Origin of the sequence: Sphingopyxis sp., from assembly GCF_965279725.1 — a bacterium.
GTDB lineage: Bacteria > Pseudomonadota > Alphaproteobacteria > Sphingomonadales > Sphingomonadaceae > Sphingopyxis.
In genome coordinates, this window is record NZ_CBDIIL010000003.1 from 1,363,048 (window position 1) to 1,420,718 (window position 57,671).

Annotated in this window: 49 protein-coding genes and 5 pseudogenes (2 of these 54 only partly in view); 31 read left to right on the forward strand and 23 right to left on the reverse strand. The window is 62.6% G+C overall.

The window, feature by feature from the left end; translation table 11 throughout:
* The 5 genes from ACQY6T_RS15545 to ACQY6T_RS15565 form a co-directional block, all read right to left on the reverse strand.
* Window positions 1–203, reverse strand: partial view of an enoyl-CoA hydratase/isomerase family protein gene (locus tag ACQY6T_RS15545; protein ID WP_428632219.1) — the 5' portion only. It extends 637 nt beyond the left edge of the window; only the first 203 of its 840 coding nucleotides appear in the window; it begins with the start codon at window positions 201–203; its stop codon lies off the left edge, out of view.
* Between the two features lies 1 nt (window position 204).
* Entirely contained in the window at window positions 205–666 is a 462-nt protein-coding gene (locus tag ACQY6T_RS15550; protein WP_428632221.1) for a nuclear transport factor 2 family protein, read from the reverse strand.
* Between the two features lie 110 nt (window positions 667–776).
* Window positions 777–1,691, reverse strand: coding sequence for a TonB-dependent receptor domain-containing protein (locus tag ACQY6T_RS15555; protein WP_428632224.1), 915 nt, complete (start codon window positions 1,689–1,691; stop codon window positions 777–779).
* Entirely contained in the window at window positions 1,645–3,198 is a 1,554-nt protein-coding gene (locus ACQY6T_RS15560; protein WP_428632227.1) for a TonB-dependent receptor, read from the reverse strand. The genes ACQY6T_RS15555 and ACQY6T_RS15560 overlap by 47 nt, the downstream gene beginning before the upstream one ends.
* 23 nt (window positions 3,199–3,221) lie before the next feature.
* On the reverse strand, window positions 3,222–3,782 hold the full coding sequence (locus ACQY6T_RS15565) for a nuclear transport factor 2 family protein (RefSeq protein ID WP_428632229.1): 561 nt from the start codon (window positions 3,780–3,782) through the stop codon (window positions 3,222–3,224).
* Between the two features lie 95 nt (window positions 3,783–3,877).
* Here ACQY6T_RS15565 and ACQY6T_RS15570 point away from each other — a divergent pair, with 95 nt between their 5' ends.
* The gene (locus ACQY6T_RS15570; RefSeq protein ID WP_428632232.1) at window positions 3,878–4,537 is read left to right on the forward strand and encodes a carboxymuconolactone decarboxylase family protein; all 660 of its coding nucleotides are present in this window, start codon (window positions 3,878–3,880) and stop codon (window positions 4,535–4,537) included.
* Window positions 4,538–4,540: 3 nt separating this feature from the next.
* Here the strand turns inward: ACQY6T_RS15570 and ACQY6T_RS15575 are convergent, their stop codons facing one another.
* The 4 genes from ACQY6T_RS15575 to ACQY6T_RS15590 all read right to left on the reverse strand — a co-directional run bounded on the left by ACQY6T_RS15575 (window position 4,541) and on the right by ACQY6T_RS15590 (window position 9,278).
* Window positions 4,541–5,818 carry a cytochrome P450 gene (locus ACQY6T_RS15575; protein ID WP_428632235.1) on the reverse strand — a complete coding sequence of 426 codons (1,278 nt, stop codon included), beginning with the start codon at window positions 5,816–5,818 and terminating at the stop codon, window positions 4,541–4,543.
* A gap of 21 nt (window positions 5,819–5,839) precedes the next feature.
* The gene (locus ACQY6T_RS15580; protein ID WP_428632237.1) at window positions 5,840–6,925 is read right to left on the reverse strand and encodes a zinc-binding dehydrogenase; all 1,086 of its coding nucleotides are present in this window, start codon (window positions 6,923–6,925) and stop codon (window positions 5,840–5,842) included.
* Between the two features lie 61 nt (window positions 6,926–6,986).
* Window positions 6,987–8,102, reverse strand: a complete 1,116-nt coding sequence (locus ACQY6T_RS15585) for an LLM class flavin-dependent oxidoreductase (protein ID WP_428632240.1) — start codon at window positions 8,100–8,102, stop codon at window positions 6,987–6,989.
* A 21-nt stretch (window positions 8,103–8,123) separates the two neighbouring features.
* Window positions 8,124–9,278 (reverse strand): LLM class flavin-dependent oxidoreductase, encoded by a 1,155-nt coding sequence (locus ACQY6T_RS15590; RefSeq protein WP_428632243.1) that lies wholly within the window; start codon window positions 9,276–9,278, stop codon window positions 8,124–8,126.
* A 159-nt stretch (window positions 9,279–9,437) separates the two neighbouring features.
* Between ACQY6T_RS15590 and ACQY6T_RS15595 the strand changes: the two genes are divergently transcribed.
* Complete coding sequence (locus ACQY6T_RS15595; protein ID WP_428632245.1) at window positions 9,438–11,069, forward strand: class I adenylate-forming enzyme family protein; 1,632 nt, start codon at window positions 9,438–9,440, stop codon at window positions 11,067–11,069.
* Between the two features lie 2 nt (window positions 11,070–11,071).
* On the opposite strand, the gene ACQY6T_RS15600 is transcribed toward ACQY6T_RS15595, so the two are convergent.
* On the reverse strand, window positions 11,072–11,728 hold the full coding sequence (locus ACQY6T_RS15600; protein ID WP_428632247.1) for a TetR/AcrR family transcriptional regulator: 657 nt from the start codon (window positions 11,726–11,728) through the stop codon (window positions 11,072–11,074).
* 70 nt (window positions 11,729–11,798) lie between these two features.
* Between ACQY6T_RS15600 and ACQY6T_RS15605 the strand changes: the two genes are divergently transcribed.
* From ACQY6T_RS15605 to ACQY6T_RS15620, 4 genes and pseudogenes are all read left to right on the forward strand, one after another.
* Window positions 11,799–12,545 (forward strand): glucose 1-dehydrogenase, encoded by a 747-nt coding sequence (locus ACQY6T_RS15605; protein ID WP_428632249.1) that lies wholly within the window; start codon window positions 11,799–11,801, stop codon window positions 12,543–12,545.
* A gap of 60 nt (window positions 12,546–12,605) precedes the next feature.
* Window positions 12,606–13,028, forward strand: a complete 423-nt coding sequence (locus tag ACQY6T_RS15610; RefSeq protein WP_428632251.1) for a VOC family protein — start codon at window positions 12,606–12,608, stop codon at window positions 13,026–13,028.
* An 80-nt stretch (window positions 13,029–13,108) separates the two neighbouring features.
* Window positions 13,109–14,348 (forward strand): annotated as a pseudogene (locus ACQY6T_RS15615) (NAD(P)/FAD-dependent oxidoreductase).
* 13 nt (window positions 14,349–14,361) lie between these two features.
* Window positions 14,362–14,680, forward strand: a pseudogene (locus ACQY6T_RS15620) (2Fe-2S iron-sulfur cluster-binding protein).
* A 1,144-nt stretch (window positions 14,681–15,824) separates the two neighbouring features.
* Here the strand turns inward: ACQY6T_RS15620 and ACQY6T_RS15625 are convergent.
* From ACQY6T_RS15625 to ACQY6T_RS15650, 6 genes are read right to left on the reverse strand one after another with little or no spacing between them, the layout of a single operon-like run.
* Window positions 15,825–16,511, reverse strand: coding sequence for a hypothetical protein (locus ACQY6T_RS15625; protein ID WP_428632681.1), 687 nt, complete (start codon window positions 16,509–16,511; stop codon window positions 15,825–15,827).
* Window positions 16,411–16,971 (reverse strand): hypothetical protein, encoded by a 561-nt coding sequence (locus tag ACQY6T_RS15630; RefSeq protein ID WP_428632253.1) that lies wholly within the window; start codon window positions 16,969–16,971, stop codon window positions 16,411–16,413. The genes ACQY6T_RS15625 and ACQY6T_RS15630 overlap by 101 nt, the downstream gene beginning before the upstream one ends.
* A complete protein-coding gene (locus ACQY6T_RS15635; protein ID WP_428632256.1) occupies window positions 16,971–17,774 on the reverse strand; it encodes an alpha/beta fold hydrolase in 804 nt (267 codons plus the stop codon). The genes ACQY6T_RS15630 and ACQY6T_RS15635 overlap by 1 nt, the downstream gene beginning before the upstream one ends.
* An 8-nt stretch (window positions 17,775–17,782) precedes the next feature.
* Complete coding sequence (locus tag ACQY6T_RS15640; protein ID WP_428632257.1) at window positions 17,783–18,250, reverse strand: nuclear transport factor 2 family protein; 468 nt, start codon at window positions 18,248–18,250, stop codon at window positions 17,783–17,785.
* Window positions 18,251–18,275: 25 nt separating this feature from the next.
* Window positions 18,276–19,568, reverse strand: a complete 1,293-nt coding sequence (locus ACQY6T_RS15645) for an acyl-CoA dehydrogenase family protein (RefSeq protein WP_428632259.1) — start codon at window positions 19,566–19,568, stop codon at window positions 18,276–18,278.
* Between the two features lie 40 nt (window positions 19,569–19,608).
* Window positions 19,609–20,361 carry a glucose 1-dehydrogenase gene (locus ACQY6T_RS15650; protein ID WP_428632262.1) on the reverse strand — a complete coding sequence of 251 codons (753 nt, stop codon included), beginning with the start codon at window positions 20,359–20,361 and terminating at the stop codon, window positions 19,609–19,611.
* A 270-nt stretch (window positions 20,362–20,631) separates the two neighbouring features.
* Here ACQY6T_RS15650 and ACQY6T_RS15655 point away from each other — a divergent pair, with 270 nt between their 5' ends.
* The 14 genes and pseudogenes from ACQY6T_RS15655 (at window position 20,632) to ACQY6T_RS15720 (ending at window position 35,956) form a co-directional block, all read left to right on the forward strand.
* Window positions 20,632–22,899, forward strand: coding sequence for a TonB-dependent receptor (locus ACQY6T_RS15655; RefSeq protein ID WP_428632264.1), 2,268 nt, complete (start codon window positions 20,632–20,634; stop codon window positions 22,897–22,899).
* A gap of 11 nt (window positions 22,900–22,910) precedes the next feature.
* A complete protein-coding gene (locus ACQY6T_RS15660; protein ID WP_428632267.1) occupies window positions 22,911–23,645 on the forward strand; it encodes an SDR family NAD(P)-dependent oxidoreductase in 735 nt (244 codons plus the stop codon).
* Entirely contained in the window at window positions 23,633–24,664 is a 1,032-nt protein-coding gene (locus ACQY6T_RS15665) for a phosphotransferase family protein (RefSeq protein ID WP_428632269.1), read from the forward strand. The genes ACQY6T_RS15660 and ACQY6T_RS15665 overlap by 13 nt, the downstream gene beginning before the upstream one ends.
* On the forward strand, window positions 24,664–26,295 hold the full coding sequence (locus ACQY6T_RS15670) for a long-chain-fatty-acid--CoA ligase (protein WP_428632271.1): 1,632 nt from the start codon (window positions 24,664–24,666) through the stop codon (window positions 26,293–26,295). Before ACQY6T_RS15665 ends, ACQY6T_RS15670 begins: the two co-directional genes overlap by 1 nt.
* Complete coding sequence (locus ACQY6T_RS15675) at window positions 26,292–26,999, forward strand: TetR/AcrR family transcriptional regulator (protein WP_428632274.1); 708 nt, start codon at window positions 26,292–26,294, stop codon at window positions 26,997–26,999. Before ACQY6T_RS15670 ends, ACQY6T_RS15675 begins: the two co-directional genes overlap by 4 nt.
* 262 nt (window positions 27,000–27,261) lie before the next feature.
* Complete coding sequence (locus tag ACQY6T_RS15680) at window positions 27,262–28,419, forward strand: CaiB/BaiF CoA transferase family protein (protein ID WP_428632275.1); 1,158 nt, start codon at window positions 27,262–27,264, stop codon at window positions 28,417–28,419.
* Between the two features lie 60 nt (window positions 28,420–28,479).
* The gene (locus tag ACQY6T_RS15685; protein ID WP_428632277.1) at window positions 28,480–30,150 is read left to right on the forward strand and encodes a flavin-containing monooxygenase; all 1,671 of its coding nucleotides are present in this window, start codon (window positions 28,480–28,482) and stop codon (window positions 30,148–30,150) included.
* 494 nt (window positions 30,151–30,644) lie between these two features.
* Window positions 30,645–31,238, forward strand: coding sequence for an efflux RND transporter periplasmic adaptor subunit (locus ACQY6T_RS15690; RefSeq protein ID WP_428632279.1), 594 nt, complete (start codon window positions 30,645–30,647; stop codon window positions 31,236–31,238).
* A pseudogene (locus tag ACQY6T_RS15695) lies at window positions 31,192–31,341 on the forward strand (efflux RND transporter periplasmic adaptor subunit); the annotation flags it as partial. The gene ACQY6T_RS15690 and the pseudogene ACQY6T_RS15695, both read left to right, overlap by 47 nt.
* Before the next feature lie 79 nt (window positions 31,342–31,420).
* Window positions 31,421–31,867, forward strand: a complete 447-nt coding sequence (locus ACQY6T_RS15700; protein ID WP_428632704.1) for a hypothetical protein — start codon at window positions 31,421–31,423, stop codon at window positions 31,865–31,867.
* Window positions 31,851–32,558, forward strand: coding sequence for an ABC transporter ATP-binding protein (locus ACQY6T_RS15705; RefSeq protein WP_428632280.1), 708 nt, complete (start codon window positions 31,851–31,853; stop codon window positions 32,556–32,558). The genes ACQY6T_RS15700 and ACQY6T_RS15705 overlap by 17 nt, the downstream gene beginning before the upstream one ends.
* A complete protein-coding gene (locus ACQY6T_RS15710; protein ID WP_428632283.1) occupies window positions 32,555–33,805 on the forward strand; it encodes an ABC transporter permease in 1,251 nt (416 codons plus the stop codon). Before ACQY6T_RS15705 ends, ACQY6T_RS15710 begins: the two co-directional genes overlap by 4 nt.
* A gap of 83 nt (window positions 33,806–33,888) precedes the next feature.
* Window positions 33,889–34,403 (forward strand): annotated as a pseudogene (locus ACQY6T_RS15715) (IS5 family transposase); the annotation flags it as partial.
* A gap of 350 nt (window positions 34,404–34,753) precedes the next feature.
* Entirely contained in the window at window positions 34,754–35,956 is a 1,203-nt protein-coding gene (locus tag ACQY6T_RS15720) for a glycoside hydrolase family 6 protein (RefSeq protein WP_428632285.1), read from the forward strand.
* A 26-nt stretch (window positions 35,957–35,982) separates the two neighbouring features.
* On the opposite strand, the gene ACQY6T_RS15725 is transcribed toward ACQY6T_RS15720, so the two are convergent.
* On the reverse strand, window positions 35,983–37,008 hold the full coding sequence (locus ACQY6T_RS15725; protein WP_428632683.1) for a LacI family DNA-binding transcriptional regulator: 1,026 nt from the start codon (window positions 37,006–37,008) through the stop codon (window positions 35,983–35,985).
* Between the two features lie 152 nt (window positions 37,009–37,160).
* On the opposite strand from ACQY6T_RS15725, the gene ACQY6T_RS15730 reads away from it, so the two are divergent.
* The 8 genes from ACQY6T_RS15730 to ACQY6T_RS15765 all read left to right on the forward strand — a co-directional run bounded on the left by ACQY6T_RS15730 (window position 37,161) and on the right by ACQY6T_RS15765 (window position 47,946).
* A complete protein-coding gene (locus tag ACQY6T_RS15730; RefSeq protein ID WP_428632286.1) occupies window positions 37,161–39,671 on the forward strand; it encodes a glycoside hydrolase family 3 N-terminal domain-containing protein in 2,511 nt (836 codons plus the stop codon).
* 23 nt (window positions 39,672–39,694) lie between these two features.
* Window positions 39,695–42,325, forward strand: a complete 2,631-nt coding sequence (locus tag ACQY6T_RS15735; protein ID WP_428632288.1) for a TonB-dependent receptor — start codon at window positions 39,695–39,697, stop codon at window positions 42,323–42,325.
* 110 nt (window positions 42,326–42,435) lie between these two features.
* Entirely contained in the window at window positions 42,436–43,647 is a 1,212-nt protein-coding gene (locus ACQY6T_RS15740) for an MFS transporter (protein WP_428632289.1), read from the forward strand.
* 117 nt (window positions 43,648–43,764) lie between these two features.
* Complete coding sequence (locus ACQY6T_RS15745) at window positions 43,765–45,060, forward strand: sugar MFS transporter (protein ID WP_428632292.1); 1,296 nt, start codon at window positions 43,765–43,767, stop codon at window positions 45,058–45,060.
* A 63-nt stretch (window positions 45,061–45,123) separates the two neighbouring features.
* Window positions 45,124–46,092 (forward strand): glucokinase, encoded by a 969-nt coding sequence (locus ACQY6T_RS15750; RefSeq protein WP_428632293.1) that lies wholly within the window; start codon window positions 45,124–45,126, stop codon window positions 46,090–46,092.
* Between the two features lie 396 nt (window positions 46,093–46,488).
* Window positions 46,489–47,091: a hypothetical protein gene (locus tag ACQY6T_RS15755; RefSeq protein WP_428632294.1), complete on the forward strand. Its 603-nt coding sequence runs from the start codon at window positions 46,489–46,491 to the stop codon at window positions 47,089–47,091.
* Window positions 47,078–47,626 (forward strand): RNA polymerase sigma factor, encoded by a 549-nt coding sequence (locus ACQY6T_RS15760; RefSeq protein ID WP_428632296.1) that lies wholly within the window; start codon window positions 47,078–47,080, stop codon window positions 47,624–47,626. Before ACQY6T_RS15755 ends, ACQY6T_RS15760 begins: the two co-directional genes overlap by 14 nt.
* Window positions 47,623–47,946 (forward strand): hypothetical protein, encoded by a 324-nt coding sequence (locus ACQY6T_RS15765; protein WP_428632298.1) that lies wholly within the window; start codon window positions 47,623–47,625, stop codon window positions 47,944–47,946. Before ACQY6T_RS15760 ends, ACQY6T_RS15765 begins: the two co-directional genes overlap by 4 nt.
* Here ACQY6T_RS15765 and ACQY6T_RS15770 read toward each other — a convergent pair.
* The 3 genes from ACQY6T_RS15770 to ACQY6T_RS15780 form a co-directional block, all read right to left on the reverse strand.
* A complete protein-coding gene (locus ACQY6T_RS15770; protein WP_428632300.1) occupies window positions 47,943–48,662 on the reverse strand; it encodes a hypothetical protein in 720 nt (239 codons plus the stop codon). The genes ACQY6T_RS15765 and ACQY6T_RS15770 overlap by 4 nt on opposite strands.
* A 2-nt stretch (window positions 48,663–48,664) precedes the next feature.
* Entirely contained in the window at window positions 48,665–49,876 is a 1,212-nt protein-coding gene (locus ACQY6T_RS15775; RefSeq protein ID WP_428632302.1) for a toxic anion resistance protein, read from the reverse strand.
* A gap of 65 nt (window positions 49,877–49,941) precedes the next feature.
* Window positions 49,942–50,913: a bile acid:sodium symporter family protein gene (locus ACQY6T_RS15780; protein WP_428632303.1), complete on the reverse strand. Its 972-nt coding sequence runs from the start codon at window positions 50,911–50,913 to the stop codon at window positions 49,942–49,944.
* A gap of 214 nt (window positions 50,914–51,127) precedes the next feature.
* On the opposite strand from ACQY6T_RS15780, the gene ACQY6T_RS15785 reads away from it, so the two are divergent.
* Entirely contained in the window at window positions 51,128–51,778 is a 651-nt protein-coding gene (locus ACQY6T_RS15785; protein WP_428632305.1) for a purine phosphorylase, read from the forward strand.
* A 286-nt stretch (window positions 51,779–52,064) separates the two neighbouring features.
* On the opposite strand, the gene ACQY6T_RS15790 is transcribed toward ACQY6T_RS15785, so the two are convergent.
* The 3 genes from ACQY6T_RS15790 to ACQY6T_RS15800 are packed head-to-tail and all read right to left on the reverse strand — an operon-like array spanning window position 52,065 to window position 55,094.
* Window positions 52,065–53,072 (reverse strand): cytochrome d ubiquinol oxidase subunit II, encoded by a 1,008-nt coding sequence (locus tag ACQY6T_RS15790; protein WP_428632307.1) that lies wholly within the window; start codon window positions 53,070–53,072, stop codon window positions 52,065–52,067.
* Entirely contained in the window at window positions 53,069–54,460 is a 1,392-nt protein-coding gene (locus ACQY6T_RS15795; RefSeq protein ID WP_428632309.1) for a cytochrome ubiquinol oxidase subunit I, read from the reverse strand. The genes ACQY6T_RS15790 and ACQY6T_RS15795 overlap by 4 nt, the downstream gene beginning before the upstream one ends.
* Window positions 54,447–55,094, reverse strand: a complete 648-nt coding sequence (locus ACQY6T_RS15800; protein ID WP_428632311.1) for a GbsR/MarR family transcriptional regulator — start codon at window positions 55,092–55,094, stop codon at window positions 54,447–54,449. The genes ACQY6T_RS15795 and ACQY6T_RS15800 overlap by 14 nt, the downstream gene beginning before the upstream one ends.
* A 186-nt stretch (window positions 55,095–55,280) precedes the next feature.
* On the opposite strand from ACQY6T_RS15800, the pseudogene typA reads away from it, so the two are divergent.
* Both typA and ACQY6T_RS15810 read left to right on the forward strand, forming a co-directional pair.
* A pseudogene (gene typA / locus ACQY6T_RS15805) lies at window positions 55,281–57,112 on the forward strand (translational GTPase TypA).
* A gap of 222 nt (window positions 57,113–57,334) precedes the next feature.
* Window positions 57,335–57,671 carry the 5' end (the start) of an NAD(P)/FAD-dependent oxidoreductase gene (locus ACQY6T_RS15810; RefSeq protein WP_428632313.1) on the forward strand. 1,277 nt of this gene lie beyond the right edge of the window, so only the first 337 of its 1,614 coding nucleotides appear in the window; its start codon is at window positions 57,335–57,337; its stop codon lies beyond the right edge, outside the window.

Genomic DNA, 57,671 nt, shown 5'->3' on the forward strand with positions numbered 1-57,671 from the left:
CTGAGGTCTACCCCCGCGCTGAAACCTTTGCCTTCGCCCCGGATGCCGATGACAGGCGCGCCTTCTCCGGCCAGCCGGTCGAGCGCGACCGAAAAGGCGTCGAGCAGCGCTGCGGAAAAGGCGTTCGACGCATCGGGTCGATCAAGGACGATCCAGTCGATGTCCGGTCCGGACTCGATGCGTAGCGGCGGCCGGTCGATCATCTCAATCGCCGCGTCCCACGGGGTTGAAAGCTCGGACGTGATAGTCGGTCGTCATCGTCGTTTTCAAGATGCGGGTCTTGAATTTCCACGCGCCGTCCTGTTTGACGACGACATCATGATACTGGCCGTAGAGGATGCCGTCGGGGCGCTCCTTGGTATAGCGGTGAATGGCCAGCACGATCGCCCGTACTTGGACCTCGGTGTCGCTCACCCAGTCGAAGATGACGCCAGACACATGGTGCGATGTCGCCGTGAAGAATGTTCCGATACCGTCGAGCGTCTGCTTATAGGCATCGATCCCCGTCGCGCCGAAATTGGGAGCATAGCTGACCTCGCAATCATCGACGAACAGCTCGGCCATTCTCTCGGGCTGGTTCATGTCGAGAAAATAGGCATAATCATGAATGATCCGCTCGATTGCGCGTTCATCCAGCAATCGGGCCAGCGCCTGATCTTGGGTCACTCTTCATATCCTTTTCACTTGTGAGCCGCGGGCGAGCCACGCGGCGCAGGCTTTTGGCCCGGCGAGAGCACCCAGCCAATGGCTTGGCCGGGTGCCCGCGGGGGTTTTCACTAGAATTTGACCGAAAGCTCCGCGCCAATGGTGCGGGGTTCACCGGGGTACCAGGTGTTCACGCCGTTCGAGGCACCGAGCGCATATCCGGAAATATGATAGACTTTGTCGGTCAGGTTACGGACAAAGAGCGCGGCGGATACGTTGCTCTCCATGATGTCTTTCCAGCTGTAGCGCAGGGCAATGGTCGAATATCCGTCAAGCCTTGTACCCGGCGTGGACGTGCCGTTGGTGCTGGAAAAGAAGGTGTGCGTCTGGCCATAAAAATCGGCGCGCAGATCCATCGCGCCCAAATTGGAGGGTACCGGGAACTTCACCACGACATTGGCCGAACCCGACCACTTCGGGCTGTCAGGATAGGAATCGACCGAAAGATTACCTACGAACGGGATCGGGACGAGCGTCTTGGTATATTTGGCATCGGTGAAGGCCATGTTGAAACCGACATCCAACCAGTCGGTCAGGCCGATGTTCGCATCGACTTCGATGCCTTTGGTGACGGCCTCCGGCACGTTGACCGTGAACCCGGCGGGCGCACCGCCGACCACCGCATAAAGCGCGCGCTGGGCGTCTTTCACGATGATCTTATAGGCGGCGATGTTGAATTGCGCCGGCGCGCTGCCGATCTCGCCGTTGAACTTATAACCCACTTCGAAATCATGGACCTTTTCGTTCTTGAACAAATTGGCAGGTCCGCCGCGCACGGGATCGTCAAAAGGAGCGACCGTCCCGTTGAGGTTCCCGGATCGGAAGCTGCCACGCTGATTGAAATAGACCATGTTGCTGGGATCGATCTGATATTGCAGACTGGCGGTCCAGGCTGGTGCCGAAAGCTTCTTGCTCTGCGTGGCACCGGGCGAATCTGGATCAACGCCAAAGACATTCCCGGCCGCTTGGGTAATCCCGACATTCACCCAGGTATATCGGCCGCCCAAAGTCGCCGTCAGCTGATCGGTAACTTTTATAGCTGACCTGCGCGAATACCGCCTTGGAAGACTCCCTGTTGCGATAGGCATAGGAAATATCGGCTATCGGGGCTGGAAGGCCGAGATCGGCGCCGATGTTGATCGGGATGATCTCATAGCGACGTTGGCGCGAGTAGAATACGCCCGCGGTATATTCCAGCCGGTCATCGAGCGCCGAACCCTGCACCTGCAATTCGTTGGTGAAGATGTTCGACCGGAAGGTTTGGCCGCCGGGGACGCCGGTCGCATTGATCCCGCTTAGCTTGAAAAGCCACAGACTGCCGAACGGGCCGCCGCCAAGGTTGCCCGACGTGAAGGAATTGCCCTTCATATAGGAAAAGATGTTCTTGACCGTCATCGTGTCGGAGACCTCAAGTTCGGTCGTATTCGACACGAAGAAATTCTCCGCGCTGTGTGGCAAGTCGTACTGGAGGAAAGTCTTGTACGGATTGTCGTGCGAGAATTTCGTGAAGCCCTCGACTGCGCCCGGGAAAAAGCCCGGTCCCGCGGGGCCGTCGTTGGCGCCATAAAGCGCCGCGAGCGTTGCGTCCCACATCACCCCGGTGGTATTGTAGAACTTGTTCGTGCCGTCGCTATTGAACTGCGTCGACGGATCGCCGGGCGTGGTCGGCAAGCTGTTATAGTTGATGATATTCCCGGCGCCCTCGGTCCCCTTCACACGGTCATATTGGACGACCGTGACGTTTTTGAACCTGTCGCTGGGGGTGAACAATATGGTCGCGCGTCCCGACCGGCTATTCTTGTCGCCCAGCGTATTGCCGGTATTCACATTGGTAACATAGCCGTCGCCGCGGGTGATATCGCCGGCGAGGCGAATGCCCAATTTGCCCGGAATCAGCGGCAGGTCGATCGCGGCCTGCATCTGGCCATAGTCACGCGATGCGCCGCGCAAGATGACAAATCCGGAAAATTCGTCGCCAGGCATCGGCGTCGAGTAGAGCACGGCGCCGCCCGTCGCATTGCGCCCGAACAGCGTACCTTGCGGGCCTTTCAGAACCTGGATCGAACCCAGGTCGAAAAATGCGGTCGCGGTATTGCCCGGATTATATGGCGCTTCGTTGAGATAGGTCAGGACCGCGGGGCTGGTACCCGAAAACGGATCGAGCGATTGTCCGCGCAAGCTGAAGCTCAACTGGTTTGAATTCTGGCCATTCTTCACCTGCAGGCCAGGGACGAGCGAGCCGATGTCCTGTTCGCTGGTAATCGCACGGTCCTGAATCGCTTCGGCACCGAACGCCACGACGGAAACGGGCACTTTGGCGAGGCTTTCCTCCCTGCGTTGCGCGGTGACGATGATTTCGTTGTTGGCAGGCGCTTGGGCCTCAGCTTCGGCCGACGCTTCCTGTGCAAACGCCGCTGCGGGGATCGCCCAAGCGGCCGCCAGGATGGTGCTGCCGAGCAGAATGTGACCCGATCTATATTTTGCTTTCGACATGTCTCTCTCCCTCATGATTATCATTATTTGGCGGAAGTCGCTCCCGCCGTTGCCGTATTCAAAGTCTCTTGCTTTGTGTCTTGCCGCGGGAAATCGCTCGCCTGCGGTGCGGCGCCCGGCCAACGGATATTGAGCGGGCTAGAGAGCGACGTGCCGACGTCGGACCAGGGGCCAACGTGGATTGCGCGCATTTCGCGTCGCGCAATCCGCCATTGTCCGTCTTCGCGCCGATAGCGGTCGAGATAGCGGACGGCTGCGAAATAGGTCGCGTCGCCGATCCCCAGTTCGAGATGCGCGGCGACCGTCCCGGTGGCCGTATCGGCGCCGTCGAAGCTGAGGCGGACGTAATTGGGGGTATGGACGGTCTGGCCCATCCCGGAGCGCGCCATTTTCAGGAATTCGGTGATCGCTTTGCGCCCCGCGCTATCGGGAAAGCCCGATGCCGCAAAGGTCGCGTCGCTGGTGAAGCAAAGGCCCAGCCGCGCATAATCATCGTCGTCGGTGGCGTGAAAATAGGTCGCGACGAGATCCTGCAATTCCGCACGATCCTCCAGCTTGCGCACCCGGTCTTCCAAAGTTGCCACTGTTTTTTTCCTATCCCAGACCGCCCGTGTAAACACATGTGTTGACTAGTCAACGCCAAAGTTGACTGGGAGCAAAAATTGGCTAAGTCAGGTCCATGGAAATGCTGTTTCTGCCCCACCTGCGCGAAACGACGCTGAAGGCGCTCGACGGCGTTGCAGAGGGAAGTCCGCTGGCGCCCCTTCCGCGCGCGCTGATCCAGTTGGGCCTCGCGGCCTCGGTCACATCACTTGAGCGCGGCGCATTGTCGGTCGCCGTCGCTGCCGCCTATGATCGCGGCGCGACGCCGGCGCAGGTGCAGGAAGTGATCGCCCTCGTCTCGGGACTCGGGGTGCATTCGCTGATGATCAGCGCGGTCGTTGTGCTGGAAGGTGCGCAGCAGCGCGGGCTGATCCCCGCCTGCGAGGACCTTGATGCCGAGCGTCAGGCTTTATGGGACGCCCGGGTCGGGGATGACCCGTTCTGGAACGATTTCGAGCGAGAGATGCCGGGCTTTCTGAAAACGATGCTGATCCTGTCGCCTGACATCTTCACGGGCTTCTTCGATTATTGCGCGATCCCGTGGAAATCCGGCACGGTACCAGCGCGCGTGAAGGAGTTGATCGCGATGGCGAGCGACGCGACACCCGCGCACCGCTTCGGCCCCGGGTTCCGCGTCCATATGGGCAACGCAATCAAATTGGGATGCGGTCGTGCGGAAATTCTTGATGCACTCGACCTCGCGGCTGCTGCACCGCCGCATCGTGGGACGCCGTAAGCCTCAGGCAACGCTCCAGACAAAGGGAACATCCTCAACCGCTGCGATAATGCCCGACCGATAAATCGGGTTCGCGCCATCGGCCAAGCGGAAGGTCGGGATGCGCTTCAGCCATTCCTGCAACGTTACCGTTGCCTCCATGCGTGCCAAGTGCATGCCGACGCAGCGATGCGGGCCGCCGCCAAAGGTGGTGTGCTTGGGTCCCTTACGGTCCCATTGGATATCCATCGGACAGGCATTTTCATTGGCATCAAGGCCGTGCAGCACGGTCGGCAGCAGGATCATGTCGCCATGTTTGAGTTCGACGCCGTGGAAGACCTGATCCTTGGCGACCATGCGCGCCTCGGAAACGACGGCGAAGCGCCGGAACAATTCTTCGACGCCGCGTAGCAGTTTCAGGTCGTTGCCCTGCAATTCGGCGACCTTGTCGGGATTGCGCGCCAGATAGATCATCATGAAGCTGAGGAAATTGACCACCGTATCGAGCCCGCCGAGCAGCAGCAGTGAGATCATCCCGATCGCCTTGTCATGGGGGAGTGGCTCGCCGTCGATCGTGCCGTTGACCACAATCGTTATGAGGTCAGTGCCGGTGCCGCCGCGCCGCGCATTGATAATCGGTTCGACATATTCGAAGAAGCCAGTGTTGGCAGCGTCGAGGCAAGCCGCCATCTCCTCTGGCGTGTCGCCGGTCGGGCGGGTCATGCCGACCGCGAAATGCTCGAGCTTGGGCGCATCTTCCATCGGCAACCCTGCCATCGCCATGAACACTTTGACCGGAAAAATCTTGGCGTAGTCGGTCGAAAAATCGCAATGGCCGCGCGGCGCAATCTCTTCGATCAGGTCGATCGCGGTCTGGCGTACCTGATCTTCGACCTCGCGAATGCGCGCGAGGTTGAGCCCGGTATCGAGCAATTTGCGATAGGGCGTATGTTCGGGCGGATCCATCCGCGTGGGCACCATCAGATATTTCTCGCCTGCTTCCTTGGGCAGGAAGATGACTTCGCTCGAGAAGCGCGAGGGATCCTCATAGATTTCGCGGACCATCGGCCCGTCCATCGCGATCCAGTGGCCACCGGTCAGTGGCGTCCAGACGAGCTTGGGCATGTTCTGTGCGTGCAGCCCGACCCAGGCCTCGTGATAACCCGCCTCAATGCCGTCAAGCGCGTACATATCGATGTCGCGGACAAGGTCGTCCGGTACATGGTCAGGCTTGGCGACGCGCGAACGGTTGTCGACGATCGGTGCGGCCGATTGAGTGTCGAAGGATGTTGCCTGGTTCATGGAAAGCCTCTCGGTTCAATGTCAGCTATATTCGGGATCGATAACGGCCTTGATGACCGTGCCGGCGGCGGTTGCCTCGAGCGCAGCGCTCGCGCCTGCCACGCCAAAGCGATGCGTGACGAGGGCCGCCAATGGCACGCGGTCTTGGCATCGCACCGCCAGTTGTAGCGCTTCATGATAGTTTTTGGGTTTGGGAAAGCTTGCTCCACCGACGCTCAGATTCTTGATCGTCAAGTCGCGTGGACTGATCGGCTGGGTGCCAAGCGCGCCCCACAGCCCCAGGATGATGTAACGACCATGATTACCGGTGAGGTCGACACCTTCGGGGAAGGCGGGCAGCACCCCGGCGGCCTCGACCACGACATCGGGACCGTTGGCACCACACAAGTCGTAAATCTGTCGCCGTCGTTCCTCAGCTGAATCTTTCAGCGACACCGTCGCCGTCGCGCCGAGCGATTTCGCGACTTCCAGCCGGTTGGCGTGGACATCGACCGCGATCACTTCGCGCGCCCCCATCAGCGATGCGACCAGCACCGCCGCGAGGCCAACCGGGCCGGCGCCCTGCACCACGACACTCTGCCCGATCCCGACCGGACCGCAACGATCGAACCCGCGCAGGACAGTCGGTAGCGCGCAGCCCAGCGCGATGACCGCATTGACATCGGCATGGTCGGGGACGCGAAAGAAGGCGAGCCCGTTGGGCAGCCATGCAAAATCGGCATAGCTGCCCCAGTTGGGCTTTTCCGCATGTTCGAAAAACTGCGAATTTTCGCACGGCGTTTGTTCGAGTACGGTGCAGCTGTGGCAGCGATGGCAAAGCGCGATCGGCGCCCAGTAAACCAGATCGCCGGGCTTGACCGATACGCCAGCATAGTCGGTCGTCACCCCGGCGCCGAGTTTTTCGACCCGGCCGACGCCTTCATGACCAAGAATGATAGGGAAGGGCATGATCCCGGCGCCGCCATCGGCGATATGGACATCGCTGCCGCACACCCCACCAACGACGATCCGCACCAGCGCGCCGCCGGGCTCGGGATCGACGATCGGCACGTCCCACGTCTCGATGCGATTGGGTTCGACGAGTACGCATGCTTTGCCAGTGGCCATATGCCGTTTCCTTCCCGCGGCCCCGTTCTTGCGTCGGATCCCGCTGATATTGATGATCGCCCTAATTGGGCATTTTGACTTTCGGACACACCTCGGTCGCCAGTCGGCGGAGCGATTCTTCCCACGGTTTCGGGTCGTCGAGGCTGTCGTGCTGGTTGGCGACGATCTGGCCCCAGCCGCCGCACGCGTCGGCCAGCTTTTCCAGTTTCTCGATCACGGTTTCCGGCGATCCGCACAGGATCACATGATTGATCAGGAAATCATCGTCGATGTCGTCGGGCGAGATGTTGATCCCGCTGTCGGCGATAATGCCGTCGAACAGGCCAAACTTGACGTAAATTTCCTTCAGATATTCATGCCAGGTGCGCATCATGCCGGTCTTGAGCACCATCCGTTTCGCCTCGGCATCGGTGTCGGCAATGAACACGTCGCGGCAGACGCGGTAGCGGCTGCGGTCGGCGGTGCGGCCCTTCGACGCCATCGCGGTTTCCCACGTGTCCCAATGCGCCTTCATCTGCGGGGTGCCGCCGAAGAAAGAGATCGGGCTGTAATCGCGCTCGCCGGCAAATTTCATCGACGAGCTGTTCATCGACAGTCCGGTTACCGCAATTTCCAGCTTGTCGCGCCCGCCATAGGGGCTGTTGTCCGCGATCAGCACATTATATTCGGGCATCGTTTCCGATCCCGGGAAACCCGCCTGGAAATATTCGCCCTTCTCGACAAAGGGTTTGCGCTCCCACACCCGCTCCATCAGGTGCAACGCCTCAAGCTGGCGCGGCGGCAGGCTAGAGATATTCTCATAGCCGTGGAGGATCGCATCGGTGTGGTGGCCACCGGGCGCGACCCCTAGGAAATAGCGCCCCTCCATCACCTGGCTCAGCCAGCCGATGCGGATCGCGAGCGTCGCGGGGTCGTGATAGGGCAGCAAATGCGCCATCGGGGCAAAGCGGATATTTTTCGTCGTCTGCGCGCAGGCAGCTATCACGGCCTCGGGCATCGGGATATTTTCCCAGCCCAGTGTATAATGTTCGCCGATCATATAATCGGTGTAGCCCGCCTCGTCGGCGATCCGCGCGATATCGAGCGCCCAGTCGAAAACCTGCCGCGGGGTACGGTTCGGCGGATTATAAGGGGTCATAAAGATCCCGCACTGCATCGGCATTGTCGGCTCTCCCATATTTATCGTTATCGCCGCGTTCTAGACATAGGTCCCGTCGGCGGCCTTGGTCGAAAAGCGCGGCGCGACCTTGGCGATGAACTCTTCAAGCTCGGCGTGATTTTCGTCGGGTTCGAGATGGCCTTGCCCGAACATCAGGAACAGTTCGTCGAAGCCGAGCTTGTCGTGCGCCTTGCCGATCTGGTCGGCGATCTCGTCGGCCGAACCGATCAGCACATTCGGCGGGCGCTGGCCGAGCGGGATGAACCATTCGTCCCAGAACCACATATGCTCTTCCATGAGCTTTTTGGCGCGTTCCTTGTCGCTGGTCAGCATCAGGAAGCCGCCCCAAGCGGACGCGTCGGTGCTGGTGACCTCGCGGCCGTGCTTGGCGGCATGGCCGATGTAGCGCTGGTTGAGCGAGTCGCAAAAATCGAGATTATCCGAGAGGACGATCAGCTTGCCGCCTTCCTCTGCCCAGAAATCGATCGTCCGTCCCGATGCGGCAAAGCCGCCATAAATGGGCGGATGCGGGTCCTGGTAACAGCGCGGTGCGATGCCAATCTGGCGGACGATGCCGTCGGCATCCTGGCCCTTGCCATATTTCGCATAGGCGGGGTGGCCGCCCGATCCGCCTTCGGGCGGGAACTGCCAATTGTCGCCCTTGTGGTCGAAGACATCGTTGGTCCAGGCCTTCTTGATGACGCGCACGCCCTCTTCGAACAAGGAGCGGTTGCGGGCGTCCTGCTGGTCGCGCGCTTTCACATTGTCCGGCGTCGTCGCGCCCACACCTTCCTTGATGCCATAGGCATCGACCCAGCGCGCGTGATAGCCGCGCGTGAAGCCACAATAGAGGCGGCCCTGCAGCATATGATCGAGCGTCGCGATTTCCTCGGCAACGCGCACCGGATTGTGAGTGGTCATGGTGTAGCCCATGATTCCCGCCTTCATCCGCTTGCTGTGCTGGCCGACGAACAGGCTGAACATGCCAGGATGGTTGTTCGCCTCGAAGCCCTCGATCTGGAGATGATGTTCGGGCTGGCAATAGCCGTAGAAGCCGAGGTCATCGGCATGCTTCACATAGCCGCGCACCTCTTCGAGGAAGCGCTGGTAAAGTTCGGGGCGCTGGCCGGCCATTCCCTGTTCGATCTCGTGGCGCCGTCCGACGACGCCGGTCTGCATCAAATGGAATTTCATAGCCCGCTCCTCACCCGATTGTTATTATCAACACTCGCGTTGATAGAAAGGATGAGCCCACCCTGTCAATGGTCAATTGGGCAGTCAACAATAGCGTTGACAGATTGCTTGCGACTACGCATGGATGGCGAGGCGCACAAATAAGATGCGGGAGAGGATATGAGTTTCGATAGCTGGTCTGCGACCGCGACGCTCGGCGACCTGCTGGTGCAAAGCGCCAGTCGGTTCCCCGAGCGCAACGCTATCGTCTTTCCCGAAAGCGCGCTGACCTATGCCGAACTGCTGGAAGGTTCGGTCAAGGTCGCGCGCGGCATTATCGGCCTGGGCGTCGCGCCCCGATCGAATATCGGCTTGCTCGCCAACAATGGTCATGAACTCGTCACCGGGCTGTTCGGCGCGTGGCTCGCCAATTGTGTCGCAGTCCCGCTCAACGCGCGGCACAAAGAGCATGAGCTCGGCTACATCATCGACAACGCGCAGATCGCTTTGTTGCTGACCGCGGCCGGCGATACCAGCCATGTCGATTTTCGCGAGAGCATCGCCAGCGCATTGCCCTCGCTGGCGAGCGCCGCTGCCGGCGATCTCGCGCTATCCGAAGCGCCGATGCTTCGGCATATCGTTCTGCTCAGCGGCGACGCGCCGCGGGCCTTTACCGCCGCTGAAACCTTTACTGCGGCTGCGAACGAAGTCGGAGAAGCGGAAGTCGATCATCGCCGCCGCTGCACGCGCCTGCGCGATATCGCGACGATCATTTACACGTCGGGGACCACCGCCAACCCCAAGGGGTGCATGCTGACGCACGAAGCGATGTCGCACGGTCCGGTCGAGCGCGCCGACAAGCGATTCCGCTCGGGCGAATGCGACATAACTTGGGGCGGCGGACCGCTGTTCCATATCGGCTCGCTCGCGCCCTTCATCGGCTCGATCGGCGCGTCGGGCACCTATTTGACCGACACCTTCTTCAATCCGGCCCGCGCCGTCGCATTGATGAAACGCGAAGGCGTCACGGCGATGTGGCCTTGGTTTCCTGCAATCCTCCAGCCGTTGCTTGACCAGCCCGACTTTGTCGCCGCGACCGAAAAGGTCCGGTCGATGCTGTTGATCGGGCCCGCAGCGCTGGTTTATCGGGTCCAGAAATTGCTTCCCAAGGCCGAGATCATGCAGGCCTGCGGGATGACCGAAACCTCGGGCATCTTCGCGCTCAGCGACCCCGACGAAACGCCGGAACAACGCGCAACGAGCAATGGCAAGGCGGTTCCCGGCATCGAACTGCGCATCGTAGATGACGACGGCGCGGACGTTCCGTCCGGCATTGCCGGCGAAATCTGGGTCCGTGGTTATTGCGTGATGGAGGGCTATTACCGCGATCCGGTCAAAAGTGCCGAGGCGCTCGATGCTGAGGGCTGGCTGCACACCGGCGACCTCTACACCCGCAGCGCCGATGGTCGCCTGATCTTCAATGGCCGCGCAAAGGACATGCTCAAGGTCGGGGGCGAGAATGTCGCCGCGATCGAGGTGGAGGCATATCTTTGCAGCCATCCTGCGGTGCGTTTTGCCGAGGTGGTCGGCCGCCCAGATCCCCGCCTCGACGAAGTGCCCGTCGCTTTCGTCGAGTTGATGCCCGGAACCGAGGCGAGCGCCGACGATCTGATAGCGCACTGCAAGGGACGGATTGCGGGTTATAAAGTGCCGCGTGCGGTGCATTTCGTGAAGGCCGAAGCCTGGCCGATGTCAGCGACCAAGGTCAACAAGCGGGAATTGCGCGCCTGGCTCGCCAAGCTTGAGCCATGAGCTCAGTCCTTGCGGCGGGCCATCCCGTCGAAGAAGATATCGTTGAACCCTTCGGACACTTCACGCGCAGGATGCGCGCCGCCCGGCTGGTACCAGCGGTGCGTCCAGTTGAGCATGCCGAACACCGCATTGGCGGCGACCGATACCGGAATGTCGGAGCGCATTTCGCCGCGCTCGATCAGTTCGGAAATCAGGCTCATCACAATGCGTTCGAACTTGCGCGTCTGGCTGATGATCTGCTGCGCCCAAGTGCTTTTTTCGCCCGCGATCCGGTTCATCTCTTCTTGGATATAGACGTACATGTGCGGATAATGCTGGTCGTAGGCGCTCATCAGCTGATTGATGACGCCGCGCAGCCTCTCGGCCGGTGTCAGCTCCTGATCGCTCGCAATGCGCTCGCATTCGTTGATGTTGTCGTCGACCCCGACGCGCAGGCACTCGCGGAACAATTCTTCCTTGCTGCCGAAGTAATAATAGACCGTCGCGCGATCGAGCCCGGATTTATGGCCGATCTCCGCCAGCGTCGTCGCGCGGAAGCCATTGTTTTTGAACTGGCGTCCGGCGATCTCGACCAGCTCGGCACGCTTGGCCAGATAGTCGATGCTGCCATCTTCGAGGGCCGATTTGCGGCGGCGGGAAATGTTGCTCGATTGCGCCATGGCCGTCTGCCTACCGCCCAACAGGCCGCAATTCCACACTTATTCATATCGAATTATCAGGAGAGAGAAGATGGGTCAGCTCGACGGAAAAATCGCCATAGTCACCGGGGCGTCGCGTGGCATGGGAGCTTCGCATGCTCGCCGCTTTGTGGCCGAAGGCGCGCAAGTGCTGCTGACCGACATGCGCGCCGATGTTGGCGACGCTCTAGCGGCGGAGCTGGGCAGCCGGGCCGCCTTCGCTGAACATGATGTAACCAATGCCGCTGACTGGCAGCGGGTCGTTGCGATCGCCGAGGACAAATTCGGCCCCGTGACGGTGCTGGTCAACAACGCCGGCATCCTTGGGCCGATGGCCAAGACTGCCAATGTGGCAGAGGCTGACTATATGCATGTCTGCGCCGTTAACCAGCACAGCATCTATCTCGGCATGCATGCGGTGATCCCGTCGATGCTGAAGGCCGGGAAGGGCTCAATCGTCAACATCTCCTCAATCGCCGGTCTGGTCGCCAACTATGGCTTCCCGAGCCTTGCCTATGTCGCCAGCAAATTTGCGGTGCGCGGGATGACCAAGGCGGCAGCGGTTGAATATGGTCCCGACAATATCCGCGCCAATTCGGTCCACCCCGGCTTTATCATGACCCCGATGATGATCGAGGCCACCAACGAAGAAGGCGGCGATGCGCTGGCGCAGATCCCGCTACGCCGCATCGCCGAGCCCGAGGAGGTGTCAAACCTCGTTCTTTTTCTAGCCTCCGACCAGTCGTCCTACATCACGGGAGCCGAGCATGTGATCGATGCCGGGATGACAGCGCAGTAACCTTGCGGGATCAAGGCCGAAAAGCACACGTCGCAGGAAGTTTGGCATGTTTGAGAGAGAATGACAGTGGCGGTACCGTTTGCATTGATCGGATTGGACCATGTCGTTCTGCGTGTGTTCGATCTGGTTGTGGTCAGGACCTTTTATCAGAATGTCCTGGGATGCACCTTGGAGCGCCAACAGGATGACATCGGTTTATGTCAACTGCGCGCAGGCCGCTCGTTGATTGATCTTGTCGCAGTTGCCGGAAAGTTGGGAACAACAGGTGGCAGGGGTCCCGCAGCCGATGGCCACAATATGGATCACATCGCCATCGCTATCGACCCATTCGAGGAAGACGCAATCCGTTCGCATCTAGCAACATTTGCCGTTGCACCTGACGAGAGCGGCATACGCTACGGCGCGGACGGAGATGGGCCTTCGATTTACATTCGTGATCCAGAGGGAAACCGCGTTGAGCTAAAAGGGCCACCGGCACGGTAGTTCAAACGTCATCCGCGTCGGACCTGCAACTGCACGGCGAAATGCCGCGTGAGATTGGTACGCCAGCAGGAAACAAAATAATGCATTTCGATGTGGTGATTGTGGGCGCTGGCCATGGCGGGGCGCAGGTTGCGATCATGCTGCGCACACAAAAGTTTGCGGGCAGCATCGCGATCATCGGCGACGAACCCGAGCTACCTTATGAGCGCCCGCCGCTGTCGAAGGAATATTTCGCCGGCGAGAAGGAATTTGAGCGCATTCAGCTGCGTCCCGCCAGATATTGGGACGAGCGCGAGGTGACGATGTTGCTCGGCACGCGGGTCATGTCGGTGGATCCGGCCGCGCATAGCGTGACCACCGAAAGCGGTGAGACGATCACTTATGGCAAGCTCGTCTGGGCAACCGGCGGCTCGCCCCGGATGCTACCGATCCCCGGCGGCGATCTGCCCGGCGTGCAGGGCGTGCGGACCCGCGCCGATGCCGACGCGATGAAGGCGGCGTCCGAAACCGCAGGCCAGATCGTCGTCATCGGCGGCGGCTATATCGGGCTCGAGGCCGCAGCGGTACTGCGCAAAGCGGACAAGAAGGTCGTGCTGCTCGAGGCGCTCGACCGGGTGCTGGCGCGCGTCGCCGGAACCGAGCTGTCGCGCTTTTACGAACGCGAGCATCGCGAGCATGGCGTCGATCTGCGGCTCGGCGTCGCGGTCGAGGCGATCGAGGGCGATAGCCACGTCACCGGCGTGCGGCTGGCCGACGGTGAGGTCATCGCGGCCGATCTCGTTATTGTCGGCATTGGCATTGTTCCGGCGGTCGAGCCGCTGATCGCGGCGGGGGCCGAGGGCGGCAACGGCGTCCTCGTCGACCGCCTGTGCAGGACGAGTCTGCCCGACATCTATGCGATCGGCGACTGCGCGGCGCACGAGAATGACTTTGCGGAAGGCGTGGTGATCCGGCTGGAATCGGTGCAGAACGCCAACGACCAGGCGAATGTCGTCGCCAAGGGCATCGTCGGCGATGAAGCTCCTTACCATGCGATTCCGTGGTTCTGGTCGAACCAATATGATCTGAAGCTTCAAACCGCAGGCCTGTCGACCGGCCACGACCGCGCGGTGATGCGCGGCGATCCCGCGAACCGCAGCTTCTCGGTCGTCTATCTCAAAGCGGGCAAGGTCATCGCGATCGACTGCGTCAATGCGACCAAGGATTATGTTCCAAGGCCGACTGATCGTCACCGCAGGCCTGCTGGCGACAGCCGAGCAGCTCGCCGACACAGAAACGCCGCTAAAGGCGCTGCTTTCCCTGGGAGGCAATCTTACATGATGGAGCTATCAATATGCCAAGCGTGACAATAGTCGATCGGGAAGGGAGCGCGCATGAGCTGGAAGCCGACGCGGGCTTAAATCTGATGGAGATAAATCCGGGAGCACGGCTTCGACGAACTGCTCGCGCTTTGTGGCGGCTGCTGTTCGTGCGCGACCTGCCACGTCCATGTCGCTCCCGAATTCCTCGGGAGGATGGCTTCTATGTGCGAAGATGAAAACGATCTCCTGGACAGTTCGTCCGACCGCAATGAAACGTCGCGATTATCTTGTCGGATCCCCGTTTGTGACGCCCTCGACGGCATTAGGGTGACCATCGCGCGCGATGATTAGGGTCGGCAGATCGTGACAGAGTATTCGAAGGCTTGAAATAGTACGTCCGTTTCTCTTTTTGCGTCACGCAAGCTGTCTTGGCGACGACGTCTGCTTCTCGCGTCATTCGTCTGAAAGCAGAATGGAGGCTATCGGTCAGTTGCAGCGCTCGGATTGAGGCTGATATTATCTAAATTGGACGGAATCGCCCGCGTCAGACGCGAAATTGATACAATCATGATCGCGCGCGGTAACATGGTGGACGTGCGACACCGGGGTCAAGCCTGAGGTGTTGCCAATCTTCGCCTGCGCGGCGTCGATGGCGGTGCTGACACGCTGCCATTCTCAGCTGCGACCCCGGGCAATTTTTCGACCGGAGCGTGTCGCGCCATAGCCCCAAGGTATCAATCCGGCCCGCCGCCTTGATAAGATGGACGTGATTTTTTGGCGTGCTCCATCAGACGGCAGAATTAGAACCCGTTGAAATCTGAGATTTCCTCAACTGACCTGCGGATGAAAGGGGGGCAGGCTATGACTTGCTGTCTATACTGGCATACATTCTCTACCAATGAGATCGAAACTCCTCCCTCATTTCCTCCCTCATTTTGGGTCGGATTAGACGGGTTTTGATGGGATTGCATGGGACCAGGAAGCTCATAAAATTCCAGGGTTTTTCAGTCTATTTGGCACCAGTTTGGATGAGTTGGGACGGAAAGTTATACCCCTCGCGGGGCATCCAGAGTTTTCATAACCCATTGAAATGCTGGGAGAATCCACCTTCTCTGCGCGTGTCCTCCCTCATTTCCTCCCTCATCTGCGATACCCGCGTCAAAAAATTTGATCGCAAAACCGACTTGGACCGCCGCGTCGGCTGCAAAATGATTCGTGCGCCCTTCTGTGAACTGGAGGATCTGCTTTGCGCCTGATCTAAGCCGTAGGTGCCCTTAAGTCGGTTGCCCGAAACCTGCCGTTCGCCGAGGGCGGAAAAAGACGTTTATAACGCGGCTGAGCTAAAGCGGCTCAGGATGTGGTGCTCGCACCTAAAGGGATCGTTTGAAATTTTGGGCGCAGCCTTGAGCTGGCTGCCTGCGCTATTAGGCCAGTGATCGCGTTGGCGTTATTCGATGTTGAGTTACGTTAGGCTGGGCCTTGCCCAACATCGATATCAATCATGCTCATATTGTTTGAGCGCGGTCGCGCGGTCATAGGGAGTGAGTTCTTCGAAGCGGCGCTGCTCGACCTTTTCCAGCCAGTTGGGATCGGCAAGCAAGACCCGACCTAGCGCGACAAGGTCAAATTCGCCGCGATCGAACATCGCCGCCAGATCCTCCAAACGGCCGAGCATCGGCGAGGAAATGCCCTCGACGAAATCCTGCATAAGGTCGCGGTCCATGCCGATCGAACCGACGGTGATTACCGGCTTGCCGGTGACTTCCTTGATCCAGCCGCCGAGATTTTTGGGATCGCCCGCATATTCGGGTTCCCAGAAACGGCGCTGCGAGGCGTGGAAGATATCGACCCCCGCGCGGACCAGCGGATCGAGCCAGCGGTGCATTTCGTCGGGATCGCGCGCTAACTTGACATCATAGTCGTAGGTCTTCCACTGCGACACGCGGAAGATGATGGCGAAATCCTCCCCGACCGCGGCGCGGCAGGCAGCGATCACCTCGGCGGCAAAGGTCGCGCGGTCGGCGATATCGGGGCCGCCGTGACGATCGCTGCGCAGATTGGTCTTGTCCCAGAAGAACTGGTCAAAGATATAGCCATGGGCGCCGTGGAGCTCGATTGCGTCGCATCCGATCGCCTTCGCGGCGCGCGCCGATTCGGCGAAGGCGGCGATCGTATCGGCGATGTCGCGATCCGGTCATCGCGCGGCCGCCGGGCACATCGGGGCCGGCAAAACCCGATGGGCTGACCAGCGGCGCGTGCGGCGAATCGGGATAGTTGAAGTCCGCGCAGCCACCGACGTGCCACAATTGCGGGACGAACATGCCGCCTTCGGCGTGGACGGCATCGACCGCGCTTTTCCAGGCGGCGAGGGGTTCGTTACCGGCGAAGATCGGTACAGTGTCGGCGGACACGGTGTGATCGATGGCGACCCCGGTGCCCTCGGTGATGATCGTGCCGATCCCCGCGGCCGCGCGGCGGCGGTAATATTCGGCGCCGGCGTCGCTCAGGACGCCGCCAGGGGCGAAATAGCGCGACATCGGCGCCATGCAGAACCGGTTCGGCGCTTTGAGCGACTTGCACGTGAAGGGCGCGTGCAGCGGCGCGAGCAGGGCGGCGAGATCATCGAGCGGCGCGGTGGTCATCAGGCAAGCTTCCTCACGAATGCGAGCAACGCCTCATTATAGGCCGAGGGGTTTTCCAGTTGGGGCGAATGGCCGGTATCCATGGTCAGCAGCGTGCCGTTGCTCGCGCAGTTCGCCGCAAATCCGGCGATCGCAGGGTCAGCGATGGTATCTTTCGCACCGCCGATCGACAGCATCGGAAAGGGGAAAGATGCCAGCAGGTCGCGCTGGTCGAGCGTGGCAAGTCCGGCGAGGGTGTCGCTGGCGCGCGGGCCTGTGGCGAGGAAACCGCGCTCGACCCAGCCGATCATCGCCTCGCTCGCGCCTTCGCCCGATGCGCCTTCGGCGAGGGCGCGGAAAAAGCCGGGGCGGTCGGCAGTGATCGCGGCGCCGATGCCGAGCACGTCATCGGGCATTCCGCCGTGCGGAAAGCCGTCGCCTTGCACATAGCGAGGCGATGCGCCGCAGGTCAGGACAAGGCCAGCGACGCGCTCACCCAGCAGTTCAGCCGCCGCGACAGCGACGGCGCCGCCGAGCGACCAGCCGTTGAGCGCGACGCGCGAGGCGGCGCAGCGCTCCACGATCGCCGCGACGTCGCGGGCGATCGCATTGATCGACATATCGGTAAAATCGCGGTCGGAGCGGCCGCAGCCGCGGTGATCGACGACGATCGCGCCATGGCCGTCGGCCAGCAGGGCTTCGACCGCCGACGCCCAATAATCGCCCGACATGCCCCAACCGTGGATCAGCACGACCGGCAATTTGGCCGCGCGGTGATGCTCATAATAGACGCGCCCGCCGTCGTCGGTGTCGAGATAGGCCATAAAAGCTCCTATGCGGGTGGGGACAGCGTGACGCCGGGCAGCGGGTTGAAGTGATACATCTTCACCTTGCGGTGCGCGATCTTCCACACCCCGTCGCGCCGCTCGAAGGTGTCGAAATAGCTCGCGCCGACGGTCTGCGCCTGACCGTCTGAGGTGGTGCCGATACAGTCGACGTCGCACACCCCGGTCGCGCGGTCCTTGCCTTCAAAGCTGATGACGAGGTTGGTGGTGAAGTGGATCGAGCTGAGCCATGCGGGCCACAATATGTCCTTGGTGACATGCGCAATGCCCTCGCTGGCTTCGAATTTGCCAAACGGCGGGCCGATGTCCCACACCGCATCGGGCCACCAGATCGCGCTGAAGCGATCCCAGTCGTGCTTGTCAAAGCCATGGCAATAATCGCTGACCAGATCGTGCATCGCGAAACGGCTTTCGACGCGGTCGAGACGCTGAGCGAGATCGGTGGAATCGGTCATATCAGGCTCCTTGCGCCGCGGCGCATCAGTCGAGGTAGGCGGCAAATTTCTGGCGCGCAGCGGCCAGCCGCGTCGGCACATGATAGCTGGGGAAGGGGCCCTCGACCGGGATGACGTCGCGCAAAATGTCCTTGGCGACACCGATCTTGTGAACCTCGGTCGGACCGTCGACGATCCCCATTTCCGGGACATATTGCCACATGTCCATCAGCGGGGTTTCGTTCGACATGCCGAGCGAGCCGTGGAGATGGAGCGCGCGATAGATGACGTCTTTCAGTACGCCGGGCATCGCCGCCTTGATCGCGCTGATCTCGCGGCGCACCGGGCGCGTATAGCTTTTGTCGCGGTCGAGCAGCCAGGCGGCGTAGAGCACGTGCAGCCGGAACTGAAGAATCTGCGTGTAGCTGTCGGCGATCTTTTCCTGCACCATCTGCTTGTCGGCCAGCCGTTCGCCCTTGGTGGTGCGGCTGACGACGCGCTCCTTCATATAGTCCATCGCCTTGTTCAGCATGCCGACCGTGCGCATCGCATGATGGATGCGGCCGCCGCCTAGCCGCGATTGCGCGACCTTGAAGCCTTCGCCGACCGGGCCAAGTCGGCTCGCCTCGGGCACGCGGCAATTGGTGAACCTCAGATAGCCGTGCACGCCGCTGCCGATCTCGTCTTTCGGACCTACCGCAGTGTTGCGGACGATCTCCAGCCCAGGCGTGCCTTGCGGTACGATCAGCATGGTCGAGCCCTGATGCACCGGAACTTCGGGATCGGTGATGACCATGACGATCAGGAATTCGGCGATGCAGGCATGGCTGGCGAACCATTTTTCGCCGTTGATTACCCATTCGTCGCCGTCGAGCCGGGCCTGACAGGTGAATTCACCGGGATCGGCCCCCGCCTGCGGTTCGGTCATCGAATAGCAGGAGACGATTTCGCCATCGAGCAGCGGTTGGAGATATTTTGCCTTTTGTTCGGCAGTCCCGAAGCGCGCGAGGATTTCGGCATTGCCGGTGTCCGGCGCCTGCGTTCCGAACACGACCGAGGCAAATCTGCTTCGTCCGAGGATTTCGTTCATGAGGCCAAGCTTTACCTGGCCAAATCCCGCGCCGCCGAGTTCCGGGCCGAGGTGACAGGCCCACAGGCCTCGCTCTTTGACGATTTGCTGGAGCGGTCGCATGATCTTGCGCGCCTTGCCAGCCGGATCGAATGGGTCTGCCGGCCCGCGAAATACGAGGTCTAGCGGTTCCACCTCCTCGCGCACGAACGCGGTCATCCAGTCGAGTTGGACCTGAAATTCGGGGTCGGTGGAAAAATCCCAAGCCATCAGCGGTTCGTCCCTTTGTCGTGCGCGCTCGCCATCACAATCATTGCCCCGCGTACCAGGCGCCATCGACCCACAGTTCGGCACCCGACACATATTTGGCTTCGTCCGAGGCAAGGTAGAGGCTGGCGTAGGCGATATCCATCGGATCGCCGACGATACCCATCGGGATCGATGCCTTGATCGCGGCATCCTGTTCGGGGGTGATGTCGCCCAGGATCGGGGTCTTGATCTGGCCGGGGAAGATGGTGTTGACGCGAATACCCTGCTTGGCAAATTCGAGCGCTCCCGCCTTGCCCATCACGCGTACCGCCGCCTTTGAGGCGTGGTAGGAAATGGCGTTCGCGCTACCGATGAGGCCATAGAGCGAGCTGATATTAACAATGGCCGCATTGCCTGCAGCAAGCAGGGCAGGGGCCGCAGCCTTCATCCCCAGAAACACCGCGGTCTGGTTGATCGCGATCATGCGGTCCCAACCCTGCTGCGTTTCATCGACAATCCCGCCGGGGTGGAAGATGCCGGCATTGTTGACCAGTGTTGTCAGCTGGCCGAACCGTGCGACGGCGTCGGCAACGGCTTTGTTCCAATTGTCGGCATCGGTGACGTCGAGATGAATGAAGGCCGCTTTGCCGCCTTCGCTGGCAATCGCAGAAACAACCGCGTTGCCTTTTTCGGCCTGCACATCGCCGATCAGCACCGACGCGCCTTCGCGGGCGTAAAGGATCGCTTGCGCTTCGCCCAGGCCGCTCGCGCCGCCCGAGATCAACGCCGACTTACCGTCCAGCCGGCCTGCCATTTTGCACTCTCCCAATCCGTCATTATCGTTGCGAATCTTGTTACACACTTACTAGATGAGAACAAGCAAGAATATTTTCTATGGCATCTTTGTCAAAATATATTGTTATATTTCATATATATAAACTGAAACTGATCAACATGTAATTGGCTTCAAATAAAATTTGCTTGTCGAAAGCAAGCAAGTGCGTCACTCTGCCCTTGGAGCGTGACTCGCGAGACCCGCACACTGCATTCGCGAGAAAATCATACGCCCGTCGATGGGAGAGAAATGATCATGATCGATCGCGTCAAAACCGCGAGCCTGCTCGCTACCGCTGCAATGATAATCTGTCCGGCATCGGCCGCGAGCGCGCAGGACGCGAGCGACGAAACGTCGGCGGCATCGTCGGGCGGACTCGAAGAAATCGTCGTCACTGCGCGCAAGCGCGAAGAAAGCATGCAGGACGTGCCTGCGTCGATCAGCGCACTGTCGGCAGGCGAGCTGGACAGACGGTTCGATTCCGACGTTCGCGACTTCGCCGATTCCTCGCCCAACATTGTCATCGATGATACCCAGCAGGGACCGGGCGGCGTTGCCGCCGTCTATATTCGCGGTATCGGTGTCGCCGATGTCGAAAAATCGGTCGACCCGGCGGTCGGCGTGGTGTTCGACGATGTGTATATCGGCCAAAGCTCGGGCAGCTTGCTGAAAGCGATCGACATAGATCGCGTCGAAGTGTTGCGCGGCCCGCAGGGGACGCTGTTCGGACGCAATGCCACCGGCGGCGTCATCAACCTCGCCCGCTCGCGCCCGACCTATGATTTGACCGGCAAGGCGCGGCTCACTTATGGCCGGTTCGATACCTGGAAGATCGAAGGCGTCGCCAGCACCGGATTGTCCGAGAATGTCGCGGTGAAGGTCAGCGGCGCTTATGAAAAGTCTGACGGCTATATCTTTAACCGCGTCCAGGACCAGCCCGGCCAACGGTCGAAATTCTACGCGCTGTCTGCCGCGCTGCTGTTCGAGCCGACCGACAATCTCGACATCCAGCTGAGCTATGATCATCAGAAGACGAAGCAGGATCCGCCGCAGCTGCTCGCGGTCAATCGGCCGACCGATCTGTTCTGCGTCGCTTACGCCCAATGCTCCCCTTCGCCGGGCGTGCCGACGTCGGGTGATCGCTATGTCAGCGTATCCGACGGCAGGCTGGAGCGGAATGCGACGTTCAAGCTCGACATGGCGATCGCCAAGGCGACCTATGACCTTGGGTCCGACATGCAGGTCGATTATATCCTCGGCTGGCTGAAAACCGACGAAGAAATCAATCAGGATTTCGATGCCGGACCGCAGACGCTGTATCATACGGACCGGCCGGCGCGCTGGCGGCAGACGACCAACGAACTGCGCCTGACCAAAGGCGGCAACGGTCCGCTGACCTTTGTCCTGGGCGCTTATCTGTGGGATTCGCGCTACACGATCAATCTCAAGAACTACATCGGCTTTGCTGGCCCGCCCCTGCTCACCAGCGCGCAGGACGTGACGCAGACCAACAAGTCCTGGGCGATCTATGGCGAGGGTGATTACGAGATTTTCGACAAGCTGACGCTGACCGTCGGCGCGCGTTATACGAAGGACAGGAAGTCCAGCATCGTCAACGACCTGCCGGTCTTTATCTATGGCACCACGGTCGAGGCGAATCCGATCGCGACCGTTCCGGGCTCGATCGTCATGGCCGCTCCGGTGAAGGAGAGCTGGAAGAAATTCACCCCGCGCGTTTCGCTACGCTATGAGCTTTCCGACGAGGCGATGGTCTATGCCTTATGGTCGCGCGGTTATCGCGGCGGCGGTTTCAACGGCCGTCCAGCGACCCTTGGCGCGGCGACGATTCCCTATGATCCCGAAACGCTCGATAACTATGAGGCGGGTTTCAAGACCGAGTTCGCTGGCGGGCGTGTGCGTCTGAACGGTGCGGCGTTCCTGATGAAATATAAGGATATGCAGCAGGACCTCGATGTCCCGGCGCCCGGCACGTCGACGGGCCGCGAGAACCGCACGATCAACGCCTCGTCGGCGGAGTTCAAGGGGGTCGAGCTCGACCTGACTGCGCGCCTGTTCGATGGTTTCACGCTGAGCGGAAACATGGGCTATCTCGATGCGAAATATAAGGATTTCTTCGGCGACATCTATAGCACCGGCACTCCGGTCGATGCCTCGTTCCTGAAGATCCGCCGCGCGCCGAAATGGACGTGGAGCCTGGGCGGCATTTACGAGGCCGACATCGGCAGCAATGCGTCGGCATGGATCGCGGGCGACGTCCATTATATTGGCGGGCACGAGATTACCTTCCTCAACAACCCGAACCTGCGCAACAGCGGCCAGTATCTGGTCGATGCGTCGATAAACGCGCGGTTCAACCAGACTACGGTCAGCCTGTTCGGCAAAAATCTGGCGAACGAAAAGGGCTGGACGATCGGTTACGACGTGCAAGGGGTGTGGAGCTACGCCGCGCCGCGGCCGCGGCGCACGTGGGGCGTTGCCCTGACCCAGGCCTTCTGAGCAGGGTCGGGATGACGACATCGCCGAAACCTGCGCCACGTCGGTGGGTGGTCACCGGAGCATCGCGAGGCTTGGGCCTCGCGATCGCTCGGCTGGCCGCCAGCAAGGGTGACCGCGTTACCCTCATTGCGCGGGGTGCGGACATCGATACCCTCGCGAAAGAGATCGGTGGCGAAGCCATCGGCCTGGTCGCCGACGTGACCGATCCGGCATCGGTCACGGACGCCTGCGCGCGGGTTGCCGACCAATGGGGCGGCATCGATGTCCTGATCAACAACGCCGGTCTCCACCGCGGCGGGCTGCTTGCTTCGCTGTCGCAGAGCGATTGGCAGTCGGTGCTCGACACCAACCTGTCCGGCCCGCTCAACTTCGTTCGCGCCGTCTTGCCGTACATGGGCCAGGGCGGGTCGATCGTGAATATCGGCGCGGTCGTCGGCCTGCGCGGTTTTGCCGGCGACGCCGCTTATGGTGCGTCAAAGGCCGGGCTGGCCGGGCTCACGCAAGTGCTCGCGGTCGAACTCGCGCGGAACGGTATCCGGGTCAATTATGTTATTCCGGGGCTAACCTCGACCGAAATGACCGCTGGCATATCGGCGCGCGCCAAAGCCAAGCTCGTGGCGAGCATACCGCTGGGCCGTGAAGGTACGGCCGAGGAGTTGGCCGATGTCGTCTGGTGGGTCGCGGGGTCGCCGTATATGACCGGCTCAATCATCTCGAACGACGGCGGACTGCTGTGCAGATTGTAAGCGATCCGGCCGAGCGGTTCGCCCGCTGGCTGGACCGTGAGGCCGGGATCGCCGAAGCGCGGATCGTCCGCCCGCTGACTGGCGGCAACGCCAATGTCACCAGCCTGGTGGAAACCGCCGATGGTCCCATGGTCCTTCGGCATCCGCCCGCCGATACCGTGTCCGACCTTGCCGGTGCCGGCATTGCGCGCGAGTTTCGCTTCATTTCGGCAATCGCGGGTAAGGCGCCGGTGGCTGCACCCGTTCTCTTCTGCAACGATCTCGCGGTGCTCGGCGCGCCGTTTTCGCTCACCCGCTTTGTCAGCGGCACGGCGATCACCGATACCCTGCCGTCTGCCTATGCGAACAACGTCGATACGCTCGACGCGGTGGGCCATGCGTTGATCGACGCGCTTGCCAGCGTCCATGCGATCACGCCGGTTCCCGCCGAACTTGGCGATGCCGAAAAGGCGCGGACTTTTGTCGGACGTCAGATCGAGCGTTGGCGGGCGGTGCGGTCGGCGCACGCTGTCCGCGATCTGCCGTTGATCGAAACGCTTGGCGTATGGCTCGCCGACAACGCGCCGCCGCCTGAGGCGGTGCGAATCGTCCATTGCGACTATCACCTCGACAATGTGCTGATGGACCCTGCTGTACCGGACGTCAGGGCGATCCTTGATTGGGAAATGGCGACGCTGGCCGATCCGATGGTCGATGTCGGGCTGGTCACCGCGATGTGGAACCGCGATGAAAGTCTGCCACTCGGTTTCGCCTTTGTCCAGCGCGTGTCGAATGTCGCCGGGGCGGTCGATGGCCGCAGCCTCGCACAGCGCTGGGCGCGCGCAACGGGACTGTCGATCGATCATCTCGGATATTTTCAGGCCTTCGCGCTCTGGCGCCTCGCCGCGATCGTCGAGGGCGCTTATGTGCTATTCCGCGAAGGGCAGGTCGACGGGCCTTATGAGCGCGGGCTTGAGCAGGATGTTCCGGCGTTGCTCGACGCGGCGCGGCGGATTGCGGCGGGCGAGGGGATGGCGTGATGGACGCGACCATGATGCACGAGCCGCTGGGCACCGCAGCGATTTTTGCGCATGGCGAGCGCATCCATGCGACCAGCCGCATCGGGCTGTTCGATGGCGCGCAGATGATGTGGCGGAGCTTTGCCGAGACGGCCGAACGTGCGCGCCGGTTGGCGGCAGCGTTACGGGCCGCAGGCGTCGGCGCGAACACCCGCGTTGCGACGCTCAGCTGGAATGACTTTGCCCATTTTGAGGCGTATCTGGCGGTCCCGGCGATAGGAGCGGTGCTCCACACGCTCAACCTGCGGCTGCATCCGGATCAGCTCCGTTTCATCATGGCGGATGCTGAAGACGCCTTGCTGATTGCCGATGGCACATTGCTCGCGGCGCTGTTGCCACAGATCAATTCGCTGGAAGGATTGGCGCAGGTCATTGTCACCGGGGACACCGGCGAGCTCGCCGGGCTGGAGAAGCCCTGCACAGCATATGAGGCCTTTATCGCGGACCATGCGCCGCTCGCCGAATTTCCAGAACCGGACGAGACCGCCGCCGCGGCGACGTGTTACACGTCGGGGACGACGGGGGATCCCAAAGGCGTCGTCTATTCGCATCGCACGATATTCCTCCACAGCCTCGCCTCGATGGCCGCCAATGCCTTTGCGCTCAGCGACCGCGACACGATCCTGCTGTTGCCGCCGATGTTCCATGCCAACGCCTGGGGGCTGCCCTATTCGGGCTGGCTCGCGGGCGCCGATTTTGTGCTGCCTGGCCCGCATTTGCAGCCCGAGGCGATCCGCCGGATGATCCGCGCCACCGCGCCGACCTTTACCGCGACTGTGCCGACCATCCTCAACGACTTGCTACGCGCCGATGCGATCGATCCGGTCGATATGGGGAGCTTCCGCGTCATTGTGGCGGGCGGATCGGCGGTTTCGGAAGGACTGATCGCCGATCTCGAGCGCCGCTGGAACGTGCCGCTGATCCAGGGCTGGGGCATGACCGAGACTAGCCCCTTGTGCGTCCTTTCGCACCCCCCCGCCGATGTTGGGCCCGAGGAGGCACGCCGTTTGCGCGCCAAAAGCGGGCGTCCGGTTGCCGGGGTCCGGGTGCGGCTGGTTGACGATCAGGACAAGCCGGTCGCCGAAGACGGCAAAAGCGTCGGGCGGTTGCAGCTGCGCGGGGCGTGGATCGCGCGCGGTTATCACCGCGGCGCCGGGGCGGGCGTGCTGACCCACGACGGCTGGCTCGACACCGGCGACGCCGGGACGATCGACGCGCGCGGCTATGTCCAGGTCACCGACCGGCTGAAAGATCTGATAAAATCGGGCGGCGAATGGATTCCTTCGGCCGAGCTGGAGAACCATGTCGCCAGCCTCCCCGGCGTCGATCTGGCGGCGGTGATCGGGGTCGCCGATCCGCGCTGGGAGGAAAGGCCGCTGGCGATCGTCACCACGCCTGACGGCACACGGCCCGATTTCGCCGGCCTGCGGTCGGCGTTGCAGGGGCAGGTCGCACGCTTCTGGATTCCCGAATATTGGGCGCACGCCGCCACGCTGCCATTGACCAGCGTCGGCAAGATTGACAAGCAGGCACTTCGCGCTGCCGTTGCAAACGGCCAGACGGGTTTTGAAAGGGTTGACGAATTTTCATGAACGCATCGTCTTCGATGAAAGGCAAGGCGTCGCTGCGTGAAGTGACCGAGAGTCATCGCGAAGAGCCGGTCAAGGGACGCGCCAAGCCGCGCGCCAGTCGCCGGACGCAGGCCGAACGCACGGCGCTGTCCGACGCGCGGATGTTCGATGCCGCGATGCAACTGATCATCGAGCAGGGAACGCACGCGACGACGCTGAAGGCCGTCGGCGAACGCGCCGGCTATTCGCGCGGGCTGGCGTCAAGCCGCTTCGGATCGAAGGACGCGCTGTTCGGGCAGCTGGTGCTGCATTTCAACACCAGCTGGACGCAGGAACTGGCCAACAAGGTCGGCACGCGCGGTGGCGCGCAAGCCTGCCTTGCCGCCCTGCGCGCGGTCGAGGGCTTTCTGGCCAGCCACTCGGGTTACATGCAGGCGATGTACATCCTGTGGTTTGAATCGATCAGCTCGCACAATGACGTGCGCGACCATCTTGCTGCCTATCATGAGATTTATCGCCGCGATGTCGCCCATTGGGTCGAGGAAGGCATCGTCAGCGGTGAAATTGACGCTGTGGTCGACGCCGAATGTTACGCATTCGGTTTCTGCAGCTTCATTTTCGGGACGATCTACCAGTGGCTCGTCGCGTCCGACAGCGTCGACCTGCCGAAACAGTTCGAAGCCTTTCGCCGCTCGACCGCGAAAGCCTTTGGAATCCCCTACTGATTCTCTCGGTCGGGCCACAATAAAATCGACAAACCAACGGCTTATGCGCCAGTTTTTGCGCTTGATTTTCTATTTGCTAGACGCTAGCAAGTAAATGGTGAGATGTCGTTGACGGCACCCCGAATTGTGGGAGAGTAGGCTTGGAGCAGGCTGTCGATCCGCCGCGATTGCGGAGCATGAGGGGCCATTTGGCAACCATGCTGGTGCCGACGTGCGCCGCACAGCGCTGGCCCGAAGCCCACATAGCCGAAATGCAGAACGGATGAATCGCCCGGATCGTATCGACGGTGGTTTGATGCGGCCCGTGCTCGACGGCGTGCGTGTCATCGAACTGGCCGGGATCGGCCCCGCGCCCTTCTGCGCCATGATGCTCGCCGACCATGGCGCCGAGGTGATCCGGATCGACCGACCCGGGGGCAGCGACCCGCTGGCGCAGGATCAGCGGTGCGATGTGCTGCTACGTTCGCGGCGGTCAATCACGCTCGACCTGAAGCAGCCCGAGGCGATCGAGATCGTGGCCAAGCTTGTCGAAACCGCCGACGGCCTGATCGAAGGGTTCCGGCCCGGGGTTGCCGAGCGACTGGGGCTTGGTCCCGACATCTTGATGCAGCGCAACCCCGCGCTGGTGTACGGGCGGATGACCGGTTGGGGGCAGGATGGCCCCTTGTCCGACAAGGCGGGCCACGACCTCAATTATATCTCGATCAACGGCTGTCTCGGCGCGCTTGGGGCCGACGGTACGCCGCCACCGCCGCCGCTGAACCTGATCGGCGATTATGGCGGCGGCGGCATGATGCTGGCCTTCGGCTTTGTGGCGGCACTGCTCGCGGCGCGGCAGAGCGGCGAGGGGCGGGTGATCGATTGCAGCATGGCCGAGGGATCGGCGGCGTTGATGGCGGGCATGTGGTCGCTGACGCACAACGGGATGTGGGACAAGGGACGCGGCCAGAACCTCCTCGACGGGGGCGCCCCCTTTTATGCCTGCTATGCCTGCGCCGACGGGGGTTTCGTTGCGATCGGCGCGATCGAGGCGCAATTTTACGCGCGGCTTGTGGAGGCGCTGGGCCTTGACGGCGACCCGCTGTTCGCCGCGCAGCACGATCACGCGCGATGGCCCGCGATGAAAGCGCGGCTGGCCGAAATTTTCGCGTCGGCGCCGCGGGCGAGCTGGACCGAACGATTGTTGCATCGCGACTGCTGCTACACCGAAGTGCTGACGATGGCCGAGGCGCCGATGCACGATCACAATCGAGCGAGGGGCAGCTATCTTGAGGCCGATGGCTGGATGCAGCCGCATCCGGCGCCGCGCTTTGCGGACACCCGGGTCGTCGCGCCCCGGATGTGGCAACGCGATTCCGATCGCATGGAAATTCTCGCCGAGATCGGGGTCGCCGATCCCGATCGCGTGGTGGCCGAATAGAAGCTTTGAGGAAAAATGACGGGCGCCAGTCAAGGTGCCGTCAGATTATTGGAGAGTGTGATGACGACGACGAACGCCGATGCCAGCGTGGCCACGAAAAATCGCGAAGACCAACCCGCCCTGGACTATGACGCGATCGTCATCGGTGCCGGCTTTGCCGGGCTGGCGCTGATCCATTATCTGCGCGAAGAAGGGCTCAATGTCCGCGTGTTCGACCGCGCATCGGACATCGGCGGCACCTGGACGTGGAACCGCTATCCGGGCGCGGCGACCGATAGCGAGAGCTATTATTACTGCCTGACCTTCTCGCCAGAGTTGTTGCAGGAATGGTCGTGGTCGAAGCGCTATCCGGGCCGCGAGGAAACGCAAAATTACATGCGGTTCGTCGCCGACAAATGCGACATGTGGCCGCACATCCAGTTCAACACCGAAATTGTCGAGGCGGAGTATCTGGAATCGCGTGGCTGCTGGCAGGTCACGACCGGCGACGGCGACGTTTATAGCTGCAAATATTTCATCAGCGGGATGGGGATGATTTCGGAACCTATGATCCCGAAAATCCCCGGCATGGACCGCTTCAAAGGGCCGATCTTTCATTCCTCGCGCTGGCCGCACGAAGGGCTGGATTATGCGGGCAAGAAGGTCGGCATCATCGGCGCGGGCGCGACGACGGTGCAGATGCTGCCTGTCGTGGCGGAAACCGCAGGCAGCGTGACGGTGTTTCAGCGCACCCCCAATTATGTCCTGCCGGCCATGCAGAAAGAGATGACCCCCGAGTGGGAAAAAGAGATCAAGGACAATTACCCGGCGATTGTCGCCAAGTGCCGCAATCACGTGTTCGGCATGGCGTTCGACAGCCCGGTCGGACGCAACGTGATCGACACGCCGCCCGAGGAACGGCAGCGCATCTTTGAGGAAAACTGGACCGGCAGTTTCCGCTGGGTTTTCGAAACCTTCGATGACCTGCTCGCCAGCCCCGAAGCCAACCGGATGGCGGGCGACTTCATCGCCGCTAAAATGCGCGAGCGGGTCAACGATCCTGCGCTCGCCGACCTGCTGACGCCGAGCTTTGACGATTATCCGCTATTCGCCAAACGCCCGCCGCTCGATCACGGCTATTTCGAAGCCTTCAACCGCGACAATGTGCATCTGGTCGACATCCGGAAGCGCGAACCGCTGGTCGAGATTACCGAGACGGGGGTGCGCACCACGCTCAACGACTATGAATTCGACATCATCGTCCTGGCGACGGGCTTCAAGGCCTATACCGGCTCGCTCGAAGCCTTCCCGATCCGCGGTGAGGGCGGCCAGACGCTGCGCGAAAAGTGGCAGGTCCAGTCCTCGTCGATCATGGGGGTGTGCGTCGCCGGTTTCCCCAACATGTTCGTAGTCACCGGCCCGCAGGCACCTTTTGCCAACCTGCCGACGTCGATCGAGCAGAATGCGATCTGGATCTCGCGCTGCGTCGCCAAGATGGAACGCGAGGGTTTCGACGTTTTCGAACCACGCGATGAGGCCGAGCGCGAATGGACCGCGGCTACCGCCAATATTCACGGCCAGACGCTGATGGCCGAGGGCGACAAGGTCAATTCCTGGATGATGGGCGCCAACCGCGACGACAAGGGCGCGCGCGTGCTGATCTATTTCGGCGGCGCCAATCTCTATTATGACGCGCTGGACCAGTCGGCGGCGGAAGAGTTTCCCGAGCTGGAGTTCAAAAAGCTGTCTTAGGGGGGCGCCGCGTTGCAGCACTGGCTTGCCCTTTGTGCGGCTCGTCAAATGGAACAGGCGGCAGCGATCGCAGCGATGGGGCGAAGCGGTATTTCGGCGCGCCGCGCAACGACAAGCGCCTCCTCATCCGATCGATAGGACTGCTTCTTTTTGCAAATGCTGAGCCTGGTGCGCGTGGTACCCCATCGCGAAAGAGCGTGAACGACTGCTTTTCGCACATCGGGACCCGAGAGCGGAATGCCTGTTTTCGGCCAAGTTCAGCAGTGGTGCGGGTCGGTGATCAATTGCGGGGCTTCCTCGGCTACCACTTTGCCTTCCAAAGATTTCAGCCGTTCGCAAAATCGCTCTGATCATGCCAAAGGTGCGCAGCCAATCCCGGGTTCCGCTTGAGCAACCGCGATTCGAACAGGCTGAAAAAGGTGAGGGAAATGCTGCAGAGACTGCGCGGGTGGATAAACAGGCATCGTTTCTGGTCGATTGCAATCGGGTTGGTCGTGGCTTTCGCTCTCTACAAAATTCTGTCGCCAGCACCGCAGGAGTATGAATATGTGCTCGATACGGTCGAGCGCGGCGATGTGAACCGCGTCGTATCCGCGAGCGGTAAGGTTCGCGCTCTCAACACGATCAACGTCGGCGCCGAAGTGTCGGGCCAGGTCACGCAGGTCTTTGTCGATTATAATTCGCCGGTAAAGAAAGGGCAGCTCCTTGCGCTGATCGACCCTACCCGAGTCCAGGCGCGGGTCCAGCAGGGCCAGGCGCAGCTTTCGCTCGCCCGCGCCGGACTCCAGCAGGCCGAAGCAAATGTCGCCAAGGCGGAAAATGACTTCCTGATCCAGCAGCGCAATTACGCGCGGCGCAAATCGCTCGCCGGCAACGGCTTCGTCTCGAAAGCCGATCTCGACACTGCCGACGCACAGCTCAGCGCCGCGCGGACCGCGGTCAGCGGTCAACAAGGCGCAAGTGTCGAGCGCGCGCGCGCAGATCAGTCAGGCAAGCGCCGAATTATCGTCCGCGCAGCTCGACCTGTCGCGGACTCGGATCATCGCCCCCTCGAACGGCGTCATCATCAACAAGCTTGTCGAGCCTGAATCGACCGTTACCGCGGGCTTCCAGACGCCCAATCTGTTCGAGATCGCGACCGACATCACCCAGATGCAGATCGAAGCTTCGGTCGACGAAGCCGATATCGGTCAGGTCAAGGTGGGACAGCCCGTCAATTTCTCGGTCGACAGTTATCCCGACACGATTTTTTCGCGCGACGGTTCGGCAGGTGCGGCAGGCGGCGGTCGAGAACCAGAATGTGGTGAGCAATCTGGTCATCGCCGATGTTCCGAACCTCGACGGCAAGCTGCTGCCAGGCATGACCGCCAATGTCGACATCATCGCCGGCTCCAAACCCAAAGTCGTGCGCATCCCGTCGAGCGCGCTGCGGTTTCGTCCGCGAACCGCCGACCTTCCAGACGAAGCCCGCGTGGGCGAGGACAAGCCTGCCGAGAAGAAGGGCAAGGCCGCTCCCATGGTGTTCGTCGCGACCGACGATCCTTACCGTCCGGCGATGCGCAAGGTCGCGATCGGCGTCGAGGGCGATGAATTCACGGAGATCGTCAGCGGACTGAAACCGGGCGAGAAGATTCTCGTTCGCAGCAAGTCGCTGAAACCGAAGAAGGATGAAGACGCCGGCGAGGATGAGGACGGCGGCGATGATTCCACTTCTTGAGACGTACGCCCTGATCAAGGACTATGTCATCGGCGGTGAAGTGGTCCACGCAGTCAACGGCGTCTCGCTGGCGATAAAGCGCGGCGAATTTGTTGCGATCATGGGAGCGAGCGGCAGCGGCAAATCGACCTTCATGAATATGATCGGCTGCCTCGACACGCCGACCTCTGGTACGCTGCTGCTCGACGGTATCGACACCAAGAGTCTCTCGAGCGACGAGCTTGCTGAAATCCGCAACCGCAAAATCGGCTTCGTCTTTCAGCAGTTCAACCTGCTGCCTCGCACCAGTGCGCTCGACAATGTCGCGGTGCCATTGATCTATGCGGGACTCGACCGAACCGAACGTCAGCGGCGTGCGAAGGCCAAGCTCGAGGCCATGGGGCTCGGCGACCGGCTGCAGAATAGTCCCGCCAAGCTGTCCGGCGGGCAGCAGCAGCGCGTCGCGATTGCGCGCGCGCTGGTTACCGAACCGCTTATGCTGCTGGCGGACGAGCCGACCGGGGCGCTCGACACCCAGACGTCGAACGACATCATGGGCATTTTCCAGGCGCTCAATGAAGAGGGCATCACCATCGTGCTGGTGACGCACGAACCCGATATCGCCGACTATGCCGAACGGCGCATCCTGTTTCGCGACGGCAAGGTGATCGAGGACGAACCGGTGACCAATCGGCGGAGATCGGCGTCATGATCCAGCGGCTGTGGCGAAGCCTCGCCGGCTGGGGCATCAATGTCGCGATCGCGCTGACCGCGCTTCGCGTCAATTTGATGCGCTCTATCCTGACGACGCTCGGCGTCATGATCGGGGTCTTCTCGGTCATCCTGGCGGTCGCGATCGGCGCGGGCGCGCAAGTCTCGGTGACGGAATCGATTGGCGCGCTCGGCGCCAACATGGCGATCGTAGTGCCCGAGCCCGACAGCGACGGCCCGCGGCGGACGACCGACCGCGGCCGTCTGACCGAACGCGATATTAAGGCGATCGCCAAACAGGTGCCCGGCATCATCGCCACTGCGCCGCAATTGCGCACGCGGGTCCAACTGGTGGCCGGCGGCCGCAATGCGACGACTGAGGTGATCGGGGTGACCCCCGATTATGCCATCGTCAGCAACGTCAATACCGACGAGGGCCGCTTTCTCGAGCAAGGCGACGTGAACGCTTCTTTGCGCGTTGCGGTGATCGGCCAGACGGTCGCGACCAAATTGTTTGGGACCTATGACCCTGTCGGAGAAACAGTGCGGATCAACCGCGTCCCGTTCAAGGTCATCGGCCTGCTCGAAAGCAAGGGCAGCAGCTTCGGCAATGACAACGACGATCTGGTTCTCGTTCCCTTGGGAACGCTGCGCCAGCGCCTGCTCGACACGCCGGCGCAAGGGCCCGACGATATCCATGTCGCCTTCATCGGGTTCGACGACGAGCCTTCGCTGGTCGCCGGGCAAAAGCAGATCAAAAAACTGATGCGTGAGCGTTATCGCGTCGCCAACGGCAAGATCAATCCGTTCACCGTACGCACGACCACCGAAATTGCCGAGGTGACCGGGCAAGCGACGCAGATTTTCCAGGCGCTGCTCGTCGCCATCGCGTCGATCTCGTTACTCGTGGGCGGAATCGGGATCATGAACATCATGCTGGTCAGCGTGACCGAGCGTACCCGCGAAATCGGTTTGCGAATGGCATTGGGCGCCAAGCGCGCCGACATCCGTAACCAGTTCCTAGTCGAAGCGGCAGTGCTCTGCATCATCGGCGGTGGGATTGGCCTCGCGCTGGCCAAGGTCGCGGCGCTGGCCTTTGTCGCCTATGCCGATTTTCCCGCGCCGATCGGTATCGGGGTCGCGATCGGTGCGATTCTGTTTTCCGCGGTCATCGGGCTCGCCTTTGGTGGCTGGCCCGCCATCCGCGCCTCGCGGCTTTCGCCGATTGAGGCACTGCGTAGCGAGTAAGAACCAAGAACAGCGTCTTAGGGTCAGGACTCATTGATTTGGTGTGGCGATTATGATTCAGGCGACCACGAAGGAGCCTGAATTTGAGCGCTTTATTCTGGTTGACGGACGAGCAGATGGCGCGTCTTCAGCCCTATTTTCCGAAGAGCCATGGCCGCAAGCGGGTTGACGACCGGCGGGTTTTGAGCGGCATTATCTTCGTCAACCGCAATGGGCTGCGGTGGCGAGACGCGCCGAGGGAATATGGCCCGGCAAAGACTCTCTACAATCGCTGGAAGCGTTGGTGCGACAAAGGCATCTTCATCGGCATGATGGAAGGCTTGGCCACACCGCAAGCGCCGGAGCGCAAGACGATCATGATCGACGCGACCTATCTCAAAGCCCACCGCACCGCGTCGAGCCTGCGGGTAAAAAAAAAGGGGGTCCGAGACGCCTGATCGGCCGCACGAAGGGCGGCATGAATACCAAGCTGCACGCCGTGACCGATGCGAATGGCCGTCCCATCAGCTTCTTCATGACCGCCGGGCAGGTCAGCGATTACACTGGCGCGGCCGCATTGCTCGACAGCCTGCCCAAGGCGCAACGGATGCTGGCCGACCATGTATTGTCAACTAATGGCCCCGGATTTCCTCCCTCATTTCCTCCCACATCTGTGATACACGCGCCAAAAAATTTGACTGCCAAACCGACTTGGACCGCCGCGTCGGCTGCAAAATGATTCGTGCGCCTCTCGTGAACTGGAGGGTTTGCTTCGCGCCCGATGCCGGCCGTTGCGACATCGTCGGACAAGCACCTCAAAGCGGTCATGCTGTTGGTATGATCTGACCCGAAATATGTTCGCTTGGAAGGGGAAAATCCGTGCTTGTCCCGCGGCGTGGTTTCGGGCGACAATCAAATTGTCGTCGTCCCATTGGTCGATTGACGTACAGGTTCTTCTGGGGAGGACTCATGAAAGGCTTTGCTCTCGGGCTCGCTATTTCGTTCGCAGCCCTAAGCGCCGCGGCTTCGGGTCAGATAACTCGCAGCCAGGGTATTTTTGTCGACCCGAATAGCACGACGGCGCAGGCCGCAGCGCGGTTGGGGGGGCAGGCAGCGCGCGACGCCCTTTTATTGTCGCGCATCCCGTCGGCGTCTTGGTTCACCGGTGGCACACCGGAAATGGTTGAAGCCAAAGTCCGCGACATTGTGGACCGAGCAACGGCCGCAGGGCAAATTCCGGTCCTTGTCGCTTACAACATACCGTTCCGGGACTGCGCGCTCTATTCGGCGGGCGGTGCGCGCGATGGCGCGGCCTATCTGGCATGGATGAAGGGTTTCGCAGCCGGCATCGGAGAGCGGAAGGCGATCGTCATTCTCGAACCCGATGGCCTTGGCATCATACCCTGGCACCAGACGCTCGACGGGAAAGTTGAGCATTGCCAGCCCGCAGGGCAGGGCGGTGGCGCGTCCGATGCCAGATATGAGCAATTGCGGGGCGCGGTATCGATTCTCGCTTCCTTGTCCAATGTGCGCCTGTATCTGGACGGAACCGGCAGTAGCTGGCTTGCGCCTGGTGAAGCCGCAACTCGGCTGATCAAGGCCGACGTTGCACGCGCGAGGGGCTTTTTTCTCAACGTGTCGAATTTTGAAAGCGACGCGCGCGTCGTTCCTTATGCGCGCTGGGTCAGCGACTGCATCGCCCTTGTCACGCGCGGCGGCCTCGACCCGCGCGCTTGTCCCAGCCAATATGGGCCTGCGGATTTCAAGGATCATGAGACCTGGGGCGCGACCGACGCAGCCTATGACAGCTTGTTCGAACAAGCAGGGCTGCGGCGCGATCCGGTATCGCAGAAGCATGCTGTGATCGATACCAGCCGCAACGGCAAAGGGTCGTGGGAACCGCCGGTTGGCAAATATTCGGATGCCGAAGTCTGGTGTAACCCGCCCGGTCGAGGATTGGGACGGCAACCCACGTTGGCGAGCGGCACGCCCCATGTCGATGCGTTCCTGTGGATCAAGATACCCGGTGAGTCGGATGGCGAATGCCACCGCGGGCGCGGTGGTCCGGCGGATCCTGAGCGCGGCCTGACGGCGCCGCCAGCGGGGTCCTGGTTTGCGGAACAGGCGCGCGAATTGATCGAATTTGCAAACCCGCCAATTTCGGAAGATTGACCGTGGTAGCGCTGCTGCGCCCGCGATTAGTCCGGCGGTGGCGGAGCGCTCGATGCGCGAATGAGCAATTCGTGCAGATGGTCGCGTCGGCGTGGCGTCTCTGAATCCGTCTCGCCGTCCAGCGCGGCAATCAAACGGTTTGCTGCGTCCCACGCCATTTCCCGCACTGGCTGATGGACGGTCGTGAGCGGCGGCCAAGCAGTACGCGACACTTCCGAATTGTCGAAACCGGCAACCGACAATTGCTGGGGAACCGAAAGGCCAAGGTCGCGCGCCGCAGCGATCGCCGCGACCGCCATGTCGTCGTTCTGGGCAAGGATCGCAGTGGGGCGGAGGGGGCGGTCCAAGAGCTCCAGCGCGACCCGGTAACCGACGTCGTAGGTGAAGTCGCCCGTGCCAACGAGCGAGTCGTCGATAGGAACCCCGACTTCTTTAAATGCTTGCCGATAGCCCTCCATGCGGCCCCGGCTTGCTGCATGAGACGGATCGCCAAGGATGACCCCGACGCGCCGGTGCCCCAGCGACAGGATATGCGCGGCAACGGTATGGCCGGCAGCGACCTCGTCCATCGCGACGACCAAGCCGCGGTCGAGATCGCTGTGCGGCGTAATGCGGGCGTAGGGGAGTTTTTGGCGTTCGATCATGTCAAGCAGTACGGGCTGGTCGCAGGCGGGCGGCGCCAGCAATACCCCGTCGAGCCCGGCGCGCAGGAGCAGCTTGCCAAGTTCTTCGGGCCGGCTGGCGACATGGTTGAACGGAAGGACGACGAGGCGGTAGCGCTCGTTTTCCAGCCGACCCAGCGCTCCGTTCTGCAGCTCGACGACATAGCTCGGGCTGGGACGTTCGTAAGTGAGCCCGATCAGATACGAACGACGCGCGATAAGGCTCTGCGCCGCGAGATTGGGGTGATAGTCGAGCGCGGCCGCGGCCTCCTTGACCTTACGGCGCACCGCTTCGCTGACATGGGGGGCATCGTTGAGGGCGCGCGACACGGTCTTGGGTGTGACCCCGGCGACGCGCGCAATATCAACAATCGTTGATCGTTTCGAAATTTCCCTCTCCGATCAACCAGGTAGCTTGCCTTGCGGCGTTGCTGCCGCGTCCCGCATTTTCTCTTTTAGCGCCTCTATTGACTTCTGTCGAGAATCGACGGTAAACGTTGACCGACAAAACGGTAAACGTTGACATATCTGGGGAGAGGGAATTGAGTCTGTCACGCGCAGCTGTCTTGGCGCTGGGGGCGACGTCGCTCGTCGCGCTCCTTGTTCCCAATTTTATTGAACGCGCCGCTGCCCAAACGGCTGGCTTGGCAAAGGACGCGCCGGTGACGCCGGAAAACTGGCCCGCGCGTGCAGCGACGGTTGCTGCGGATCCGGCCGTAGAGCGCCAAGTTGATGCGCTGCTGGCCGCGATGTCGATCGAACAGAAGGTCGGCCAAATCATCCAGGCCGACATCGCCAGCGTGACGCCCGACGACGTCTATCGCTATCATCTCGGCTCGGTGCTCAACGGCGGCAATTCGGATCCGGGCGGACGCTATAATGCACCGGCAAAAGACTGGCTGACCGCAGCCGATGCCTTTTACGCCGCGTCGATGAAACGCCATGGCAACTTGCCCCGGATCCCGGTGATCTGGGGAAGCGACGCGGTTCACGGACACAACAATGTCGTCGGTGCGACGCTGTTTCCCCACAATATTGGACTGGGCGCGGCGCGGAATCCTGACCTCATCCGCCGGATCGGCGCCGCAACCGCGATCGAGATGCGCGTCACCGGGCTCGACTGGACCTTTGCCCCGACGCTGGCGGTGGTGCGTGACGATCGCTGGGGCCGCACCTATGAAGGATTTGGCGAGTCCCCCGAAATCGCAACCAGCTATGCCGCGCCGCTGATCGAAGGCTTGCAGGGCAAGATCGGCGAAAAGGACTGGCTGCGTGGGCCGCACATCATTGCCACCGCGAAGCATTTCCTGGGCGACGGCGGCACCAGCGGCGGCAAGGATCAGGGTGACGCGGTGATGCCCGAAGCGCAATTGCGCGACCTGTTCAGCCCGCCCTATCTTCCCGCGCTCGACGCGGGTGTCCAGTCGGTGATGGTCAGCTTTTCGAGCTGGAACGGCGTCAAGATGCACGGCAATCCATCGCTGATGACCGGCGTGATGAAGGATCGCTGGAATTTCGACGGCTTCCTTGTCGGCGACTGGAACGGCCACGGCCAGGTCGCGGGCTGCACTGCCACCGATTGCCCCCAATCGGTGATCGCCGGGCTCGACATGTATATGGCGCCGGACAGCTGGAAAGACCTGTACCGCACGACGCTCTCCCACGCGCGCGGTGGAACGCTGCCGCTGGCGCGGCTCGACGATGCGGTGCGCCGCATCCTGCGCGTCAAGGTGCGTGCTGGATTGTTCGAGGCGGGCAAGCCGTCGTCGCGGCCCTATGGCGGCCGGTTCGAATTGCTCGGGAGCAAGGAGCATCGGGCATTGGCGCGCGAGGCGGTGCGTGAATCGCTCGTGCTCCTTAAAAACGCTGGCGGATTGCTGCCGCTCAAGGCGGGTGGTCAGATATTGGTGGCGGGCGACGGTGCCGATAATCTGACCAAGCAAACCGGCGGCTGGACTTTGAGCTGGCAGGGTACCGGCACCAAGCGCAGCGATTTTCCCAATGCCCAGTCGATCTGGGAAGGAATTGACGAGGCGGTGAAGGCCGCCGGTGGCACCGCGACGTTGTCGACCGATGGCAGCTATTCGGCCAAACCCGACGTCGCGATCGTCGTGTTTGGCGAGGATCCCTATGCCGAATTCCAAGGCGACCGTCCCGACGTCGGCTATGACGACGCCAAAAACCTCGCCTTGCTGCGGTCGCTCAAGGCGGCGGGCGTGCCGACGGTCGCGGTTTTCCTGTCCGGACGCGCCATGTGGGTCAATCCTTTCCTCAATGCGTCGGACGCATTCGTCGCGGCCTGGCTGCCGGGATCGGAAGGCGGCGGCGTGGCGGACATCTTGTTCGGCAAGGCCGATTTTCGCGGCAAGCTGCCCTACAGCTGGCCCCGGTCGAGCGACCAGACCGCGGTCAACGTCGGCGACGCCAACTATGATCCGCTGTTTGCTTATGGCTTCGGCCTGACCTTTGCCGACAAGGGCGATCTCGCGCCGCTGTCCGAAGCACGCGCGCGTGCTGCGATAGCCGATCCCGGCACGCTGTTCGCGGCGGGCAAGCCGGGCAGCGGCCGCCGCCTGTTGCTGGGGGCTCCGGACGCACTTTCGACCAATCCCGGCCCGCAATTGATCGAGGCGCGCCCCGCCGACCGCACAGCGCAGGAGGATTCGGTCCGTCTCCGCTGGACGGGGGCAGGGCATGCGGTGGCGACGATTGCCCAGGACACGCCCGCCGACCTGACCCGCCAGACCAACGGTGACCTCGCGCTGGAGCTTGAGTTGAAGGTCAACGCGGCCCCGTCTGCCGACGTCAGCCTGTTGATGGGATGCGGCGCGAACTGTGCGGGGGGAATCCCGGTGCGCAGCCTGCTCACCGAAGCGGCAAAGGCGGACAAATGGACACGCATTACGGTCCCGCTGCGCTGCTTTGAAAAGGCGGGCGTCGACATGGCCCGCGTCGAGACGCCGCTGACCCTCGCGACTGCCGGCAGTCTCGACATCACTTTGTCCTCGGCGCGGATCGTCTCGCCGTCGGGACCACAACTTGCATGCAAATAAGAAGACAAATTAGGGAGGATGTTATGAACAAGGGAATTTTTGGGCGCTCGGCGCTTCTGGTACTGCTTTCCACCGTCGCCACCATTCCGGCTTATGCGCAGGAGCCGGTGGCCACCGAAACGGCCGCCGAGGATCGCGACGATGTCATCGTCGTCACGGCAAACCGCCGCGAGGAAAATCTGCAGGATGTTTCGGGCGTCGTGCAGACGCTGGGCGCCGATCAGTTGCGCCGCGATGGCATTAGCGATTTGCGCAATTTGCAGGTCGCGATACCGGGTCTCAGCATCGCCAATCAGGAAGGCAATGTCGAAATTTTCATCCGCGGCGTCGGTTCGGCCAATAGCACCGAGCTGGGCGATCCTGGCGCGGCACCCCACCTCAACGGCACCTATATCCCGCGCCCGCGCGGGCTCGGACTGATGTTCTATGACCTGGAACGCGTCGAAGTGAACAAGGGGCCGCAGGGCACGCTCTATGGCCGCAACGCGGTGGCGGGGACGCTGAACATCATCACCGCGAAACCGCGGCTCGGCGAATTTGGCGGTTATGCGCAGGCCGAGTTCGGCAATCGCTCGTCCTATGGCGCCGAAGGGGCGATCAATATTCCGATCGGCGACAGCTTCGCGCTGCGCGCCGCGGGTTATTACATCAACCGCGACGCCGGTTACAAAAATGTCTCGACCGGCGCTCTCGCCAGCGGTTTGAAACCTGCAGGGCTCGAAGAGAATTACGCCGGCCGTCTGTCGCTGCTGTGGGAACCGAGCGACCAGCTCAGCATCTCGATCGTCGGCGACTATGGCAAGGAAACCGGCACCGGCTATCCGGGCGCCAACATCTTCAGCGCGGTTCAGGCGACCGGCCTCCGCCCCGACAAGCTCAACCTCAAAAATGTCGTCTATCGCGGCCTGCAGGGCGAAATGGAAAACGAGCTGTGGGGCGTTCAGGGCAAGATCAACTATGATTTCGGCAGCTTCGGTGCCGAGCTGACCGGCAGCTATCGCTCGGTCGACTTTTATCAGGTGAACGCGTCGAGCGAAGGCATCGACTATCCGGGCCGCGATCTGTCGGCGGTTCTGTACGACAATTATTCGGGCAATTTCTGGCAGACCAAGTCCAAAAGCCAGGTCTATGAGGCGCGCCTGTTTGCCAATGAGGACCAGCGTTTCCGTTGGAATCTCGGCGGTTTCTACTTCAATGAAGACCAGGCTGTCGGCTATCTCGCGCTCGCTGATCGGGGCTATTGCTGCTATTCCGGCACCGAATTTACGATGCCCGACGTCCAGGGCGAAAGCTACGCACTATACGCCGACGGTACCTTCGATGTCACCGACCGGCTGCGGTTCCTCGGCGGCATTCGCTACACCGACGAGAAAAAGTCGCGCTATGGCATTGGCGGCAACTGGGCGCTGACGCTGGGCGGCGAAGATTTCGCCTGCTGCTTTGCCACCCGCCTCGGCACCGAAGGCTTCAAGCCCAATTTGCTCGACCGCCCCAACTTCGACGTCACCGGTATCAATACGCCGCAGGGCCTGGCGCAATTCCTGATCGAAGGCATCAAGACCCCGGGGCTCCGCGACACGCTGATCCAGCAGATCGGCGCGATCGCCAACGGCACCAACCCGAACGGCACCTGCATCGACCGGCCCGACATCGACAATGGTTTCGTCAACTGCCCGGCGCTCAACCCGTCAAACACGAATGGCGGTTTCAGCTATGCCAACCTCACCATCCCGGGTCAGCAGGTCGGGAATTCAAAGTTCAACTTTGTCGACTGGCGCGCAGGCATCGAATTCGACGTCAGCGACGACAATATGCTTTATGCCAAGGTTTCGACGGGCCACAAGTCGGGCGGCTTCAACGACAGCTTCAACGGTTCGACGATCCCCGAAACCTTCAGCCCCGAAAAGCTGCTCGTCTATGAAATCGGCAGCCGCAACAGCTTCGATGCCTTTGGGCGGCGGGCGGTCCTGAACCTCACCGGCTTCTACTACGACTATTCTAACCAGGTGTTCCAGGATCTGACCTGTATCAACCTCGACAGCACGCAAACTCCGCCGGTCTGCAACGGCTATTCGCTGGTGAACCGCAACATCGGTGCGTCGCGCATCTATGGCGCCGAGGCCGAGCTGCGCCTGAGCCTGCCGGGGAATTTCGGGCTCGACATCAACGCTGCTTATCTGGACACAAAGATCACGCGCGGCACTGTCGCCGATGCGCGCGCGCAGGACTTTGGCGCCGGCGGCAATTCGCCGCTGATCAGCCTGGTCGGCAACCGTTTGCCGCTGTCGTCGAAGATGAACGTCAGCGCGCGGCTGTCACAATGGTTCGACGTGGGACCGGGTCGTCTCGATTGGCAGGCGCTGCTCAACTACCGCTCGTCCTACTACCTCAGCCAGTTCAACGAGGACGACATCGTGTTCCTCAGCGGCGCGCGCCAGACGTCACTGGCGGCGGGTTTCCCCGACCGGCAAAAGGGCTATACGACGCTCAATCTGGGGATTGGCTATACGATCGACAATTTCCGTCTCGAAGCGTGGGCGAGCAACTTCCTCGACGAAGAAGTTTCGCAAAAGGCGCTGGTCGGTTCGTCGCTGAACATCCGCTTCCTGAACGACGCGCGCAGCTATGGTCTGCGGGCGCGGGTGACCTTCTAAAAAAGGGGCAGCCGCCCGGGCCACGACGCGGTCTGGGCGGCTGTATTATACCGGTTGGTAACGCTATGCAGTCTGTAGGTTGGCGATGGGCGGCATGCCCAGGCGGAGGCTTGAAAGCATTGGCGATGGACAATGGGTCCGGAGGAGCGGCGCGGCAGCCGCTTGGCTTCCTGCTTCTCTATGCGCTCGCCTATGCAGGCGGCGTTACGGCTTACACCCCCTTTCTCATGCTCGTCCTCCCGGCGCGGATCACCGAACTCGCCGGCGCCGACGATATTGTCTGGCTGGGCTATATCGTGTTCGCGGGCGCGGTCGCGGCCAGTGTTTCGGGTGTCCTGTCGGGATGGCTGAGCGACCGCACCAACAGCCGCCGTCTGTGGGTCGCCGTTGGCATGGTCGCGACGATCCTGCTCCAGCTCGCCATGACTCAGTGCGACAGCATCGGCGCCATGCTCTGGTTGGTCGTGGCGTGGCAGCTTGCGCTCAACCTGATGCTCGTGCCGCTCATCGCCTGGGCTGGCGATTTCGTCCCCGATACGCAAAAGGGTCTTCTCGGCGGTCTTCTCTCGATTGCGCCCGCGGTCGGCGCATGGTCGGGCATCCTGTTTGCGGCCGGGGGGGGACTCAGCGCGTTCGAGGGCAAAGCTGCCGTCATTGCGGCGATGACCGCTGCGTTGGTGCTGCCGTTGCTGCTTTTTGGCTATCCGCGGCGCTTGACAGCGCCGCCGGGCGTATCACCGGCGAGCCAAACCACGTCACCGCAGCTCAAATCGGCCGCGGCTCGCATGTGGGTTGCCCGTCTTTTGATGCAGATTTCCGGTGCGGCGCTCGCCAGCTACCTCTATTTCTGGCTCCGCGCGCTCGATCCCGCGATGGGGGACGGCGACAAGACCCTATTGTTCGCTGGCAGCCTGTCGGCGTCGATCGCCGTTTCGCTGTTCCTCGGCCGCTGGTCGGACAGACATGGCCATCCTTTTGCGGTCTTGTCCTTGGTTTCGGCGCTCGCGGCTTTGGCGCTTGCCGCGATGGCGCTTGCCGATGATCCGGCGATGGCGAAGCTTGCCTATGTGCTGTTCGGAATCGCCGGCGCGACCTTTCTCGCGCTGCACGCCAGCCAGACGCTCCGCATCCTGCGCGACCCCGCGCAGCGCGGGCTGGGTATCGGACTGTTCAATCTGACCAACACCGCGCCGTCGCTCGTCATGCCGTGGATCGCCATCTCGGTGGTTCCGGGTTTCGGGTTCGGCAGGTTGTTCCTCGTGCTTGCGCTGCTCGCGCTGTGCGCCGCCGCGCTACTGGCGACGATGCCGCGCGATGTTTGATGCACCAGTGACCTTGCGTCGGCGAGCAACCGTGCCGCACGGTCCAACCGGCAGGCAGGCGAGACTTTGTTCGGATTATCGGGCAGCATGCCCACGCCGTTTTAGGGAGACATAGACATGGCAATTGTGCCGCAGGATAGCGCGATGGATGCGGGCAGGGGCACCGAACCCGGCGGCCATGTCGATGCCCCCGAACTGCGCCTGTTCGTAATGGGCCTCTTTTTCATCATGGGTGGCATCACGTCGCTGAATGATGTGCTGATCCCCAAACTCAAGGAGCTGTTCACGCTCAACTACACCCAGGCGATGCTGGTGCAGTTCTGCTTCTTCACCGCCTATCTGCTGATCGGTATCCCGGGCGCCAAGCTGGTCAAAAAAATCGGCTATATGCGCGGCGCGGTTGCCGGGTTAGTCACGATGATGGTCGGCTGCCTGCTCTTCATCCCGGCATCGCAGACCGCGACCTATGCGCTGTTTCTCATTGCTCTGTTCGTCCTCGCCAGCGGGGTGGTGATCGTGCAAGTCGTCGCCAACCCGCTGATCTCGCTGCTGGGCAAGCCCCAGACCGCGCATAGCCGCCTGACCTTTGCGCAGGCGTTTAACTCGCTCGGTACCACCATCTTCCCGCTCGTCGGCGCGGGGCTGATCCTCGGCTCGCTCAAGGATGTCTCGGCCAAGGATCTGTCGGGGACGGCACTGGACGCTTATCGCGTTGCCGAGAGCCAGGCGATCGTCCACGGCTATCTCGGGATCGCGATGGCGCTCGCGGTTGTTGCCGTCGCGGTGTGGATGTTTCGGGGCCGACTCAAGGACGAGAAGCATGAAGCCAGCAGCGGCTTTGCCGGCCTCGATCTTCTGAAGCGTCCGCGTTTCAGCTTCGGCGCGCTCTGCATCTTCCTTTATGTCGGCGCCGAGGTGTCGATCGGCTCGCTGGTCATCAACTATCTCGCGCTCGAACGCGTGCTGGGCCAGCCCGAGTCGGTGGTCGGCTGGATGATTGCGCTCTATTGGGGCGGCGCGATGCTTGGGCGCTTCATCGGCTCGGGTGTCATGTATCTGGGCGTCAGTCCCGGCAAATTGCTCGCGGCGGTGGCGGTCGGCGCCATCACGCTGATCCTCATCTCCGCAAATAGCAGCGGCACCGTCGCGGCCTATTCGCTGCTCGCGATCGGACTGACCAACGCGATCATGTTCCCGACGATCTTCAGCCTGGCGTCCGAAAAGCTTGGCCCCCGCGCGGCGGACGGGTCGGGTATCATCAACATAGCGATCTTCGGCGGCGCCGTCGTCCCGCTCGCGACCGGCGCGCTCGCCGACCTGACGGGCAGCCTTGCGCTGGCTTTGGTGCTGCCCGCCCTTTGCTATGCGGTGATCGCATGCTTCGGCTATTATGCCCGGCGCCCGGCGGTATAGCGCGGCGGTGCCTTGCAATTGAGATGGGCGTCCGGGGCTGACCCAACGCCGAAGAGGAGCGCTATGAGCGAGACCGTAGTCGCAGTCGATATTGGCGGCACCCATGCGCGCTTTGCGATGGCCGAGGTGGCGGGTGGGCGTGTTAGGTCGCTGGGCGACGCAACGACGCTTCATACCGCCCATCATGCGAGCTTCCAGTCGGCGTGGGAAGCGTTCGCGCGCCGCGAGGGCGGCGTGCCGCGCAGCGTCGCGATCGCGGTGGCGGGACCGGTCCGCGGCGAAGTCATTCGCTTTACCAATAACCCCTGGCTCATCCGCCCGGCGTTGATCGGCGAAAAGCTGAATGTCGACCGTCATGTGTTGGTCAATGACTTCGAGGCGGTCGGCCATGCCGTCGCGCAGGCGGACGAAAGCGATTTCGAGCGACTGAGCGGTCCCGACGAGCCGCTGCCAGCGGCCGGTACGATCAGCATCATTGGTCCCGGCACCGGACTGGGGGTCGCGCATATCTGGCGCGACGGCAGCGATTATCGGGTGCAGGCGACCGAAGGCGGCCATATCGACTTTGCGCCGCTCGACAGCATCGAGGACGCAATCCTGGCGCGGTTGCGCGAACGCCACCGCCGCGTGTCGATCGAACGGATCGTGTCCGGTCCGGGTATCGTCGACATCTATGAGACGCTGGCGGCGCTCGAAGGGCGCCCGGTCGCGTCGCTCGACGACCGGACGATCTGGACCAACGCCATGAGCGGTGAGGACAGCCTCGCCGCCGCCGCGGCTGACCGCTTCTGCCTGTCGCTCGGCAGCGTCGCCGGCGATCTGGCGCTGGCGCAAGGCGCGAGCGGGGTGGTCATCGCGGGCGGGCTGGGGCTGCGCATCCGCGACAGCCTCGTCCGCTCGGGCTTTCCCGAACGCTTCGTCGCGAAAGGTCGGTTCGAAAATTTGATGGCCGCGCTGCCCGTGAAGCTGATCACCCATCCGCAACCGGGACTGTTCGGTGCCGCAGCTGCGTTCGCACGGCAGTATTGCTGACGAGAAATGCACCCGGGCTCATTTTAGAATTCTTGAAAGCTGCCTGATTGTTTGTGCTGGTGGCGCCACCTCATGACCGGCGGGCGCTTGCCGCGTGTGTTGCGTCTGCTTTTGGCTTCTTTCTCCTTGAAGCTATCCGTCCGTAACCGGCCAGATCTAGTGACGGGCGCAGCGTCGATCGCCAGCCGCGCCGTTCAACGGCATGGCAAAAAATCTTGCCGCTTTGCATCCATCGGCCGCCGCGGCGCCGTCTATCCTATGACCGGATGCTGTGCCGGTCCGGGCGGCGGCTTCGCGCGGCGGTTGATATGTGCTCCCCGGTGCAGTCATCCCCGCCTTGCCGGGAGTCGCCGCCTGTGGTTTCACCGTGCCGATGCGGCATGAAGGAGAGAGACGATGAATTTTCTGATTGCCGCTGCGGCGGCTGCCACCGCAGCGCCGCCGGTCGCTGCCGCTGCACCCGCCGTTGCCGCGGCGCCGGTAACGTTGCCGCCGCAAGTGATCGATGCGGCCGAGGTCGCCTCTTATATCGATCCGCGCGATATCGCGGCGCTTTTGCCGGCCCCGCCGCCGACCACCGAACTGGTCGCGATCAGCGGCGATTTCTTCAACTTGCTCGAAAACATCACGATGGTGGCGCTGTTCGTCGTCGGCTTTTTTCTGCTCGCCCGGTTGCTCCATGCGTGGATGCTCCACCGGTCGATTCGCCGCGCGCTTGAGGCGAAGTCGGACGCGGTCAGCCCGCTGATCGACAAGCTCAACAAGCCCTATGAACATCTGAGCGGGCAGAGCCCCGATGCGCCGTGCGACGACCGCAACGCGCTCGTGCTGCTGGCGATCGGTCTTGCAATGGCGGGCTTCGGGCTGATCCAGGGGCATGAAGAGCTGATCCGCATTTCGGCGGGTGCCGCGCTGTTCCCCGTCTTTGTCGGTATCGCGTTGCTGGTCCGCCGCCGCCTCGCGCGCGCGGCCGCCGCCGAGGAGCGTGCCGCTGCGTGATGATGGCCGCGTCGATGAAGATTGGGCTCTCAACCAGCGCGTTGCCGGGGGTGATCGGGCGGCTTTCCAGCTCCTCGTGCTCCGGCACGAGCGGCGATTGCGCGCGTTCCTGGCGCGCGCCGCGGGGTGCGATGCCGACGATCTGGCGCAGGAAACGTTCGTCCGCGCGTGGCAGCGCGCCGACGACTATCGGGGGCAGGGGAGCTATGCCGCGTGGATCATGGGGATCGGTTGGCGCCTGTTCCTCGACCAGCGGCGCACCGCGCGGCGGCGCGCCGAGCTGGCGGCGGGCGATGACGAAGCCCCAACGGCGATTGACCCGCGCGGCGCCAGCGATGCCGCGATCGACGCCGACCGCGTGCTGGCCGGGCTGTCGCCGCCCGAACGCGCCGCGCTCACCCTGTGCTTCGGCCACGGCTGGTCGCATGGCGACGCGGCCGAGATCATGGGGGTGCCGCTCGGGACGCTCAAATCCCTGGTCTTGCGCGGGCGCGCCAAGGCGCAGAAACTGATCGGCGAAGGAGCGGACGCATGACGGCCCCGAACAACGCAGACATCGATGCGATGCTGACCACGATATTGGCGCCGCCGACGCGCGCCGGCGACCGCGGCTTCACCGTCCAGGTCGAACGCGCGATCGATGCGCAGGCCGCTTACGCCCGCGCCCGGGCGCGCTTCTGGCGCAGTTTCGGGTTCGAGGCGCTCGCGGTCGGCGCGTTGCTCGCGGCGCTGTGGCTGCTGTCGTCGGCGCCGCTGCTGGCGCCGCTCGCTGGCGCCGCGCATTGGGGGCTAGCGCCGCCGCTGCTGCTCATCTTGCTGCTGTGGTTCGGGACGCAGCGCTGGCGGAGCGCCTAGCTGACCGGCGAGTCGTCGCCGTCGATGCCCTGATATTTGAGCTGGAGATAACGCTCGCGCGTCGCCAGCTTGTCGAGTTCGCCCGCCGCCAGGCTGCGCGCGGCATTGCCGATCTCGCTTTCGAGCATCTTCAGGCCGCCGACCAGCGTCTCGTCGGGGGTGCGCCCCGCATGCGCTTCGGTGCGCAGGCCCGCGGGTATGCGCTGATAGCCCGCCACCAGTTCGGGCAAATCCTCGCCGACCAGCTTGCGGATGTTCGCGGCGGCCGGGCTGGTCGCGTCGAGCGTCTGAAGCTGCGGCGCCAGCAGATCGAGCTGCACCCCGATGCCGTCGACCAGCGTGCGCGCCGGGGCGGGCAGCGCCGGACGCTGCGCCTCGAGCCAGATTTCGGTGCGCCCCGCCAGATGCTTGAGATCGGCCTTGGGCAGGTCCGCCTGGCGCGGTTCGGGGAAGGGCGAGCGGCCGAACAGCACCGCGACCCCGATCAGCAGCACCGTCAGCGCAAGCAGGCCGATGAAGCCGAGCGGCTGGATCAACAGGCCGAACACCGCGGCGCCGAGCAGCACAACGCCGGCCGCGACCAGCATCCTGCCCAGCTTCTTGTACAGATGCTGGCGGCGCAGCGCGACGCTCTTCGTTCCGATCGGGCGGCGGCGCTCGCGCGACCGCTCGATCGCGGCATTGCCGAGCGCGCTGACCTTGTCGACCTCGCTCATCGTCATCCTTCGAGCGACGCGAGCGGGCTGTCGGGGCCGCCGACGCTCGCCTGCGCTTGGCTCGCGCCCTCGGCGCGCGCGATATAGCCCTTGGACTTCGCCACCTCGCCCTCCAGCGACTGGACCGTCGTTTTCATCGAATCGAGCGCCTTCAGCTTGAAGGTGTCGATCGCGTCCATCGTGTCATAGATATTCTGGAACGCGCGGCTCAGCGTCTCCATCGGGATCGTGCTCGACGCCGCCTGCTCATGGATGCGCGCGGTGTTGTCTTTCAGCATCTTTGACGTGCCGTCGATGATGTTGGCGGTCGTACTGTTCAGCGCGGTGATCTGTTCGAGCACCAGTTTCTGGTTGGTCATCGCCTGTGCGACGGTGATCGCGGTTTTCAGCGCGCCGACGGTGGTCGTGCTGGCGCGATCAACCCCCTTCACCAGCTCGACATTGTTCTTTTTGACGAGGTCGAGCGCGAGATACCCCTGCACCGTCACCGCCATTTGGGTCAGCAGATCCTGCGTCCGCTGGCGCGCATAGAACAGCGCGTTTTCGCGCAGCACCTTGGCCTTGGCCGGATCGCTGCCGTCGAGTTCGATCGCTTTTGCTTCCAGCTTTTCGTCGAGCGTCTGGGCGATATGGACCATCTGCTCCAGCTTGCCCATCGCCTCCCACAGCTTGCGGCGTTCGACGTCGATGGCGGCATTGTCCATCAACAGCTCGTCCTTGCCGTTCGACAGCGCGGTGAGCACCCCCGAAATATGCGTCTGGGCCGAGCGGTATTGAGCGAAATAATTGGTGACGCTGCTGCCGAAAATCTTGTCCAGAAAGCCGCGCTTCGACAGCAATTTGCCGTTCGCCGACGGGTCGAGCCGTTCGACGGTGTTGCGCAGTTCAATGAGGTTCATGCCGATGTCGCTATCGCGGTCCATCGCCTTGATCGGCCGGTCGAGAAAGCGGTTCGACTGGTTCGCCGCCTCCAGCATTTCCTTGCGGCCCATGTTGGTGATCTGGTCGACCTTTTGCCCGAACGCAGGCGAATTGACGTCCTGCGCCACCAGATCGTCGACAAAACCGTCGACGCGCTCCTCCAGCTTCGATTTCTGCTCGCCCGACAGCGGGACAAGACCCGCCGCCTTTTCGGGCGACACCACCGGCACGGGATCGGGCGGGGTCAGCTTCAGTTCGTCGGTTGCCGTCGCCGTTGCGGTCACGTCGCTCATTCGTCTTCCTTCCAGCCACCCAAGTCAGCCAAGGGGCGCCTGCCTATATGGCACGCGGACCTGTGTTATTCAAGCACCACACCATGTGCAGGCCGATTCAGCACCGGCGCGATCCACGCCGAGATGATCAGTTGCGCCATATGATAGACGAGGATCGGGACCAGCACCATGCCGGCAATCGCGGGCGGAAACAGCGTCGCGGCGAGCGGCGCGCCGACCGCGATGCTTTTCTGTGCGCCTGAAAACAGCAGCGTGATACGATCGGGGCGGGCGAGGCCGAGCAGGCGGCCGAATAGCCATGCGCCGCCGAACGACAGCATCAGCAGGGCCACGACGGCGGCAAAGACCACGCCGATCTCGCGCCCGTCGAGCTGGTCCCATATCCCCGCCACCACCGCCGCCGAAAAGGCGACATAGACCGCGACGGCGATCGCCGTGCGGTCCATGATCGTCGCCAGCCCCTTGTGCGCGAGCACCCATGGGCGCAACCAGCGCTGGACGAACTGGCCCGCGATGAAGGGCAATAGCAGGATGGCGACGATACGCAGCGCCGCCTCGCCATGGATCGCCCCCGCACTGCCCGCGAGCGCGGCGAACAGCAAAGGCGACGCGATCACGCCCGACAGGTTGAGCAGCGCGGCGGCGACGACGCTCGCCGCGACATTGCCTCCGGCCAGGCTGCTCGCGGCGGTCGCCGACTGGACGGTCGAGGGCAGGATGCCAAGGAACAGGAAACCGAGCGCCAGTGTGGCGGGCAGCAAGGGCGCCGTGGCCAGCTGGGCACCAAGGCCGAGCAGCGCCATCGCACCGAAGCAGAAGAGGAAAGCGCTGCCCTGCAATTTCCAGTTGCGGATGCCGTGCAGCACTTCATGGCGTGGCAGGCGGACGCCGTTCAGGAAAAACAGCAAGACGATCGCCGCGGTCGACACCCCCTGCGCGACCGGAACCGCCGCGCCGCGCACCGGCAACAGGCTGGCGAGCAGGATCGTCGCGAGCAATATGGGGACGAAGCGGTCGGGAAAGATGCGGGCGAGCATGGATGGGAGCGATGGCGGGGTGATGGTGGTTTGGCAAGCCGCCAAGATCCTCCCCATCGACTTGCGATGGGGAGGTGGCAGCGCGAAGTGCTGACGGAAGGGCTTTGGCGCACCGTTGCCGCCCCTCCACAATCGCCTCCGGCGACGGTCCCCCTCCCCATCGCAAGTCGATGGGGAGGATTGGCTATTCCGCAAGCGCCGCTAAACACACCCCATGCCCAACCTCCTGATCCTCGCCGCCCTCCCCGAAGAGGCCGAAGCCCTCTTCCCCGGCACCGGCACCCGCGACGATGGCCCGATTCCCATCCGCCGCCTCGCCGCCCACAACCATAACCTCACCATCGCCACCACCGGCCTCGGCAAGGTCAACGCGGCGCTTGCCGCCGGCTTGCTCGGGGCCGATGCCGATATGCTCCTGATGACCGGCACCTGCGGTGCGCTCGGCGCGGCACTCGGCGCCTACTGGCTCGCCGAGGCCATCCAGCACGACTATGGCGCCGCCCACCCCGGCGCCTTCCGTCGCTACCGTGCGGGCGACTGGCCGATGGGCGAAGCCGGCGAGGCGCATTTCACCGCGATGCCCGATCCGGGCCTCGGCCTGCCCCACGCGCGGATTGCCAGCGGCGACAGCTTCGTCGCCTGCCCCGCTGCTGCGGCAGACCTGCAATCGCTCGGCGCGACGCTCGTCGATATGGAAGTCGGGGCAGTGGCGCAGGCCGCGGGGCGGCTTGGGCTACCATGGGCGGCGATCAAGGCGGTGACCGACGAGGCGAACGACGCCAGCGGCGGCGATTTCCAGGCCAACCTGATCCGCGCCGCGCGAACGGCGGCGCAAGAGGTCGAGCGGCTGGTTGCGATGCTTTAACCGCCCGCTCCCCCAAACCGTCACCCCGGGCTTGACCCGGGGCCTGCCTGTTTTGCAGCGAAAGGCGGATCCCGGATCAAGTCCGGGATGACGAGGGCCTGAAAACGACCGAAAGCCGATACCACCTATCTCGTCACCCTGAACTTGTTTCAGGGTCCATGGCCTGCCGTATCCTTTGGCGCAGCGCTCCATTAGCGGTCAGGCCATGGATGCTGAAACAAGTTCAGCATGACGAGGTTTGAACGTCTGCTTCCCACCCCAAAACAGACGGGCGTCAGGTCGCCTCTCACTCATAACTCAAATGCGTCGCCTTCCCGCGGAAAATCCAGTGCGACAGGATCGAATATCCCAAAATCACCGGCAGCACGAACAGCGCCCCGATCAGGATGATGCTCAGCGATTCTGGGCTCGCCGCTGCCTGCCAGATGTCGAGCCGGTCGGCGATCAGATAGGGGTAGAAGCTGTACGCGATGCCGACGAAGCCCAGCGCGAAGAGGATGCCCGCGGTCGCCAGCGGCACCCACGACAGCTCGTCCTTCGCCCGCAACGGGCGGCGCAGGAAGATCGCGAGGCCGATGAACAAAGTCGCGGCGGCGATCGGGATCGGCAGCAGCGCGATGATCTCGGGCAGGCGGAACCACCGGTCGAAGATGCGCTCCGACAACAACGGCGTCGCGATCGAGATGATCGCCATCGCCAGCGCGGTTGCCCACAGGCTGATTTCGGCCCAGCGCACCGCGCGCTTCTGCAAATCGCCTTCGACCTTGTAGATCAGCCAGCAGGCGCCGACGAAGACATAGCCCGCGACCAGCCCCAAGGCCGCGAGCAGGCAGAAGAGTACCGACGCCAGGCTCTGGTCGAACCCGAGCACATAGGCGCCGAGCATATAGCCCTGGCACAGCGCGGTGAGCAACGATCCGGCAAAAAAGGCATGGTCCCAGCGGTGCTTGTGCTCGGGCGCCGCCTTGGCGCGAAACTCGAAACTTACCCCGCGCAGGATCAGCGCGACGAGCATCAGCACGACGGGCAAATAAAGCTGCGTCAAAATCAGCCCATGCGCGGTCGGAAAGGCGACGAGCAGCAGCCCGATGCCGAGCACCAGCCACGTCTCGTTGGCGTCCCAGAACGGCCCGATCGACGCCACCATCAAATCGCGGTTCTCGTCCTTTTCGAGCCGCGTCAGCATGCCGACGCCCAGATCATAACCGTCGAGGATGACATACAGCAGGATCGACAGCCCCATCAGCCCGGCAAAGATGACGGGCAGCCACCAGGGATCGACGAACGGCGTCATGGTTTGACCTCCTCTTCGACCGGCGCGGCCGGCCCGGGCGCGACGCTGGGCAGCGGGAACATCGCCTTGTCGTCGGGCGCCGCCTTGCCCAGCCGGGCGAGGCGATAGAGCACCGCGATATAAGCTATGAGCAGCACCGCATAGACGACCAGATACAGCGTCAGTGAACTCGCGACCATCGCGCTGCCGACCGGCCCGACCGCATCCTTCGTGCGCAAGATCCCGGTGACGAGCCAAGGCTGGCGCCCGATTTCGGTGACATACCAGCCCGCGAGCGTCGCCGCCCAACCGCTGAAGGTCATCGCCACGAGTCCATACGCCAACCAGCGCGGCATCGCGTCGACCCCGCGCCGCCGGATCGTCCATGCCGCGAACCACGACAGCGCCAGCATCAACATCCCGATGCCGACCATCACGCGGAAACCCCAGAACAAAGGTCCGACCGGCGGATGATTGCCCTCATAATCGTTCAGTCCCGGCACGACGCCATCGGCGTGATGCTTCAGGATCAGGCTGGCGCCCGACGGGATGGCAACTTCCAGATGGTTGGTGCGCGCTTTCTGGTCGGGGATCGCGAACAGGATCAGCGGCACATGGCTGCGCGTTTCCCAATTCGCCTCCATCGCTGCGATCTTCTGCGGTTGATGCTCCAGCGTATTGAGCCCGTGCATGTCGCCGACGAAAATTTGCACCGGGATCAGCAGCGCCGCCGCATACACCGCCGCTTTCAACGTCCGCCGCACGCCTTCGCCGCCGCCGTCCTTCAACCAGCGCCACGCCGACATCCCCGCAATCAGGAACGACACGGTCAGCGCCGATGCGATCAGCATATGCGTCAGCCGGTATGGCATCGACGGGTTGAAGATGATCGCCCACCAGTCGGTCGCATGGACGACGCCGTCGCGAATCTCATATCCGACCGGGGTCTGCATCCAGCTGTTGAGCGCGATGATCCAGAAGGCCGACAGCGTCGTGCCGCCCGCCACCAGCATCGTCGCCATCGTGTGGACCCAGTTCGGCACCCGGCTGAACCCGAACAGCATGATCCCCAGGAACACCGCTTCGAGGAAAAAGGCGGTGAGCACTTCATAGGCGAGCAGCGGCCCCGCGATATTGCCGACCTTTTCCATATAGCCGGGCCAGTTGGTGCCGAACTGGAAACTCATCGTGATGCCGGAGACGACCCCCATCGCAAAGCTCAGTGCGAACACCTTCACCCACAGGCGGTACGCGTCCATCCACGCGCCGTCTTTCGTCCGATTATACGCGAGCTTGAAGCCGAGCAGCGCCCAGCCGAGCGCGATCGTGATCGTCGGGAACAATATGTGGAAACTGATGTTCGCGGCAAACTGGATGCGCGCGAGGATCAGCGGATCAACTGCGTCCATTGTCGTTCTCCGTCGCCGCCATGGTCTTGCTGCGCCCCAGCATCCGGTCCTTGAACTCGAGCGCTTTGACCACCCGCTCGCCGAGCCGCAGCAGCTGGAGCAGCCGTTCGTTATCGAGCCGCCGCATTTCGGCATACCAGTCGGTGAGCAGTTCGATCTGTTCGTGCATCGCGCCGATGCGCTCCTGCGCGAAACGATCCGACGCGTCGGTCGCCGGCTCCATCAACAGGGTGCGCAGCGTCGTCAGCGTCGGGTCGATCTCGCGCTTCTTGCGCTCTTCGACCAGGGTACGGAAAATCGCCCACACGTCGCGCGGGGTTTCATAATAGTCGCGGCGGTCGCCGGGGACGTGGCGGAGCTGGACGAGGTTCCAGCTCGCCAGCTCCTTCAGCCCCATCGACACGCTGCCGCGCGACAGGCTCAGCGCCTCGCTGATCTCCTCGGCATGGCGCGGCGCATCGGCGAGGAACAGCATCGCATAGATTTGCCCTACGGTGCGGTTGATCCCCCAGCGACTCCCCATCTCGCCGAAATGCAGGACGAACGCCTGCGCAAGCGGGGAGAGCCGGAACGGCGGAGATGGCGGAGTCGCCGAGGGATCGGGGGGAGAAACGGGGGCGGGGGACATATCCATATCCACGCCATACGCTTTCATTTCTGAAGTTTCAATAATTATTGAAACTTATGATACCAGCGACGCGCTACGCGACACTTTCGCCAACATCGGCAATCATGTTGCGCCGCAGCACCCATTCTGTTAGGGGCGCGGCGTTTCGCGGCGCTTCGGGCGCTGCCCCCTTCCATCAAGGTTCGTTTCCGCATGTCTCTGCGCAATATTGCCATTATCGCACACGTCGATCATGGAAAAACCACTCTCGTCGACCAGCTGTTCCGCCAGTCGGGTACCTTCCGCGAAAACCAGCGCGTCGAGGAACGCTCGATGGATTCGGGCGATCTGGAAAAGGAACGCGGGATCACGATCCTGGCGAAGTGCACCAGCGTCGAGTGGGGCGAAGGCGCCGACCTGACGCGCATCAACATCGTCGATACCCCGGGCCACGCCGATTTCGGTGGTGAGGTCGAGCGGATCCTGAGCATGGTCGACGGCGTCATCCTGCTCGTCGACGCCGCCGAAGGCCCGATGCCGCAGACCAAGTTTGTCACCGGCAAGGCGCTCGCGCTCGGCCTCAAGCCGATCGTCGTCGTCAACAAGGTCGATCGCAGCGACGCGCGTGCCGCCGAAGTGCTCGACGAAGTGTTCGAACTGTTCCTGACCCTCGAGGCCAATGACGAACAGCTTGATTTCCCGATCCTTTATGCCTCGGGCCGCGGCGGTTACGCCTCGGAAGACCCCGAAGCGCGCGAAGGCACGCTCGAGCCGTTGTTCAAGACGATCGTCTCGCACGTGCCGACCCCGGGCCTGCCCGAAGACGGCCCGTTCTCGTTTCTCGCCACCCTGCTCGACCGCGACAATTTCATCGGCCGCGTCCTCACCGGCCGCGTCCAGTCGGGGACGATCAAGGTCAACCAGCCGATCCACGCGCTCGACATGGACGGCAAGATCATCGAAACCGGCCGCGCGTCGAAACTGCTCGCGTTCCGCGGGCTCGAGCGCGTCCCGGTCGAAGAAGCGCGCGCGGGTGACATCGTCGCCATCGCGGGGCTGTCGCAGGCGACTGTTGCCAACACGATCGCCGACATCAGTGTGACCGAACCGATCGCCGCGCAGCCGATCGATCCGCCGACGCTGTCGATGCGCTTTGCGGTCAATGATTCGCCGATGGCGGGCCGCGAAGGCAGCAAGGTCACCAGCCGCATGATCCGCGACCGCCTGATGCGCGAAAGCGAAACCAACGTCGCGATCCGCGTCACCGAAAGCGCCGACAAGGACAGCTTTGAAGTCGCCGGCCGCGGCGAGCTTCAGCTCGGCGTGCTGATCGAAACGATGCGCCGCGAAGGCTTTGAACTCGGGATCAGCCGCCCGCGGGTGCTGTTCGGCGAAGACGAGAATGGCAAGCGCACCGAACCCTATGAAACCGTACTCATCGACGTCGATGACGAACATAGCGGCACGGTCGTCGAGAAGATGCAGGTCCGCAAGGCCGAACTGACCGACATGCGTCCGTCGGGCGGCGGCAAGACGCGCATCACCTTTTCCGGCCCCTCGCGCGGCCTGATCGGCTATCATGGCGAATTCCTGTCCGACACGCGCGGCACCGGGATCATGAACCGGTTGTTCGAAAAATACGGCCCGCACAAAGGCCAGATCGCCGGGCGCCAGAACGGCGTGCTGATCAGCAACGGCCCCGGCGAGGCCAACGCCTATGCGCTCGGCCCGCTCGAAGAACGCGGCATCCTGTTCGTGTCCCCGGCGAGGCGCTGTACGAGGGCATGATCATCGGCGAGAATGCCAAGCCCGACGACCTCGAGGTCAACCCGATGAAGTCGAAGCAGCTGACCAACTTCCGCGTCAGCGGCAAGGACGACGCGATCCGCCTGACCCCGCCGAAGCGCATGACGCTGGAGCAGGCGATCGCGTATATCGACGACGACGAAATGGTCGAAGTGACCCCGAAGAACATCCGCCTGCGCAAGGCGCTGCTCGACCCGAACGAACGCAAGAAAGCGTCGCGCAGCAAGCAAGCGGCATAAGGAAAAGGGCGGCGGCCAGCACTGGCCGCCGCCTTTTCTTTTCGAGCAGCGTCGTGCTTTAAATCTGGTCCGCACCCTCTGGTTCCGTTCGCGTCGAGCGAAGTCGAGACGCCGTGCAGGACTGAGGGGCGTCTCGACTTCGCTCGACGCGAACGGGTCATATCTGATGCGCGGTTATCTAGTGCGATTGGCGCACCGGCGAATGCGAGCTAAAGGCGTCCCATGCTTCGCCTGACCGAACTCACGCTACCGCTGCACCACGCAGACGAAGAGCTGCCTGCCGCGATCTGCAAGCGGCTGCGTATCACCCCGCGCGAACTGGTTCGCCATGTCGTCGCGCGCCGCGCGCACGATGCGCGCGACAAGAGCAACATCCAGCTGGTCTATTCGGTCGATGTGAATGTGAAGGACGAGGGCGCGGTGCTCGCGCGCTTTCGCAAGGACCGCAATGTCCAGCAGACCCCGAACACCGCGTATAAATTCATCACGCAAGCGCCGAAGGGGGTCAAACGGCCGGTCGTTGTCGGCGCGGGGCCGTGCGGGCTGTTCGTCGGGCTGA

What these genes read in the sequence shown, in the direction of transcription:
- ACQY6T_RS15560 (WP_428632227.1), bottom strand. Translation starts at nt 3,198, where the DNA reads ATGTCGAAAGCAAAATATAGATCGGGTCACATTCTGCTCGGCAGCACC.
- ACQY6T_RS15570 (WP_428632232.1), top strand. Translation starts at nt 3,878, where the DNA reads ATGGAAATGCTGTTTCTGCCCCACCTGCGCGAAACGACGCTGAAGGCG.
- ACQY6T_RS15575 (WP_428632235.1), bottom strand. Translation starts at nt 5,818, where the DNA reads ATGAACCAGGCAACATCCTTCGACACTCAATCGGCCGCACCGATCGTC.
- ACQY6T_RS15580 (WP_428632237.1), bottom strand. Translation starts at nt 6,925, where the DNA reads ATGGCCACTGGCAAAGCATGCGTACTCGTCGAACCCAATCGCATCGAG.
- ACQY6T_RS15585 (WP_428632240.1), bottom strand. Translation starts at nt 8,102, where the DNA reads ATGGGAGAGCCGACAATGCCGATGCAGTGCGGGATCTTTATGACCCCT.
- ACQY6T_RS15590 (WP_428632243.1), bottom strand. Translation starts at nt 9,278, where the DNA reads ATGAAATTCCATTTGATGCAGACCGGCGTCGTCGGACGGCGCCACGAG.
- ACQY6T_RS15595 (WP_428632245.1), top strand. Translation starts at nt 9,438, where the DNA reads ATGAGTTTCGATAGCTGGTCTGCGACCGCGACGCTCGGCGACCTGCTG.
- ACQY6T_RS15600 (WP_428632247.1), bottom strand. Translation starts at nt 11,728, where the DNA reads ATGGCGCAATCGAGCAACATTTCCCGCCGCCGCAAATCGGCCCTCGAA.
- ACQY6T_RS15605 (WP_428632249.1), top strand. Translation starts at nt 11,799, where the DNA reads ATGGGTCAGCTCGACGGAAAAATCGCCATAGTCACCGGGGCGTCGCGT.
- ACQY6T_RS15610 (WP_428632251.1), top strand. Translation starts at nt 12,606, where the DNA reads ATGACAGTGGCGGTACCGTTTGCATTGATCGGATTGGACCATGTCGTT.
- ACQY6T_RS15630 (WP_428632253.1), bottom strand. Translation starts at nt 16,971, where the DNA reads ATGACCACCGCGCCGCTCGATGATCTCGCCGCCCTGCTCGCGCCGCTG.
- ACQY6T_RS15635 (WP_428632256.1), bottom strand. Translation starts at nt 17,774, where the DNA reads ATGGCCTATCTCGACACCGACGACGGCGGGCGCGTCTATTATGAGCAT.
- ACQY6T_RS15640 (WP_428632257.1), bottom strand. Translation starts at nt 18,250, where the DNA reads ATGACCGATTCCACCGATCTCGCTCAGCGTCTCGACCGCGTCGAAAGC.
- ACQY6T_RS15645 (WP_428632259.1), bottom strand. Translation starts at nt 19,568, where the DNA reads ATGGCTTGGGATTTTTCCACCGACCCCGAATTTCAGGTCCAACTCGAC.
- ACQY6T_RS15650 (WP_428632262.1), bottom strand. Translation starts at nt 20,361, where the DNA reads ATGGCAGGCCGGCTGGACGGTAAGTCGGCGTTGATCTCGGGCGGCGCG.
- ACQY6T_RS15655 (WP_428632264.1), top strand. Translation starts at nt 20,632, where the DNA reads ATGATCATGATCGATCGCGTCAAAACCGCGAGCCTGCTCGCTACCGCT.
- ACQY6T_RS15660 (WP_428632267.1), top strand. Translation starts at nt 22,911, where the DNA reads ATGACGACATCGCCGAAACCTGCGCCACGTCGGTGGGTGGTCACCGGA.
- ACQY6T_RS15670 (WP_428632271.1), top strand. Translation starts at nt 24,664, where the DNA reads ATGGACGCGACCATGATGCACGAGCCGCTGGGCACCGCAGCGATTTTT.
- ACQY6T_RS15675 (WP_428632274.1), top strand. Translation starts at nt 26,292, where the DNA reads ATGAACGCATCGTCTTCGATGAAAGGCAAGGCGTCGCTGCGTGAAGTG.
- ACQY6T_RS15680 (WP_428632275.1), top strand. Translation starts at nt 27,262, where the DNA reads ATGAATCGCCCGGATCGTATCGACGGTGGTTTGATGCGGCCCGTGCTC.
- ACQY6T_RS15685 (WP_428632277.1), top strand. Translation starts at nt 28,480, where the DNA reads ATGACGACGACGAACGCCGATGCCAGCGTGGCCACGAAAAATCGCGAA.
- ACQY6T_RS15705 (WP_428632280.1), top strand. Translation starts at nt 31,851, where the DNA reads ATGATTCCACTTCTTGAGACGTACGCCCTGATCAAGGACTATGTCATC.
- ACQY6T_RS15710 (WP_428632283.1), top strand. Translation starts at nt 32,555, where the DNA reads ATGATCCAGCGGCTGTGGCGAAGCCTCGCCGGCTGGGGCATCAATGTC.
- ACQY6T_RS15720 (WP_428632285.1), top strand. Translation starts at nt 34,754, where the DNA reads ATGAAAGGCTTTGCTCTCGGGCTCGCTATTTCGTTCGCAGCCCTAAGC.
- ACQY6T_RS15735 (WP_428632288.1), top strand. Translation starts at nt 39,695, where the DNA reads ATGAACAAGGGAATTTTTGGGCGCTCGGCGCTTCTGGTACTGCTTTCC.
- ACQY6T_RS15745 (WP_428632292.1), top strand. Translation starts at nt 43,765, where the DNA reads ATGGCAATTGTGCCGCAGGATAGCGCGATGGATGCGGGCAGGGGCACC.
- ACQY6T_RS15750 (WP_428632293.1), top strand. Translation starts at nt 45,124, where the DNA reads ATGAGCGAGACCGTAGTCGCAGTCGATATTGGCGGCACCCATGCGCGC.
- ACQY6T_RS15755 (WP_428632294.1), top strand. Translation starts at nt 46,489, where the DNA reads ATGAATTTTCTGATTGCCGCTGCGGCGGCTGCCACCGCAGCGCCGCCG.
- ACQY6T_RS15765 (WP_428632298.1), top strand. Translation starts at nt 47,623, where the DNA reads ATGACGGCCCCGAACAACGCAGACATCGATGCGATGCTGACCACGATA.
- ACQY6T_RS15770 (WP_428632300.1), bottom strand. Translation starts at nt 48,662, where the DNA reads ATGAGCGAGGTCGACAAGGTCAGCGCGCTCGGCAATGCCGCGATCGAG.
- ACQY6T_RS15775 (WP_428632302.1), bottom strand. Translation starts at nt 49,876, where the DNA reads ATGAGCGACGTGACCGCAACGGCGACGGCAACCGACGAACTGAAGCTG.
- ACQY6T_RS15780 (WP_428632303.1), bottom strand. Translation starts at nt 50,913, where the DNA reads ATGCTCGCCCGCATCTTTCCCGACCGCTTCGTCCCCATATTGCTCGCG.
- ACQY6T_RS15785 (WP_428632305.1), top strand. Translation starts at nt 51,128, where the DNA reads ATGCCCAACCTCCTGATCCTCGCCGCCCTCCCCGAAGAGGCCGAAGCC.
- ACQY6T_RS15790 (WP_428632307.1), bottom strand. Translation starts at nt 53,072, where the DNA reads ATGACGCCGTTCGTCGATCCCTGGTGGCTGCCCGTCATCTTTGCCGGG.
- ACQY6T_RS15795 (WP_428632309.1), bottom strand. Translation starts at nt 54,460, where the DNA reads ATGGACGCAGTTGATCCGCTGATCCTCGCGCGCATCCAGTTTGCCGCG.
- ACQY6T_RS15800 (WP_428632311.1), bottom strand. Translation starts at nt 55,094, where the DNA reads ATGGATATGTCCCCCGCCCCCGTTTCTCCCCCCGATCCCTCGGCGACT.